General features: G+C 47.9%; 46 protein-coding genes, 12 tRNA genes, 3 rRNA genes and 1 pseudogene. 51 read left to right on the forward strand and 11 right to left on the reverse strand.

Features of this window, described 5'->3' with window-relative positions:
- From ABEA66_RS00005 to glmS, 23 genes and pseudogenes are all read left to right on the forward strand, one after another.
- Positions 1-117: ribosomal RNA gene (locus ABEA66_RS00005) — 23S ribosomal RNA — on the forward strand; the annotation flags it as partial.
- Between the two features lie 202 nt (positions 118-319).
- Positions 320-436: ribosomal RNA gene (rrf, locus tag ABEA66_RS00010) — 5S ribosomal RNA — on the forward strand.
- 6 nt (positions 437-442) lie between these two features.
- Positions 443-518 (forward strand) — tRNA-Asn (locus ABEA66_RS00015).
- Between the two features lie 3 nt (positions 519-521).
- A tRNA-Thr gene (locus tag ABEA66_RS00020) sits at positions 522-597 on the forward strand.
- A gap of 6 nt (positions 598-603) precedes the next feature.
- Positions 604-678: transfer RNA gene (locus tag ABEA66_RS00025), tRNA-Glu, on the forward strand.
- A 17-nt stretch (positions 679-695) separates the two neighbouring features.
- Positions 696-771: transfer RNA gene (locus ABEA66_RS00030), tRNA-Val, on the forward strand.
- 9 nt (positions 772-780) lie between these two features.
- Positions 781-856 (forward strand) — tRNA-Thr (locus ABEA66_RS00035).
- A 7-nt stretch (positions 857-863) separates the two neighbouring features.
- A tRNA-Gln gene (locus ABEA66_RS00040) sits at positions 864-935 on the forward strand.
- A gap of 68 nt (positions 936-1,003) precedes the next feature.
- Positions 1,004-1,079, forward strand: a tRNA-Lys gene (locus ABEA66_RS00045).
- Between the two features lie 14 nt (positions 1,080-1,093).
- Positions 1,094-1,173 (forward strand) — tRNA-Leu (locus tag ABEA66_RS00050).
- A gap of 8 nt (positions 1,174-1,181) precedes the next feature.
- Positions 1,182-1,256: transfer RNA gene (locus tag ABEA66_RS00055), tRNA-Gly, on the forward strand.
- Positions 1,257-1,266: 10 nt separating this feature from the next.
- Positions 1,267-1,343 (forward strand) — tRNA-Arg (locus ABEA66_RS00060).
- Between the two features lie 57 nt (positions 1,344-1,400).
- Positions 1,401-1,474, forward strand: a tRNA-Pro gene (locus tag ABEA66_RS00065).
- A gap of 13 nt (positions 1,475-1,487) precedes the next feature.
- Positions 1,488-1,558 (forward strand) — tRNA-Gly (locus ABEA66_RS00070).
- Between the two features lie 171 nt (positions 1,559-1,729).
- Positions 1,730-1,902, forward strand: a pseudogene (locus ABEA66_RS00075) (ABC transporter ATP-binding protein); the annotation flags it as partial.
- A complete protein-coding gene (locus tag ABEA66_RS00080) occupies positions 1,899-2,234 on the forward strand; it encodes a sortase family protein (protein ID WP_345584901.1) in 336 nt (111 codons plus the stop codon). The pseudogene ABEA66_RS00075 and the gene ABEA66_RS00080, both read left to right, overlap by 4 nt.
- 354 nt (positions 2,235-2,588) lie before the next feature.
- Positions 2,589-5,378 (forward strand): phosphoenolpyruvate carboxylase, encoded by a 2,790-nt coding sequence (ppc, locus tag ABEA66_RS00085; RefSeq protein ID WP_079914827.1) that lies wholly within the window; start codon positions 2,589-2,591, stop codon positions 5,376-5,378.
- A gap of 489 nt (positions 5,379-5,867) precedes the next feature.
- Entirely contained in the window at positions 5,868-6,434 is a 567-nt protein-coding gene (sigW, locus tag ABEA66_RS00090; RefSeq protein ID WP_079914831.1) for an RNA polymerase sigma factor SigW, read from the forward strand.
- A 78-nt stretch (positions 6,435-6,512) separates the two neighbouring features.
- Positions 6,513-7,124 carry a zf-HC2 domain-containing protein gene (locus ABEA66_RS00095; RefSeq protein WP_079914826.1) on the forward strand — a complete coding sequence of 204 codons (612 nt, stop codon included), beginning with the start codon at positions 6,513-6,515 and terminating at the stop codon, positions 7,122-7,124.
- Positions 7,125-7,260: 136 nt separating this feature from the next.
- Positions 7,261-8,067, forward strand: coding sequence for a diadenylate cyclase CdaA (gene cdaA, locus ABEA66_RS00100; RefSeq protein ID WP_079914825.1), 807 nt, complete (start codon positions 7,261-7,263; stop codon positions 8,065-8,067).
- Positions 8,067-9,308 (forward strand): CdaR family protein, encoded by a 1,242-nt coding sequence (locus tag ABEA66_RS00105; protein ID WP_256865621.1) that lies wholly within the window; start codon positions 8,067-8,069, stop codon positions 9,306-9,308. Before cdaA ends, ABEA66_RS00105 begins: the two co-directional genes overlap by 1 nt.
- Before the next feature lie 64 nt (positions 9,309-9,372).
- Positions 9,373-10,713: a phosphoglucosamine mutase gene (gene glmM, locus ABEA66_RS00110; protein ID WP_345584912.1), complete on the forward strand. Its 1,341-nt coding sequence runs from the start codon at positions 9,373-9,375 to the stop codon at positions 10,711-10,713.
- A 440-nt stretch (positions 10,714-11,153) separates the two neighbouring features.
- Positions 11,154-12,983 (forward strand): glutamine--fructose-6-phosphate transaminase (isomerizing), encoded by a 1,830-nt coding sequence (gene glmS, locus ABEA66_RS00115; protein ID WP_345584913.1) that lies wholly within the window; start codon positions 11,154-11,156, stop codon positions 12,981-12,983.
- Between the two features lie 416 nt (positions 12,984-13,399).
- Here glmS and ABEA66_RS00120 read toward each other — a convergent pair whose 3' ends face one another.
- On the reverse strand, positions 13,400-13,855 hold the full coding sequence (locus ABEA66_RS00120) for a hypothetical protein (protein ID WP_345584914.1): 456 nt from the start codon (positions 13,853-13,855) through the stop codon (positions 13,400-13,402).
- A 514-nt stretch (positions 13,856-14,369) separates the two neighbouring features.
- Between ABEA66_RS00120 and ABEA66_RS00125 the strand changes: the two genes are divergently transcribed.
- Positions 14,370-15,326, forward strand: a complete 957-nt coding sequence (locus tag ABEA66_RS00125; protein WP_345584916.1) for a sigma-70 family RNA polymerase sigma factor — start codon at positions 14,370-14,372, stop codon at positions 15,324-15,326.
- A 76-nt stretch (positions 15,327-15,402) separates the two neighbouring features.
- On the forward strand, positions 15,403-15,828 hold the full coding sequence (locus tag ABEA66_RS00130; RefSeq protein ID WP_079914781.1) for an SRPBCC family protein: 426 nt from the start codon (positions 15,403-15,405) through the stop codon (positions 15,826-15,828).
- A 79-nt stretch (positions 15,829-15,907) separates the two neighbouring features.
- On the opposite strand, the gene ABEA66_RS00135 is transcribed toward ABEA66_RS00130, so the two are convergent.
- The 3 genes from ABEA66_RS00135 to ABEA66_RS00145 form a co-directional block, all read right to left on the reverse strand.
- The gene (locus ABEA66_RS00135; RefSeq protein WP_079914780.1) at positions 15,908-16,324 is read right to left on the reverse strand and encodes a VOC family protein; all 417 of its coding nucleotides are present in this window, start codon (positions 16,322-16,324) and stop codon (positions 15,908-15,910) included.
- 268 nt (positions 16,325-16,592) lie between these two features.
- Positions 16,593-17,657: a HAMP domain-containing sensor histidine kinase gene (locus ABEA66_RS00140; protein WP_345584921.1), complete on the reverse strand. Its 1,065-nt coding sequence runs from the start codon at positions 17,655-17,657 to the stop codon at positions 16,593-16,595.
- Entirely contained in the window at positions 17,650-18,327 is a 678-nt protein-coding gene (locus ABEA66_RS00145; RefSeq protein WP_079914778.1) for a response regulator transcription factor, read from the reverse strand. Before ABEA66_RS00145 ends, ABEA66_RS00140 begins: the two co-directional genes overlap by 8 nt.
- A 125-nt stretch (positions 18,328-18,452) precedes the next feature.
- On the opposite strand from ABEA66_RS00145, the gene ABEA66_RS00150 reads away from it, so the two are divergent.
- The 3 genes from ABEA66_RS00150 to ABEA66_RS00160 are packed head-to-tail and all read left to right on the forward strand — an operon-like array spanning position 18,453 to position 21,937.
- Positions 18,453-20,774, forward strand: coding sequence for an ABC transporter ATP-binding protein/permease (locus ABEA66_RS00150; protein WP_345584925.1), 2,322 nt, complete (start codon positions 18,453-18,455; stop codon positions 20,772-20,774).
- Positions 20,775-20,828: 54 nt separating this feature from the next.
- The gene (locus ABEA66_RS00155) at positions 20,829-20,963 is read left to right on the forward strand and encodes a hypothetical protein (RefSeq protein WP_256865619.1); all 135 of its coding nucleotides are present in this window, start codon (positions 20,829-20,831) and stop codon (positions 20,961-20,963) included.
- Positions 20,960-21,937, forward strand: a complete 978-nt coding sequence (locus ABEA66_RS00160; protein WP_345584928.1) for an alpha/beta hydrolase — start codon at positions 20,960-20,962, stop codon at positions 21,935-21,937. Before ABEA66_RS00155 ends, ABEA66_RS00160 begins: the two co-directional genes overlap by 4 nt.
- A 274-nt stretch (positions 21,938-22,211) precedes the next feature.
- Here ABEA66_RS00160 and ABEA66_RS36250 read toward each other — a convergent pair whose 3' ends face one another.
- Entirely contained in the window at positions 22,212-22,310 is a 99-nt protein-coding gene (locus ABEA66_RS36250) for an LPXTG cell wall anchor domain-containing protein (protein WP_079914829.1), read from the reverse strand.
- A 210-nt stretch (positions 22,311-22,520) separates the two neighbouring features.
- Between ABEA66_RS36250 and ABEA66_RS00165 the strand changes: the two genes are divergently transcribed.
- Positions 22,521-22,787, forward strand: a complete 267-nt coding sequence (locus tag ABEA66_RS00165; protein WP_079914775.1) for a hypothetical protein — start codon at positions 22,521-22,523, stop codon at positions 22,785-22,787.
- A 497-nt stretch (positions 22,788-23,284) separates the two neighbouring features.
- Here the strand turns inward: ABEA66_RS00165 and ABEA66_RS00170 are convergent, their stop codons facing one another.
- From ABEA66_RS00170 to ABEA66_RS00180, 3 genes are all read right to left on the reverse strand, one after another.
- A complete protein-coding gene (locus ABEA66_RS00170; RefSeq protein ID WP_345584932.1) occupies positions 23,285-23,926 on the reverse strand; it encodes a peroxiredoxin-like family protein in 642 nt (213 codons plus the stop codon).
- A gap of 66 nt (positions 23,927-23,992) precedes the next feature.
- Entirely contained in the window at positions 23,993-24,508 is a 516-nt protein-coding gene (locus ABEA66_RS00175) for a hypothetical protein (protein WP_079914773.1), read from the reverse strand.
- Positions 24,509-25,040: 532 nt separating this feature from the next.
- Positions 25,041-25,631, reverse strand: coding sequence for a TetR/AcrR family transcriptional regulator (locus tag ABEA66_RS00180; RefSeq protein WP_345584933.1), 591 nt, complete (start codon positions 25,629-25,631; stop codon positions 25,041-25,043).
- Positions 25,632-25,962: 331 nt separating this feature from the next.
- On the opposite strand from ABEA66_RS00180, the gene ABEA66_RS00185 reads away from it, so the two are divergent.
- The gene (locus tag ABEA66_RS00185) at positions 25,963-26,286 is read left to right on the forward strand and encodes an ArsR/SmtB family transcription factor (protein WP_345584934.1); all 324 of its coding nucleotides are present in this window, start codon (positions 25,963-25,965) and stop codon (positions 26,284-26,286) included.
- 589 nt (positions 26,287-26,875) lie between these two features.
- On the opposite strand, the gene ABEA66_RS00190 is transcribed toward ABEA66_RS00185, so the two are convergent.
- Positions 26,876-27,091 carry a hypothetical protein gene (locus ABEA66_RS00190; protein WP_079914771.1) on the reverse strand — a complete coding sequence of 72 codons (216 nt, stop codon included), beginning with the start codon at positions 27,089-27,091 and terminating at the stop codon, positions 26,876-26,878.
- 288 nt (positions 27,092-27,379) lie between these two features.
- Between ABEA66_RS00190 and ABEA66_RS00195 the strand changes: the two genes are divergently transcribed.
- The 16 genes from ABEA66_RS00195 (at position 27,380) to ABEA66_RS00270 (ending at position 43,907) form a co-directional block, all read left to right on the forward strand.
- Positions 27,380-29,281: a hypothetical protein gene (locus ABEA66_RS00195; protein WP_345584935.1), complete on the forward strand. Its 1,902-nt coding sequence runs from the start codon at positions 27,380-27,382 to the stop codon at positions 29,279-29,281.
- 404 nt (positions 29,282-29,685) lie between these two features.
- Positions 29,686-30,243, forward strand: coding sequence for an adenylyl-sulfate kinase (gene cysC, locus ABEA66_RS00200; protein ID WP_225948680.1), 558 nt, complete (start codon positions 29,686-29,688; stop codon positions 30,241-30,243).
- A gap of 158 nt (positions 30,244-30,401) precedes the next feature.
- Positions 30,402-30,860 (forward strand): NUDIX domain-containing protein, encoded by a 459-nt coding sequence (locus ABEA66_RS00205; RefSeq protein ID WP_345584936.1) that lies wholly within the window; start codon positions 30,402-30,404, stop codon positions 30,858-30,860.
- A 233-nt stretch (positions 30,861-31,093) separates the two neighbouring features.
- Positions 31,094-31,855 (forward strand): hypothetical protein, encoded by a 762-nt coding sequence (locus tag ABEA66_RS00210; protein ID WP_345584937.1) that lies wholly within the window; start codon positions 31,094-31,096, stop codon positions 31,853-31,855.
- A gap of 105 nt (positions 31,856-31,960) precedes the next feature.
- Positions 31,961-32,647 carry a response regulator transcription factor gene (locus ABEA66_RS00215; protein ID WP_345584938.1) on the forward strand — a complete coding sequence of 229 codons (687 nt, stop codon included), beginning with the start codon at positions 31,961-31,963 and terminating at the stop codon, positions 32,645-32,647.
- On the forward strand, positions 32,644-34,146 hold the full coding sequence (locus ABEA66_RS00220) for a sensor histidine kinase (protein WP_345584940.1): 1,503 nt from the start codon (positions 32,644-32,646) through the stop codon (positions 34,144-34,146). The genes ABEA66_RS00215 and ABEA66_RS00220 overlap by 4 nt, the downstream gene beginning before the upstream one ends.
- 333 nt (positions 34,147-34,479) lie before the next feature.
- Positions 34,480-35,217: a hypothetical protein gene (locus tag ABEA66_RS00225; protein WP_345584942.1), complete on the forward strand. Its 738-nt coding sequence runs from the start codon at positions 34,480-34,482 to the stop codon at positions 35,215-35,217.
- 12 nt (positions 35,218-35,229) lie between these two features.
- Positions 35,230-36,918 (forward strand): vWA domain-containing protein, encoded by a 1,689-nt coding sequence (locus ABEA66_RS00230; protein WP_345584944.1) that lies wholly within the window; start codon positions 35,230-35,232, stop codon positions 36,916-36,918.
- A gap of 21 nt (positions 36,919-36,939) precedes the next feature.
- A complete protein-coding gene (locus ABEA66_RS00235) occupies positions 36,940-38,079 on the forward strand; it encodes a toxic anion resistance protein (RefSeq protein ID WP_345584946.1) in 1,140 nt (379 codons plus the stop codon).
- Between the two features lie 452 nt (positions 38,080-38,531).
- Positions 38,532-39,821 carry a glycosyltransferase family 39 protein gene (locus ABEA66_RS00240; RefSeq protein ID WP_192705889.1) on the forward strand — a complete coding sequence of 430 codons (1,290 nt, stop codon included), beginning with the start codon at positions 38,532-38,534 and terminating at the stop codon, positions 39,819-39,821.
- Positions 39,781-40,488: a glycosyltransferase family 2 protein gene (locus ABEA66_RS00245; protein WP_079914760.1), complete on the forward strand. Its 708-nt coding sequence runs from the start codon at positions 39,781-39,783 to the stop codon at positions 40,486-40,488. The genes ABEA66_RS00240 and ABEA66_RS00245 overlap by 41 nt, the downstream gene beginning before the upstream one ends.
- A 4-nt stretch (positions 40,489-40,492) precedes the next feature.
- On the forward strand, positions 40,493-40,870 hold the full coding sequence (locus tag ABEA66_RS00250; RefSeq protein ID WP_079914759.1) for a DUF2304 domain-containing protein: 378 nt from the start codon (positions 40,493-40,495) through the stop codon (positions 40,868-40,870).
- A 38-nt stretch (positions 40,871-40,908) separates the two neighbouring features.
- Positions 40,909-41,226, forward strand: a complete 318-nt coding sequence (locus tag ABEA66_RS00255; RefSeq protein ID WP_345584951.1) for an EamA family transporter — start codon at positions 40,909-40,911, stop codon at positions 41,224-41,226.
- A gap of 7 nt (positions 41,227-41,233) precedes the next feature.
- A complete protein-coding gene (locus ABEA66_RS00260) occupies positions 41,234-42,277 on the forward strand; it encodes a GNAT family N-acetyltransferase (protein WP_345584953.1) in 1,044 nt (347 codons plus the stop codon).
- Between the two features lie 69 nt (positions 42,278-42,346).
- Positions 42,347-43,012, forward strand: a complete 666-nt coding sequence (locus ABEA66_RS00265) for a class I SAM-dependent methyltransferase (RefSeq protein ID WP_345584955.1) — start codon at positions 42,347-42,349, stop codon at positions 43,010-43,012.
- Positions 43,005-43,907, forward strand: a complete 903-nt coding sequence (locus tag ABEA66_RS00270; protein ID WP_345584957.1) for a polysaccharide deacetylase family protein — start codon at positions 43,005-43,007, stop codon at positions 43,905-43,907. The genes ABEA66_RS00265 and ABEA66_RS00270 overlap by 8 nt, the downstream gene beginning before the upstream one ends.
- Before the next feature lie 176 nt (positions 43,908-44,083).
- Here ABEA66_RS00270 and ABEA66_RS00275 read toward each other — a convergent pair whose 3' ends face one another.
- Positions 44,084-44,353 carry an FAD:protein FMN transferase gene (locus tag ABEA66_RS00275; protein ID WP_345584972.1) on the reverse strand — a complete coding sequence of 90 codons (270 nt, stop codon included), beginning with the start codon at positions 44,351-44,353 and terminating at the stop codon, positions 44,084-44,086.
- On the opposite strand from ABEA66_RS00275, the gene ABEA66_RS00280 reads away from it, so the two are divergent.
- From ABEA66_RS00280 to ABEA66_RS00290, 3 genes are all read left to right on the forward strand, one after another.
- Positions 44,352-44,483, forward strand: a complete 132-nt coding sequence (locus ABEA66_RS00280) for a hypothetical protein (RefSeq protein ID WP_264082132.1) — start codon at positions 44,352-44,354, stop codon at positions 44,481-44,483. The two genes, ABEA66_RS00275 and ABEA66_RS00280, sit on opposite strands and share 2 nt — an antisense overlap.
- 78 nt (positions 44,484-44,561) lie before the next feature.
- On the forward strand, positions 44,562-45,269 hold the full coding sequence (locus tag ABEA66_RS00285) for a response regulator transcription factor (RefSeq protein WP_345584961.1): 708 nt from the start codon (positions 44,562-44,564) through the stop codon (positions 45,267-45,269).
- Entirely contained in the window at positions 45,248-46,543 is a 1,296-nt protein-coding gene (locus ABEA66_RS00290) for a sensor histidine kinase (protein ID WP_345584963.1), read from the forward strand. Before ABEA66_RS00285 ends, ABEA66_RS00290 begins: the two co-directional genes overlap by 22 nt.
- A 124-nt stretch (positions 46,544-46,667) precedes the next feature.
- Here ABEA66_RS00290 and ABEA66_RS00295 read toward each other — a convergent pair whose 3' ends face one another.
- The gene (locus ABEA66_RS00295) at positions 46,668-47,576 is read right to left on the reverse strand and encodes an AraC family transcriptional regulator (RefSeq protein WP_345584965.1); all 909 of its coding nucleotides are present in this window, start codon (positions 47,574-47,576) and stop codon (positions 46,668-46,670) included.
- 176 nt (positions 47,577-47,752) lie between these two features.
- Between ABEA66_RS00295 and ABEA66_RS00300 the strand changes: the two genes are divergently transcribed.
- Positions 47,753-50,134 carry a glycosyl hydrolase family 95 catalytic domain-containing protein gene (locus ABEA66_RS00300; RefSeq protein WP_345584967.1) on the forward strand — a complete coding sequence of 794 codons (2,382 nt, stop codon included), beginning with the start codon at positions 47,753-47,755 and terminating at the stop codon, positions 50,132-50,134.
- Between the two features lie 666 nt (positions 50,135-50,800).
- A 16S ribosomal RNA gene (locus tag ABEA66_RS00305) occupies positions 50,801-51,077 on the forward strand; the annotation flags it as partial.

The following is a 51,077-nucleotide window of genomic DNA, read 5'->3' on the forward strand; positions in this document are numbered from 1 at the left end:
AAGATGAGATTTCCCAGTAAGTAAGACCCCTTGAAGACGACGAGGTAGATAGGTTCGGGGTGGAAGCACGGTAACGTGTGGAGCTGACGAATACTAATCGGTCGAGGGCTTATCCATTACCCAAGAAAGTGAAGAGAAGCTTTGAAGCTGATTCCGAATACTTTCTCGGGGCCCGGAAAAAACGGGAAACTAATTCACAAACTTTACGCATGCATTTCGTATCTAGTTTTCAGGGTGCAACCTTGAGCTGCACGTCCTTTCTAAGGACGGATATTTTCTCGCAGAAATTTCGAAGAAGCATAACCTTCGAAAAATTCAGTTTGGTGATGATGGCGGAAGGGAACCACGCGTACCCATACCGAACACGAACGTTAAGCCTTCCAGCGTCGATGGTACTTGGACCGAAGGGTCCTGGGAGAGTAGAACGTCGCCAAGCGGACATTCCCTGATAGCTCAGTTGGTAGAGCACTCGACTGTTAATCGAGTTGTCACAGGTTCGAGTCCTGTTCGGGGAGCCATATGCTTCCATAGCTCAGTAGGTAGAGTGCATCCATGGTAAGGATGAGGTCACCGGTTCGATCCCGGTTGGAAGCTCCAGTTCAGGGCCCGTTGGTCAAGGGGTTAAGACACCTCCCTTTCACGGAGGTAACAGGGGTTCGAATCCCCTACGGGTCACCATTTCGAACTATACATACGGAGGCTTAGCTCAGCTGGGAGAGCATCTGCCTTACAAGCAGAGGGTCGGCGGTTCGATCCCGTCAGCCTCCACCATGATAGTACGCCGTTGTAGCTCAATTGGTAGAGCAACTGACTTGTAATCAGTAGGTTGGGGGTTCAAGTCCTCTCGACGGCACCATCCATAATGGGGATTAGCCAAGCGGTAAGGCAACGGACTTTGACTCCGTCATGCCTAGGTTCGAATCCTAGATCCCCAGTATTACCACCCCAAAAAGTGACGTGAAGCTTCGTTGAGAAGTCCGATTACTTTCTGGGCATGTATCATGAGCCATTAGCTCAGTTGGTAGAGCACCTGACTTTTAATCAGGGTGTCGAAGGTTCGAGTCCTTCATGGCTCACCATGTTTTTCTCAAGCGCGCGTATGGCGGAATTGGCAGACGCACTAGACTTAGGATCTAGCGGGAGACCGTGGGGGTTCAAGTCCCTCTACGCGCATTGTTTTTGCGGAAGTGGCTCAGCGGTAGAGCATCGCCTTGCCAAGGCGAGGGTCGCGGGTTCGATTCCCGTCTTCCGCTCCAATTAAGATTAGTGCCCTTAGCTCAGCTGGATAGAGCGTTTGACTACGAATCAAAAGGTCGGGAGTTCGAATCTCTCAGGGCACGCCATTAAGTACAATTGGATATTGCTTATGAAGTGAAGCAGTAGCTCACTCCATATACCATCGGGACGTAGCTCAGCTTGGTAGAGCACCTGGTTTGGGACCAGGGGGTCGCATGTTCGAATCGTGTCGTCCCGATTTTTCTTTATTTGCGGGTGTAGTTCAATGGTAGAACTCCAGCCTTCCAAGCTGGTAGCGTGGGTTCGATTCCCATCACCCGCTTAAAGCCAACCTTGAGAATCTCAAGGTTTTTTTTGTTTTATTAGCCTCCTATAGCATCAACAGTTTGCATATTTCATGTTGATGCAACCTATCCCCGAGCATAGGTAGGTCTTCGCCCTTATTGGATTCTGGTCAGTAAAGAAACAGAGGGGGGCGCTGATTTTGAGAATTGCAATTCGTTATAGCGATCATTTAATCGTGATGAAGAATGGAAGTATCGCCATGAAAGGTAAGCCCCGGGATGTCATAACCGAAGAAGCCGTCAAAGCTATTTACGGAGTCGATGTTGTTCTGAAGATGACAAGGATATCGGCTTCTACCTGGTGCCCGTAGGGATATCATGAACAGGGGGCATTTGCGGCAATTAGGACTTATCTCGTTCAGTATAGCAGGCATTGCTTACTCCCCCTATCAGCTGCTGTTTGAGTATGCTACAAGCCGTCAGGTGATGACGGAGGCTCAAGCCGTCTACAGCACAAGCCTGAAGGAGGAACAGGACTGGGCACAGAGCATGCGGCAGGCCGAGGAATCGAACGAGATCCATGAGGTCGGGCGATTCCAGGAGTTGAAGCGGATGATCCCGGATCTTACCGGTTGGATCAGGGTGCAGGATACCTTAATAGGTTATCTGATCGTCCAGGCACAGGATAATGATTATCTTATCAACCTGCGATAGCACGTTGGACCCGGAAGCGGGCAGGCTTGCCGTGCATGCGAAGCTGGTAAAGCGAATTAGGGTTTCATCTGTTTGGTCAAGGCTATCCAAAGGTTAATATAAAGGAAGAACGCTAAAGACCCTCGGTGGTCTTTTTCTTATTTGGGAGAGGGGCCATCATGAAGGAAAGGGATGTGAGCTTTTGACAGAGATAGGTTTTGCAGAAAAAACGGATTGGATGCACAATAGCTCAAAAAGGTGATCGTTCAGGCGAAAAGTAAGAAAATCTAACATTTCCTTTATAAAGTTACTGCATGGTAGCGCGGTATTGTGATAAAATATGCAGTATGACCAAGATGAGGATGGAGGAGAACCATGTCGGATTCAGGCAGCTTGATTAACAAACATACGTCGAACAACCTACTGCGCAGAGATGTAAGATTCTTGGGGCATATTCTGGGAGAGGTCCTTGTTCACCAGGGCGGTAACGAATTATTAGCCATCGTAGAGCAGATCAGAGAGATGAGTAAAAACCTTCGGGCTGAGTTTACTCCTGAAAGTTTTGCAGAATTTAAAGAGACGATCAACTCTTTGGCCCCTGAAAAGAGACATCAGGTGATTCGCGCTTTCGCTATCTATTTTCAGCTTGTGAATATAGCGGAGCAAAACCACCGTATTCGCCGAAAAAGAGATTACGAGCGTTCTGCGGGTGAAAATGTTCAGCCGGGCTCTATTGAAGATGTAGTGCGTGAGCTGAAGCAGCAGCAAATTCCGGCTCAAGAGGTTCAGGAAATCATTAAAGGCATTTCTCTGGAGCTTGTCATGACGGCGCACCCTACGGAAGCAAGCCGCCGTGTCGTGCTGGATATTCATCAACGGATCGCCAATGATGTGATGGAGCTGGACAATCCTAGCCTGACGTTCCGGGAGCGGGAGCAGCTGAGAGCCAATCTCCTTGGCGAGGTCGTTACCTTGTGGCAAACCGATGAGCTTAGAGATCGGAAACCGACAGTAATCGACGAAGTTCGTAACGGGATGTATTATTTTGACGAAACGTTATTCGACGTTCTTCCTGAGGTGTATCAGGAGCTGGAGCGGGTTCTTGCCAAGTATTATCCGGAAGAGGATTGGCATGTGCCGGTTTATATGAAGTTTGGTTCCTGGATCGGCGGCGACCGTGACGGTAACCCTTCGGTAACCTCGGATGTAACCTGGGAGACGTTAACGATGCAGCGTCAGCTGGCACTCGAGAAATACGCGGAGCTGCTGCAAAATTTCAAGAAGCATATGAGCTTCAGCAAAAATATCGTGGAAGTGACGCAGGAGCTGCTGGACTCGGTTGAGAAGGACCGTCAGCACGTGGAGCTTCGCTCGAACGAAGTATGGCGTAATGAAAAAGAGCCTTACCGGATCAAAGTCACCTATATGATTGAGAAGATTCTCCGTGCGGCTGATCCTGGCGCAAGCCCGGCTCAAAAATATAACAATCCGGAAGAGTTCCTGAACGATCTGAAAATTATTGAACGCAGCCTGCGTAATCATTATGCGGATTTTATTGCAGATGAATACGTTGTGAAGCTGATTCGCCAAGTCGAGCTGTTCGGATTCCACCTGGCGTCTTTGGACGTTAGACAGCATAGTAAAGAGCATGAAGCGGCTATGGCCGAAATTTTGGCCAAAATGAGCATCTGCCCGAATTATGCGGAGCTAAGCGAAAGCGATAAAATCAGCCTGCTGACCAGCCTGCTGAATGAGCCGCGTCCTATCACTTCTCCGTACATGGATTATTCGGAGTCTACGCTTGAATGTCTGAACGTGTATAGAGTCATTAAAAAGGCTCAGCAGGAGTTTGGCCGCAATTGTATTACCAGCTATTTGATCAGTATGACACAAGGTGCGAGCGATCTGCTCGAGGTGCTGGTATTCGGCAAGGAAGCCGGCTTGTACCGCCAAGAGCAGGATGGTTCTGTAACCTGTACTCTTCAATCCGTACCTTTGTTTGAAACCATCGATGACCTGCATGCGGCTCCGGACATTATGCGTACCTTGTTCAAAATTCCGGCGTACCGCAATAGCTTGAACAGCACGAACCAGCTGCAGGAAATCATGCTCGGCTACTCCGACAGCAACAAGGACGGCGGCGTGATCACAGCGAACTGGGAGCTTCGCGTGGCTCTGCGCAGCATTACGGAGGCGGCGAAGGAATTCGGCGTGAAGCTGAAGTTCTTCCATGGCCGCGGCGGCGCATTGGGTCGCGGAGGGATGCCGCTGAACCGCAGTATCCTGGCTCAACCGGCCGATACGATCGGCGGCGGAATCAAGATTACGGAGCAGGGAGAGGTATTGTCTTCCCGTTATTCCATGAAAGGCATCGCTTATCGCAGCTTGGAGCAAGCCACTTCAGCCCTTATCACCGCTGCGTTGAACGCCCGCAATCCGCAGGCGGAAGTAACTGACCCGCAATGGGAAGAGATTATGAAGAATATTTCGGAGAATGCTCAAACGAAATACCAGGATCTCATTTTCCGCGATCCGGATTTCATGACCTTCTTCAAGGAATCTACGCCTCTGCCGGAGGTAGGCGAGCTCAATATCGGCTCGAGACCTTCGAAGCGCAAAGGAAGCGACAAATTCGAAGACCTTCGCGCTATCCCTTGGGTATTTGCCTGGACGCAAAGCCGTTACCTGCTGCCGGCATGGTATGCTGCGGGAAGCGGACTTCACAGCTATTACCAAGGCAAAGAAGAGAACCTGGCTGTTCTGCAGGACATGTATCAGAACTGGTCGTTCTTCCGTTCGCTGATCGACAACCTGCAAATGGCTCTTGCCAAAGCCGACCTGCTGATTGCGAAGGAATACGGCAACATGATTAAAGATAAAGCTATCGCCGAACGGATTTTCAATCTGATCAGTGAAGAATATGATCGCACTTCGGCGCTCATTCTGAGCATTACCGGCCAGCAGGAAATTCTCGATAATGTTCCGGTAATCCAGGAGTCGATCCGTTTGCGCAACCCTTACGTTGATCCGCTAAGCTACATGCAGGTTCAACTGTTGTCCGAGCTTAGGGCACAAAGAGAACAAAGCGCAGACGACCCGTTACTGCTTCGGGAAGTGCTCTTGACGATTAATGGTATTGCTGCAGGGCTTCGGAATACGGGCTGATGGTTGCAGATGCCCTTGTTGTTTCCAAGCTTTAGCACCGGTTATAGTCGGGTGGCCTCATGAGGCCGCCCGGCTTTATTTTTTTGAAACTTTGTTTACGAATCATACGTAGGATTGGGATATAGGGCTTGAAGGGTGCTGCATTCCTAAGAGACTGTTATGAAGAGCCATGCCGTAAACAGAACCTGATATGGGGAATCCCTTGGCTGCAGGGGGCAGATAAGTCGAAATGCCGATTTTTTCATTAAATTGGAAAAAGGGGAAGGTGGAGTGAATAGCCCGTCCGTTCGGGATTCGCACGATTTCGACAAAGATTGACCGCTTTTTTGCAGATTTTTGGTTCTGTTTTTTGGAAAAACTGTACATGAGGTGCAGTCGTTTGGTATGATTTTCATATTGGCAGGAATCATTCACGTGAAATACGGGAAGTGTCCTAACGGTTCCAAGGAGAGGATTCGAATTGGGATCGGAAGTCTGGAGGAATGTCGTTTGAATGAAATGGATGTTAGGCTCGCCAAGCTGGCGCGGAAGGGAGATCGTGTCGCCTTCGCCGAGCTGGTGGAGCTGTATAAGGATAAAATTTTTCACCTTGCGAACCGGATGCTGCATAACCGTCATGAGGCGGAAGAGATCGTTCAGGAAACCTTTTTAAGAGTATATACGAATCTTGAGCGGTACGATGAAAATCAGAAGTTTTCAACCTGGATTTACCGGATTGGCACGAACCTCTGCATTGACCGTCTCCGCAAGCGCAAAGCCAATTATTCCCTTGATGCCGAAATGAATGACGGAGAGGGAACTGATTGGTATGCGATGCTTCCAAGCAATGAAGATACGCCGGATGATCAGGTTGTGTTAAGCGAGACACAGACAGAAATCCGAAAGTCGATCGAAACGCTCCCCGAGAAATATAAAGCGGTCGTCATCCTTCGTTATTTGCAGGATTTGTCGCTACAAGAAATCAGCGATGTACTGGCCATGCCGGTGACCACTATCAAGACGAGACTGCACCGCGGCAGGGAATATTTACGTAAAAAATTAGAGACGATTTTATGATTTTCGGTGAAACAAATTGAATCGTCATACGTACTGTACTACACAAGCTTTCAAGGACACAGAAAGGAGTGGCTCAATATGGATTGCACGGAGGCCCTTCCTTTAATGCACGAATATTTGGACGGCGAATTGAAGGGCAGTGAAGCCTTAGCGTTAAAAGAGCACTTGCTTGCTTGTCCGGCTTGTAGGGAGCGCCTCAAACAGCTTGAAAAGGTCGAAGCGCTCATTCAAGCGTGGCCAGAGCAAGGTGTACCGTCCGGACTGACGGAGCGCATTATGCAGGCTTTACCCCCAGAAAAACGCAAAAATCCTTGGTGGCAGTGGGTTCGCCGTCATCCGGCCGCATCGGTCGCGGCAGTGTTTTTGCTCGTGATGATGGGCAGCTTCATGTCATTATGGAATGAGGATACAGAGCTTCTGGTAAAGGGTTCGGATCTTCAGTCGGTCGTCATTAAAGGAGACACGGTTTATGTTCCGGCAGGCAGCACGGTAGCCGGCAACTTAATGGTAGAAAACGGAAAGCTGCAGGTGGATGGAGACATTAAGGGTAACATCGTCGTCATCGACGGCTCTGTGGTTATGGCTTCTACAGCCCACATTTCCGGTCAGATTACCCAGGTAGATCAAGCATTCAGCTGGCTTTGGTATAAAATGAACGAATGGGCTACCACCATATCTCAATCCAAATAGTTCATCCGAACTATTTTTCGAAAATCCTCCCTAATTAACAGTGTGAAAGGGAGGGTTTTTTGTTCATATTGTGGTATGATGAAATGAAGGGATTAGAGACAAAATATAGCCAAATCCCAAGTTGGGGGCCAGTGCCATGGATTTCATAACTGCCATCAGTCTAAAAGACATTGTCGATATACTCATTGTAAGCTACGTCATTTATAATTTAATCATATTGGTCCGTGGGACAAGGGCCGTACAGCTTCTCCAGGGGATTTTTATTGTCGTTCTAACCTGGGCGCTTAGCATTTGGTTCAAGCTTAGCACGCTTCAGTGGATGATGAACCAGATGTTCACCTTCGGAGTGCTTGCGGTCATCATCATTTTCCAGCCGGAGCTTCGCAAAGCGCTGGAGCAGCTGGGCCGCGGCACACTGTTCAGCCGGTCCGTCTCGGAGGACGATCAGGAGCTGAACCGGAGGCTCGGTGAAATTCTTAAAGCAGTGAATTATTTGGCACGCAGAAAAATAGGGGCGTTAATCGTTTTTGAACGGGAGACCGGCCTGAAGGATTACATAGAATCCGGTATTTCCATCGAATCGCATATCAGCTCGGAGCTGCTGATTAATATCTTTATTCCGAACACGCCGCTGCATGACGGTGCGGTGCTGTTAAGGCGCAATCAGCTGATGGCGGCCGGCTGCTATTTGCCGCTGTCGGAGAATCCTTTTATAAGCAAAGAGCTGGGTACACGCCATCGCGCGGCGATAGGCATGAGCGAGGTATCCGATGCCATCTGTGTCATTGTGTCCGAAGAAACCGGACAAGTGTCTCTCGCTATGAACGGGCATATTCTCCGGGATATTAAGGAGGAATCGCTGCTCTCCAAGCTGTATGAGGAGCTCAAGTCAAAGACGAAGACCAAGGAAAAAAGCTCCATTTGGAAATGGAGGCTGCGGTAATGATGGATCGTTGGCTGCGCAACACGAATGTAGTGAAAGTTATTGCGTTAATAATAGGCATTTTGCTGTGGGCCGTTGTTCATATGGAGGACAGCTCGCTTCCTGGAACGGGAGGCACCGGAGTTAGGGAAGAGAAAATCTCTAACGTTTCGGTTACTCCGAAATACGACAGCAATCAGTTTTATATCGAATCCATTGATCCCGCCCAGGTCGTGCTCACGATATCCGGCAAGGATGCTGCGCTTAAGAAGGCGTTAAGCACAAGTAATTATTCCGTGGAGCTCGACTTGACAAAATATGGCAAAGGTGAACATATACTAACCTTGACGCCTGTAGGCTTTCCAAATAACGTTACGGTCAAGGTCGCCCCTGCTACGGCGAAGGTCGTCATCGATGAAAAGTCGAATAAGCAGATGCCGGTTACGGTCAATGTCACGGGAATCCCTGCTGTAGGTTTAAAGGCGGGACAGCCGATAGTCAAGCCGAATAAGGTTACGGTAACGCTGCCTAGCGGAAGTATCGACTCGATCGAATCCGTTAGGGCGGATGTCAGTGTAGAGAAGGCTCAATCTCCGGTATCGAGCAAAGCCCGCCTTGTTGCTTACGACAAGGATGGGAAGATCATGGAGATGGCGGCGATCAATCCGGCCGTAGTGGAAGTGGAGGTTCCGATCACCAGTCCGTTTACGAGCGTTCCGCTTCAGCTGAAGCTGGTCGGGGAGCCGCCGCGGGGCTTGAGTGTCGGGTCGCTCCAGCAAAATGCGGATAAGGTCACGGTATACGGCCCCCAAGATGTGCTTAACCGTCTCGAATACTATGAGGGGCCAAGCGTCAATCTGGGGGATCTGAAGGAAGAGAAGGAATACACGCTCACGCTGGATATTCCGCTGCGCAATAAGGTAACGCAGCTGGACCCTGCGAAGGTGGAAGTGAAGATCAACATTGTGCCTTCGGTTACGAAGACGTTAGAACAGATTCCGCTGTCGATCGTCGGACAGAATGACGGGTTCAATACGAAGGTTGCGGTACCTGAGAACGGGAAAATCAATCTGGTGGTCGAGGGAGCCCAAGCCTTGTTAGATAAGGTTAAGGCTGCGGATGTTCAGGCCATTCTGGATGTCAGCAATCTGCCGCCAGGGCGCCATGAGCTGCCGGTCGTGTTCAATCTGCCGACCTTTATCAAGAAAGGGCCGCAGCAGGATTTCAAAGCGACAGTTGAGATCAGCGCCAAACAGCAATAAAATAACAGATAACGGATCGAAATATAGGATATAGCATGGGAATAAGAAAGGGAGAGTCTAATTCATGGGGAAATATTTTGGAACTGACGGAGTTAGGGGCGTTGCCAATCAGGAGCTGACGCCCGAGCTAGCTTATAAGATCGGCCGCTGCGGCGGTTACGTATTGGCAGGACAAGTGGAGAAGCCGAATGTCGTTATCGGTCGCGACACCCGTATTTCAGGTACGATGCTGGAGGCAGCGCTCGTAGCGGGACTTTTGTCGATTGGCGCTAATGTTATCCGGCTGGGGGTTGTTTCAACTCCTGCTGTCGCTTATTTGACCCGTCTGCTGAAGGCGGATGCCGGCGTCATGATTTCGGCTTCCCATAATCCTGTAGAGGATAATGGAATCAAGTTTTTTGCCGGAGACGGTTATAAGCTGTCTGATGAAACGGAATTGGAAATCGAACGTTTGATGGATGCTCCTGTAGATGAGCTGCCGCGGCCGGTTGGCGGCGATCTGGGAACGGCGGTTGACGATGAACAAGCTAAATACCAATACTTGGATTACATCAAGTCGACCGTAAAATCATCCTTCCAAGGGTATAAAGTCGTTCTGGATTGCGCAAATGGTTCGGCCTACGAGCTTGCTCCAAAAGTGTTCGAGGCTTTGGGCGCGGAAGTGATCACCATCGGCGCAGAGCCTAACGGACGCAATATTAATGACCACTGCGGGTCGACGCATCCCGAAGGATTGCAGAAGGCTGTCGTTGAGCATCAAGCGGCCTTGGGTCTGGCCTTTGACGGCGACGCCGATCGCTTGATCGCGATTGACGAGAACGGTGTGGAAGTCGATGGAGACTTCATCCTTAGCATCTGCGGACATGCGTTGAACCAAGCAGGCAAGCTGAATCACAGCACGATTGTAACGACTGTAATGAGCAATATCGGCTTCTTCAAGGGCATTGAGTCGGTAGGCCTGAAGGCCGCTAAGACTGCGGTAGGCGACCGCTACGTGATGGAAGAGATGCGCAAGGGCGGTTACAATCTGGGCGGAGAGCAGTCCGGCCATGTGATCTTCCTCGACTACAATACAACCGGAGACGGCATTCTAACTGCGCTGCAGCTGATGGATACGGTAGTTCAATCCGGCCAAAAGCTCAGCGATCTCAAAGGCATTATGCGCAAATATCCGCAAAAGCTGGTTAATGTTCGCGTGGCGGACAAGAGCAAGTGGAAAGAAAACCATGCCATCGATGAAGCGATCCGTAAGGTGGAAGCGGAGCTTGGAGATAATGGGCGCGTGCTTGTAAGACCATCCGGCACCGAATCTCTGATTCGTGTCATGGCGGAAGGCCCGGACAAGGCCCAGGTGGAAGCTTATGTGCAGGATATTGCCGATGTTATTCAAAAAGAGCTAGGTTAATATTTTTATAGATTAGAAGGTTAGAAGATTCTCTGATGTGACACATTAGAGGATTTTTCTATTTTCTGACTGACGTATGAAAGCATCATGAAAATATAAGTTGCACATCGCCTTCAAAATGAATAAGATGATAATATGCTTTTTACTCCGGGATAGAAAGGTGGGCAGATGTTGCAAGTACTAACAGCGCCAGAACTTATGAGGGTATCTACATAGATAAGAGTTCATGAACATGTGGACCAGGACGATCTATTGACCAGATAGCCGCTTATAAGTTGACGAGGTGAAGGTGTTCGAAACATTCGGCGGGGACCTTCCGGTAGGCGATCACTACCGTAGAAGCTGAAACGCAAAACGTCGGGGCGACCTGACGCACAAGGGTTCAGCATGACGAGGAAAGACATGACGGTTTTTTAAAATAGCAGGAGGTTCTATCCCTTATGTGTGGTATCGTTGGATACGTTGGCAAACGTAATTCTCAAAATATATTAATTGAAGGCTTGAAAAAGCTAGAATATCGCGGTTATGATTCCGCAGGTGTTGCTGTATTTACTGAAAACGGGCTGCAGGTAAAGAAGTCCAAAGGCCGCTTGGCTAATTTGGAATCCAAGCTGGATGAAGCGCCATTGAACGGATTTATCGGAATCGGCCATACGCGTTGGGCCACTCATGGTAAGCCGTCGGATGTGAATTCCCATCCTCATACGGATAACAGCAATAAGTTTTCTGTTGTTCACAATGGGATCATTGAAAACTATGTAGCTTTGAAAGAAGAGCTGATTGCAAAAGGACACGTATTCGTCTCTGAAACCGATACGGAAGTCATTTCGCATTTGATCGCGGATCTGTACGACGGCGACATCGTCAAAGCCGTGCAGCAAGCGGTACAACGGATGAGCGGCGCTTTTGCCTTAGGCGTGCTGACGGAATACGAGCCTGAGAAATTGGTCGCTGTACGTTTATCCAGCCCGTTGATCATCGGCGTTGGCGAAGGCGAGAACTTCATTGGTTCCGACATTCCTGCGATTCTGGATTACACTCGTAACGTGTACATCTTGAATGATGGAGAAATGGCCGTTTTGACGAAAGACGGTGTCGAATTGATGACTTTGGAAGGGAATTTTATTTCCCGGGAATTATTTTATGTCGATTGGGACATTATGACGGCGGAAAAAGCCGGATTCGATCACTTCATGATGAAAGAAATTCACGACCAGCCGAAGGCATACCGCGATACGATGGGAGCTCGTCTGGACCCGTCCGGTACGAAGGTGATTCTGGATGAAGTGAAGATGACGGAAGAGCAAATCCGTTCCATCCGCAATGTTCATATTATCGCATGCGGTACGGCTTATCATGCAGGCTTGGTCGGTAAAAGCGTCATTGAGAAGTTGTCCAGAATTCCAGTGGAAGTGGATGTTGCTTCGGAATACCGTTATCGCGAGCCGATCATCAACAAAGATACACTGGTTATCGTCGTAAGCCAATCCGGTGAAACCGCGGATACTTTGGCAGCCCTTCGTGAAGCTAAGCGTAACGGCGCATCCGTTCTAGCTATCACTAACGTTGTAGGCAGCTCGGTTGCCCGCGAAGCGGATCATGTGATCGTTACTTGGGCAGGTCCTGAGATTGCGGTAGCTTCGACCAAAGCTTATACATCCCAGCTGATCGCATTCTATCTGTTTGGTCTGTACTTGGCACAAACGTTAGGTACGAAGGATCCAAGCTATATTGCGGACGTCATCTCCGAATTGAAGCTGCTTCCTGAGAAGGTAGAGCAAATTCTGGAGAAGGCTGAAAGCATCAAGGAATGGGCGGAAGAAGTAGCATCCCATAACAACCTGTTCTTCATCGGAAGAGGACTGGACTATGCCGTAGCCTTGGAAGGCTCCTTGAAGCTGAAGGAAATTTCTTACATTCACTCTGAGGCTTACGCTGCAGGCGAACTGAAGCATGGTACGCTGGCTTTGATCGAGGAGGGTATCCCTGTTATTGCTCTGGGAGCACAGGAAGATCTGCTTGAGAAAACCATCAGCAACATTAAAGAAGTGAAAGCGCGCGGCGCTCATGTATACGGAGTGAACATGGAAGGTGATACCGAGCTTGCCAAAGCAGTTGACGGATTGTTCACCATTCCAAGCACGCTGCAGCTTCTGAGCCCGGCCTTATCCGTTATTCCTTTGCAGCTGTTGTCTTACTACGCTTCTCTTGCCCGCGGCAACGATGTCGATAAGCCTCGTAACTTGGCTAAGAGCGTGACGGTGGAGTAGTGTCCGAAGATCTAGACTAAAAATTATCAAGACTTAAATTTAAAAAGCTATTATAAAATAAGGGTTTTCACATGTTAGCCATGTCTAAAATGTGAAAACCCTTATTGTTCAACTATCGTTCACCGTTAGATGAACAAACTTTGTACCACGAATGAGTTTCCTTTTACTAATTGGCAACATGACCGTTACTTCAATAACATCACAAAGAAGCAGTTCATTTCGGCAGCTCCAAGTTAATCGTATATCGTTAACACAATCTCCTCATAATTTGTATCTGCATAACAGTCCCAATCAGCATTGTCGGTGTTGATTTCCAATGTAGGAACTAAGGATTGTTGCGCACAAATACGCATTGTTTCCTGACCACTTACAAACTTGTGGCAAGCTTCCGCAGGTGAAGAAAAGCCCTTCATCACTTATGACATCCAATGTTCCCCGCGGCTTTCAACATACCTGGATTCAACTACATCCGATGATATTGTAAGCAGTACACTAAGTGCATTAAGATTCGATAATCGCTGCTCCAATGTGCCTAGCCCTGTACTCGTACCAAACGCGGCTCGGTGATTTAAATGAAATCTTTCGAATATGTAAAACACACCGTGTGAAGCCTTTGTTCGACCAAGGGAAGTCATAAAGCTATGCAATTGCTCGATATAATCAACATGACGATTTAATAGTCCGAGGTGTTCTTCTTGCTGAAGATTCCTTAGAACACCATGGTCATCAACTAGTACTCCCGAATAATGCTCGCTTACTGCAATCATGGTTCTCTCAACTTTAGGATTCTGACTGTTCATTTTCTTTAATGCGGTCAATACTGAAGTTTTTCCTGCGGTAGACAACCCTTCGATAATAACTCCCCGAATCATATTTCACCTCTTCGCATTTTTCAATTTTCCTGCCCGTTTAACGTAGCAAAGATGCCGATCCTGCAGCAGTATGATCATCATGGTAAAACTCATATGGAATCAAAAGCATTTGGCTTTTTCCATAAACGTCTACTGTAAAACTCATACCACAGGGGCAATACCAACAATTGCGACTCCGATTATTTTAAGAAGTACTATCAAAATCATCATTCCTCCCTCGTGAAATACCCACTTCAATAATACCATATATTGGAACTATCCTGCCCTTAGTTTAATGAGACCGCCCGATCGATCCCGCGGCGGCCTCGTTAATGCGTTTTCGTAACCCGATAGCTTAATGCCGGATAACGTTACCAACAATCTGATGAGATCGATGCCAGGATCATGGCCTACATGGGCTGGTTATAAAACACTACACTCAGATATCCTGCCTATTTATTCGTATTGAGGCTGTCCGCTTCATTGCATATAATGAAGGTACCACCCTTCGGGGAAATCATTAAGGGAGGCCGCGATGACCGAGACCGCATTTGACGAATCATTATTTGCAAGCTTGAGGCCGGGTTTAACCTCGTTCTGTTATCGAATGCTAGGCTCCATGGACGATGCGGACGATGCCGTTCAGGAGACGAGTATTCGGGTCTGGCAGAGCTGGAGCACGTTCAGACAGGAGTCCTCGTTCAAAACTTGGGTCTATCGGATTGCCTCCAACCTGTGCTTGGACAAGCTGAGACAATCCAAACGCCGCGCGCTTCCCGTTGACCTGTTCGACCCGGCCGTCGCCATCATCGAGCCGCGCGACACGCTGCCGGACTCTGCCTGGATCTGGCCGTCTCCCGATTTTGGGGGCAATCCTGAGGATCGGCTTGTCCGCAGAGATACCCTTCAACTGTGCTTTATCGCTCTCCTGCAGACCTTGCCTCCGCGGCAGCGCGCGGTACTCATTTTGAAGGATGTATTTGAATGGTCCTCCAAGCAGATCGCAGAAACGTTGGCGATGTCGCCAGCAGCGGTGAACAGCGCCTTACAAAGAGCCCGAGAGACGATGGACCGGGTGCAGCTTCGCTCGGATGAGCTCAGCAGCATGGACGTTCAACCGGAGCAGCAGCTGCTGTCCCGGTATGTGGAGGCCTTCGAGCAATTCGATATTGCCGCGCTCGTCGCGCTGTTCCACGAGGAAGGCTGCATGTCGATGCCGCCCTTCGAGATGTGGATCCGCGGCAAGGAGGATTTGTCCGCCTTCTATTCGCTTACTCGCTGGCATTGCGAAGGTTCGCGATTTGTGCCCATTACGGTGAATGGCGGTTATCCGGCGTTGGCCCAGTATATGCCGGACAAAGAGGGCTCTGGCCTGGTACCCTGGGGCATCCACGTCATCGAAACCAAAGAAAATCAAATCCTGCACGTTCAAAACTTCATTCATACGCCATTATTTTCGCGATTTGGGCTGCCCGAGCGAATTGACCGATGAATTTCGTCATTGGCTTACGTCTATATTATTGAGAATAACCAAATGACGAATATCATGAGAGAGGTGTCTATTTAAAATGGAAACAAGTAAACCGACGAAAGTAACCGTGCAAGCCGTCATTCAAGCCCCTGTCGAGAAGGTATGGCGCTATTGGACTGAGCCGGATCACATCACGAAGTGGAATCAAGCGTCAGAGGACTGGCATGCGCCGAGAGCCGAAAACGATCTGCGGGTCGGCGGCAAGTTTCTGACACGGATGGAAGCGAAGGATGGCAGCATGGGCTTTGATTTTGGCGGCGTCTACGATGTTGTGAATCGGCATGAGGCGATCGGCTACACCATGGAAGACGGAAGAAGAGTGGATATTGCTTTCGTCGATCAAGGGAATGAGACGAAGGTCATTGAAACATTCGACGCGGAAAGCTCCAATCCCGTCGAGTTCCAGCAAGCAGGCTGGCAAGCGATCATGGACAATTTCAAAGCCTATACCGAACAAAACTAATCATCGCGAAGAAGACGCCGGGGAAGATGCCCGGCGTCTTTCTTTTTGAACCCTGGTACGAGCGTGCTCTCCGTTAGCCTTAACCTTGTGCCGCATCCATGTTCATGTAATTAATGGCCCACAGATGGCCATCCAAGTCCACGAAGCCCCAATGATACATGAAACCATGATCTTCAGGTTCAGCGTGTAATTTCCCGCCCAAGGAGACCGCGGTATTCACGATTTCATCGACCTTTTCCCGGCTCTCGAAGGCCAATGCGATCGTCATCTGCGCATATTTGCTCGTATCGACGGATTCCTTCTCCGTGAGTGTATTAAAGAATGCTTGATTGATCAACATGACCTGATGGTTGCCGCCGATCACGATGGCTACCGAATTCTCGTTATCGGGGAATTGCGGGTTGAGCTCGAATCCGAGTCCGGTGAAGAACGCTTTCGATTGTTCTACGTTTTTTACAGGCAGGTTGAAGCTCGTGAATGCGGACGTTAATGCCATTTTCAAAACACCTCTTCGTCAAATTAGTTTGTGTTCATTTATGCCTTCGTTTATATAGACGACAGCCGCTCCGGAAATTCACCGGTCTCATGGATTCGGAAGAGTAAATTTTGAAAAATCGTGCTTCTTTTGTCGTAAGGCCAGGATAGCGTTTCAATTAATCAGCAGCACTCAAGGACTTTATTTTCTCGTACATGATTGCTGCTGTTTTGATACTTGGGTCAGTCTAATACTAATTAAGCGGAGTTTCCCTTTCAGATTGTCGCGATTAGTTCAGAGGAAGTGCAACTTCGAAAACTGTACCTGAAGCATCCGATTTCGCGACTCGTATAGTTCCTCCGTGCAAATTTACAACCTTTTGGGAAATACTTAACCCTAAACCAAAACCGGATGTCGAGTGTGATTCATCACCTTGATAAAATTTGTCAAAGACATACTTTTGTTTTTCCAATGGAATACCCGGTCCTTTATCGCAGATCAGAACGAATACTTGGCCGGCCGTATCAAAAATTTGAATATGTATTTCGGAATCCTGGGGAGAGAATTTGACTGCATTATCCAGTAGATTAATCCAGACTTGGCTTAATAATTCCTCATTGGCATGGATCATGACTTCCGTGGAATCAAATTGGTAATTGATATTTTTTTCAGCCCATTTTTGATCCATTAGTACAACTGCATGCCGGATTTGTTCCGTTACATTAAATAATTCTTTTTCTGTCAGAATGGTATGGTTTTCAATTTTGGAAAGATTAAGTACATTCGTCGCTAATTCAGCCAGTCGTTCCGATTCGCTTATTATAATATCCAGGTATTCTTCACGTTCTTCCGTTGATAAATTCTGGCGTTTCAACAGCTTTGCAAAGCCTCTTAAAGAAACGATGGGTGTCTTGAATTCATGGGAAAAATTATTTACAAAATCAGTACGTAACATTTCTAGGCTTCCTAATTCCTCTGCCATATGGTTAAAACTTCGGTTTAGATTTCTTAGTTCTTTAGGTCCTCTAAGATGAATACGAACATTGAAATTCCCTTTTGCAAGTTCTTCGGCTGCAAAAATCACTTGTCGAATAGGGGCAAGAGGGATTCTGCTAAAGAAAAACGAAGCCAGCAAACTTACCGTCACACTGACGGTTACAAAATAAGAGATGACCCATCCCTCGCCTGAATTGGGAGCGGGCTTATAAATCCCAAAGTAGTCTAAAGCAATGATAATTAAAAATGCGATAAAAATGGAGATAATCAAAATAAGAAATACGATAAACGTAAAAACAATCGTTAAGCCAATTCCGTTAAAATAGTTTTTATCTTTTTTTCTAAGTTTTTTAACCATGATGTATTACCGCCTTGTAACCGATGCCCCTAATCGCAATGATTTCAAATTCGGGGTAATCGTTAAACCGTTTTCTCAATCGATTGATATGAACATTCACAGTCATATCCGTTGTTTCCGAATCCATGCCCCAAATTTCATCCATTAATTGAATACGTGTAAAAATTCGATTGGGGGATGATAACAGTTTGTACAACAAATAAAATTCTTTTTGGGGTAAAGTTTGTATCTCCCCTTCTCTAAACACGCTCAAAGAATCATAATCAAGCGTCAATTTTCCAATACGGAGTTTTCTTTCGGTTGTAATCTGTGCTCTCCGAAGCAAAGCTCTGATTCGAAGAAGCATCTCCTCTTCATCAACAGGCTTAACTAAATAATCATCCGTTCCTGCAAGAAACCCCTCTCGTTTATCTTTAGGGAGCTGCTTGGCTGTGACCATAAGAATTGGAATGGTACTGCCGCTATCTCTAATAAGATGTGTCAATTCTAACCCGTCCATTCCAGGCATCATAATATCAATGATGATTAGATCAACATGATGATGCTCCATAATATCTAAAGCAGCAATTCCATTTTCCGCAAGAAATACTTCATATCCTTCGTTACTTATTACTGCTTTCATCCATTTCGCTGTATTTTTATCATCTTCTGCAATGAGAATTTTGAACAAATGGAACATTCCTTTCTTGAATGATGGAGAACTGGCTTTCCTATTCAGTTTATTTTTAGTTTATTAAAATGATATACGATTTCCAAGTAGACAATTCATTGTAGATCTATTGGAGGAATCGTTTTATGTTAAAGCTTCAATTGGACAATATTAAAAAAATCTATAAGAGTGGCGAAACCGTTACGGCCGTAAAAGGAGTTTCCATTGGGTTCCGATCAAGGGAATTGGTTTCAATACTGGGCCCATCCGGATGCGGTAAAACCTCGCTTTTGAATATTATTGGCGGTTTGGATCAATACGATAGTGGCGACCTTATAATAAACGGTGTTTCCACTAAGCAATTTAAAGACAGTGACTGGGATGCCTATCGTAACCACTCTATAGGATTCGTGTTTCAAAGCTATAATCTAATCGGACACCAAACCGTTTTGCAAAATGTTGAAATTGCAATGACTTTATCAGGAGTCAAAGCTTCGGAAAGAAAAAGAAGGGCACAGCAGGCGTTGAAGCAGGTTGGACTCTCAGAACATATGAACAAAAAGCCTAACCAATTGTCTGGAGGCCAAATGCAGCGTGTTGCTATAGCCAGAGCTTTGGTTAATGATCCGGATATTATATTGGCCGATGAACCGACTGGAGCACTTGATAGTCAGACCAGCGATCAAGTTATGGATATTTTAAAAGAAGTTTCAAAGACGCGGCTGGTGATTATGGTGACTCACAATGCTGAGCAAGCAGAAGCTTATTCAGATAGAATTATTCGTATGTTGGATGGACAAGTTCAATCAGATAGTGACCCGATTACTCAATTACTTTTTTCCTCTTCATCAAAGACAGAGCAGACTAAGCCCCAAAAAACATCGATGTCTCTACAAAGTGCAACCTTACTTTCCTTTAAGAACCTCTTAACCAAGAGAGGAAGAACGATTATAACAGCATTCGCAGGTAGTATCGGCATTATTGGCGTTGCCCTTGTTTTAGCTCTTTCTAACGGATTGTCGAACTATATAGGCTCTTTGCAATCCACTACCCTCAGTGGGTTACCGATTAATATTAACGCGGGTATTGTTGAAGGTACAGCTGAAGAATTGAATACTACGACGAAGTACACCGAATATCCGGATCAGGATGTTGTCTATTCCTATAACAATGAAACGAATGTTGCGAAACATACTAATGTTATTACTGAACCTTTTCTTGATTATGTCGCGGAACTTCAAACCAAATTTCCAAAGTCGGTCAACAATATATCTTATACCTACGGACTCCAGTTCAATCTTTTGGCCAAAGGACAAAATACCGTAGTGAATTTTAATAATGGAAATGAAATGATCGGTACGCCGTTTTGGCAGCAGCTCCCAGAGAATAAGGATATTATCCTATCGCAGTACGATTTGGTCGGTTCTGAAAGCAAGCTGCCCTCAGCAAAAGATGAAGTGGTCCTAATTGTCGATAAGTATAATCGGATAGATAAGGCTTTCTTCGAGAAAATAGGTATTACCGGAAATTCAAATTACAAAATCACCGATTTTATTGGAAAATCGATTTTAAAGGTAATTCCGAATAACGAGTATTACACTGAAAAAAGCAAAGATTCTTTTGCTGCCGCAACACCTGCTGATTACGAAAAACTTTACAACGATGGTTCAGGAACCACACTTAAAATTACAGGTATCCTCCGCCCTAAAAAAGGAACGAACGGGAGTTATTTGTCGCCGGGAATAGCATACACCCATGATTTAACAACATCCGTTCTAGAGGATGCACGCAAAAGTGATATTGCACTGGCCCAAAAAAAATCGAATACAAATGTTATGTTGGGAACTCCTTTTGCGGATGAAGCATCCAAAGTTAACGCGGAAGCACTGCTAGGGGCAAATACTACACCCGCGGGCATCAGCATTTACCCCAAAGATTTGGAAGGAAAAGAAAAAATAAAAGAATACCTTGATCAGTATAACGATGGAAAGCCCAACAAGGATCAGTTACTATATTCAGATTTTTCCGCATCCCTTACATCAGTAACAAAAAAATTATTAAATGGAATAACTTATGTTCTAACAGGCTTTGCTGCAATTTCTTTATTCGTATCGACGATTATGATCGGGATAATCACCTATGTATCGGTTATCGAACGCACCAAAGAGATTGGCATACTCCGAAGTGTAGGAGCACGCAAAAAGGATATCTCCAGAGTGTTCAACGCAGAAACATTACTAATTGGATTTACGGCTGGCTTGCTTGGTGTAGGTATAACTTATGTTTTAACTGTCCCGATGAATCTTATCATACAAAAGCTTGCGGATATATCCGGTGTTGCAAATCTGAGTCCAATGCATGCTGCCTTTTTAGTTATTGGCAGTATGGTACTCACACTAATTGCTGGAATTATTCCGTCTAAAATGGCTGCCGGAAAAGACCCTGTTGTGGCTTTACGTAGCGAGTAGGGTGATTTTATCAAATGGTAATGTCACGAACAAATCGGAAAGGAGTTTAAAGAGATGACCCTTACACATAAACGCATCGTCATTCTGATTGTAGTTATCATCGTAGCAGCTGTTTTGGGACGGCTTGCGGTGCGGGCATTTATGAATTTTATGCTCGGCGGCACATTGTTCGGAGGTAACTTCCTATGAAAAATAAAAATAAAGAAAAAGGCAGGAAAAAAGTATTGTGGGGATTTATTTATGTAGGTGTTTTCATTGTTGCATTTGCGGCTTCTGCAATCATCAAAATGACATATAATCCACTGTCTGGGGAAATGAAGGTTAACTGGAACGACTCCATTGGTCGTGTATATACGGATATCGCATACGGCGAAAAGGAGAAGAACAAATTTGACCTGTATGTTCCTGCGGATAATACAAAGAAAACCTACGGTCTTGTGGTATATCTCCATCCAGGGGGTTTTGCAGCCGGTGACAAAAGCGGTGACGCCGATATGCTGAAATGGCTCTGTTCAAAAGGCTATGTTGCCGCAGGTATTAATTACACGGTGTCTGATGAAAATAACCCTGAAGCCAGCGTTTATACCATGTCTCAGGAAATCAAAAACAGTATTCCAGTTGTAAAAGCGGAAGCGGAAAAGTTAGGCTACCATCTCGATAGAATGGCTATTTCCGGTGGCTCGGCGGGCGGCACTCTGGCACTATTGTATGCTTACCGTGATGCGGACACCTCCCCGATTCCTGTTAAAATGGTCTTTGAGATGGTCGGGCCGCCCAGCTTTTATCCAGAGGACTGGACTACCTACGGTTTGGATCGGAGTCCAGAGGCAGCAGCAAACTTATTCAGCATTATGTCTGGTAACACCATTACAACAGATATGATAGGAACGGCAAGATATGATGAAGCAGTCAAAAATATTTCACCGTATATGTGGATCGATGAAAATTCTGTCCCTACGCTTGCTGCCTATGGAAAATACGATAGAGTAGCTCCGTTCGGAACAGTAAAACATCTGATTAACGCATTGGAGGAAAACCATGTTCCCCACGATTATATCGAGTTCTCCCATTCGGGACACGGTCTGCAAAACGACGATAAGCTTTCTGCAAAATATATAGAAAAGATGAATGAGTATCTGGAGCGGTATTTGGGAAGTGAATAAGACGGATGCAAGCAGGAAGCAGCAGAAAACTTAAAAGTAACCGTCATTCGGCTGGTTTCTGATTTCTCTTAGCCTGTCGCTCCCACCCGGCAAGGTCATAGTTGTACTGTTCCACTACAGGTTCAGCCTTGCGGAAGGTAGTCATAAACGCCTGTACATCGGGATACCCGTCCTCTTGCAGAGCATTAGGAAGCCAAATAGAATTTGCGCCGGCCAAAACCACGTTAAAACAGATTACGTGGTTTTGGCCGGTTTTTTGCGATGCAATAACCCGTCAAATTTTTCGTTTTCGAGGCAAAAACAAGGCGACAAGCGCGCCGAGAAGAATGCCGACCGCTGCCAGATAGATGGCGCTCCTCTCACCTGCAGCGATGGCTTCGCGTGTTTAAGCACTACATGCTACCTGCGTACTTTCTTAATAGGTAATTGGAAATGGAATATTATGATGAGGACGTAGCCCAAGCGAAGGCGCGGGAGCGTTCCTTTTATTAAACAGGGAGTTAGCCCCAAAACAGGAATTGCGTGGAGATCAGTCAGACGTAATAATAGAAAAGAGAGAAACAAAGTTGGGAGGCAGGAGAAAATGTCGAACATGGACAAGGAGAAAAAGGCTCTGGAGAAAGTGACAACGATATATGAAACAGGCGAGATCATAACGGCGAAAGTGTACAAGGTCAGCCAGGAGCAGAAAGAGGAACTCGATCGTCTGTCAGCTGAGAGGCACGAAAAGTTACTCGAGGATGCAATACCGAAGATCCGAGAGCGGTACGAACAGCTAGTCAAGCTCCGGCAGCAACAGCCGAAGACTGACGACGGTGGCAAGCCTCCGAGTGATTCCGCAAACGGGTAAAGTTAGTTCAATAAAATGGATCTCCAACAAGATAGTTCGAACCCCTGTGGTATTGTGGGAAATAGAGATGCCAAACAACCTCCCAATTTGATTCACATTGGAAGGTTTATTTCCAATAGCTTATGTTATTCCAAACGGAATGACTTCTTATAGAAAATTCCTCGGTATGGAAGTGAAATTACCGGTAGCCCCTATGACCTTCTTGTCGCTCCACAGCATCGCACATGCTACGGGCTTTATGTCCCAACCCCCCTGAATCATTGCCAATACATGTAGGGGTGAACATTATAGCGCTCGCGATCAAGTCCCACAAGCAGGTACGTTCGACCCGGCTACCTTCAAATGAAAAAAGGATCAACCTGAAAGAACGGCTGATCTCATAATACGAAAGGGAAGTTATGTTCAATAGAATGTTTACGGTAAAAAGTAGGAACCTTAACACGCTTTCTGCGATCCCAGCAGATTAACCAACTGTCTGATCGCCTTTATGTCAATAATTAAAGCTTCCTCAATTCACGCAGGATATTTTCCAGATCCAGCCGCTGCATAAAGTCTGGATTCACGTAGGCGGAACGGATAATGCCGGATTCGTCGATCATAAAGGTGGAAGGAATCGGCAGGATCCAGCGGTTCGTCGCGTTGTATTCCGCCAAGTCCATACCAATTTGTTTCATAATGTCCTTAATGTAAACCGGAACGTCGTAAAGAATGTTATAGAATGCGGCCACGAGACCGTGTGTGTCGCTTAACACTTGGAAAGTCAGCTCTTCTTTCTCCTGCTGGGAAAGCGTGTTGTCCGGGCTTTGCGGGCTGACAGCGATCAACTGGCCCCCGAGGGCTTCGATGTCAGGCAGTAGCTTCTGATAGACCTTAAGCTGACTGTTGCAGAACGGGCACCATCCGCCCCTATAAAATGTCAGAACAACAGGTCCTTTGGACAGTTCTTCATAAAGACTAATCGTTTCTCCCAAAGCATTCCTGAGTGTAAAATCCTTCGCCTTCTGCCCCTCCTGCCGGCCGTAAGCAATACCAGATTCCTGCTGCTCTCGGATCTGACGAAACATCTCCGTTTGAATCTGCAAAGGGGTATGCGCGATAAATTCCTGTTTAGCTCCCGCTAAAGCTTGAGTTAATGACATGTTTTGTAGCTCCTTATTAAAATATTACTGATTAATCGTCAGATTATAACTAAGTTAGTGATGCTTTCATTTGGCAGACATCTTGGAGGGCGAGGTGAATGCCGCGATCCTGTCTTGCTTTCGCAAATGGATGATTTGAGCTGTTAGGCCAACGACAAGAATGACGAAGAGACTGGCTTGAGCGCCGAGGAGAATTGGCGAATTCAAATCGGCGACTATGGGGTGGCCGTCTGGAACACGGGTCAGGGTTTCGGTAACGGTCGGCAGCATCAGCAGAAACGCCGTCAGGCTGAGGAAGATTGTTTCAAGGTACTTGGCCGCACGCTTAAAGCTCGAAACACGCCTGATCCCGTATCCGGCGAGCAGCAGCAGGATCGTTGTCGTGCCAATGACATAGCTGACCGACTGATGTGCGATGGGAAATACTGTGATAGCGCCAATCAGCATCGAAATAAAGTAGATGACACCAGACCTTGACCGAGGAACAATCCGCCCATAGCGAGCAAACATATATATAGCCAGCGGAATGGCGGGCAAGCTGCTGAGCGTATGTACCCAGCCAAGTGATGAAATTCCAAACATAATTGTCTCCTTCCGGTCCTTAAGGACAAGGGTAATTTGTTCTGTCTTGCCGCGAGCCGATACTAGCGGTTGACAGCATCTCATATCGTGTCGGTGGGGCTTAAGATGATCGGCCATGCAGCCTTCCGCGCAAATTGGCTCAAGGTCATCCACGGGGCTGAAACAAGGAAATTAAACGTGCCTAATCCGGCATAGCAGCTACATTGATAATTTGATAAGAGTATACCTACTAGTAGGTAGGTTAAAATTAAATGATGTGTGCCTGAACCATCGACGGGCGGCAGTGTTCGTTTCGCAATCATTCATCGCCATGACGCTCGTTCGAATTCCCAGAAGTTCAATACGGTGCGATGTTCCGGTATCCCATTGACACGCCATGATTGGCAACTCTAGCGGCTGGCCCGTCATGATCCAAATGAACTTCTCGGATGAGATACGATTAGTTCATAAATAGCGATCTTATCCTCAAAATGGTTATGTTCACCTCCTTTCATCTCGATCATGACAGCAACCATCGCTATCGTGGCGTTCATCACAAAGGGAAGCGCGAAACGAGTCGCCCCATGAGCGTTTCTGTCACGACGCCGAATATCTTCGGATCGCCATAAGCCCGCGCCGAAAGCATCGCGCCGTGAACCGTTGCCATGAACGTTTCGGCCTCGTCACGAGGGGTATTCATCAGTTGAAATTGTCCTTGCAGCACACCGCGCTCCAGCACGGATGTCAACCATGCCGACAGGTAGCTGAAATGCGCCCGGACCTCTAGCGCAACTTCCTCGGGTAGGACCGGGAGCTGGCTTGCCAACAACGCGCAGACACAAAACGGAGCGCTGGCGTCCGCGATACAGGCTTCCCAATAGCCAGTGTAGTACCGAAGCTGTTCGAGCGGATCGGATACTTGAAGTTCGAGATTTGCCATCCCTGCTTCAGCTTCTTTCCGATACCTCGCAACTAGCGTTCGGACCAGATCGACCTTGCTAGGAAAGTGGTGATGGATGCTCGCCTTTCGAATCCCAACCACATCAGCGATGTCGGCATAACTGAAGCCGTTGTAGCCGCCAGTGACGATCAGAGTACGCGCACAAGCCAGAATGTTGTCAAATGTGGTAGATAAATTGTCCATAACCACAGTCTACCTTCTAGTAGGTACTTTGTCAAATAGCATAGTCGTTACGCTAATGGAAGACTTTAGATTAATTGACGACAACAGCAGTCTGTAACGATTTTGATGTCCAGAGAGTAAATGAGTTGAGCCAAGGCGAGCAGAGCCAAGCGCTATCCTAGGGCCGGATGCTCGACGGAAGCCATTTCCGGTGCTGCGGCACGAAGCCGGGTTGGTTGATCGGAAGACATGAATAGATCGCTCCTTTATTTCAATTTATTTTGAAATGAATCGAGCTGGTTATATTTCAATAATAATTGAAATGTCGAGGGGGGGATGATATAATTTTTTCATGAGACAAATTGATGAACTTGCAGTAGCCCAAGCGGCTAAAGTGCTCAGCGATCCGATACGGCTTAAAATATTGATGCTTCTGAAAGAGGGAAGACAGGAGATTTACCAAGCGCCGGTCTGTTCGGCTTATGCGCATGCCATCTGCCCGGAGGATCTGAAGCTTGGTTTGGGGGACATTTCGTCGTCGAAGCTGTCATACCATTTGAAGGAATTGAAGGACGAGGGCTTCATACAGGAGTGCAGGGAGGGAAAACGGATTTATTATCTCTTAAAGCCTGATCGTTTCAAAAGCTTAATTGAATCACTCCACAGGTTTTACTAGATTTGAAGCAAATCAGGCAGTACCTGTAGGTACAGCCTGTTACGTCAGCTCTCTTGGAAATTTTTTGACGATCAGGTTGTCTGCTCTAAAAACCGCGCCGTGAATTCGATCGACGTCCCCTAAACCGCCTGGAATCGCTGCAGATTCCAGGCTTTTCCTTATTCTTGCGGGTTTCAGTAAATAATAATCCTGGTCACTGGCATTAAGCTAACTGACAATTTAGTTGTATGGTAAAATAAACTATGACTTTAGGAAATATTGCTTGGAGGATACGATGGACCGATGCTCAATAAATCAATTATTTTTACAATTGCCAACATTAAGTAAATGGAACCTATTGCTTTCAAGCCAAATAAACTAATTAAAGTGAATACAGCCGCGTATCCACAACTGGCTGGATTGATTCTTTCCTGAGTTTACTGGGATGTTCAAGGATTGGGAAGGTAAACAGCCTTAAGAGGAAGGATTTAGGTTGGTATCCTGATATGAATCCTAATGGCGTATTAAGCGAGATTTTTAAAGGGAACATGTAATCCTTCGTTAAACTAACGGATAACGTTACGTTATAAAACACGAAAGCAGCCGACACCTACTCGACAATAGATTCAAGAGCTTCTATTGCAATGGTCTTGGCTGCTTCGTTACCTTGCTCTGAGCTCCCCGCAATAGTTTGCAGTGCTTTCTGGGCGATCTCCAGCTGTGCGGTCAAACGGTCAACCATTTTGGCGAGATCGATGGTAAAGTCGTCTGTTAACTCGCCATTGCCTATTAAGACGACAGCAGTAAATTCGAACTTATTCTTCATCCTTTATTCACTCCTTCAACTTGATTTCATTGCCGGCGTAATCGGCCACAGTAGACGCTGTCCGGAATCCTACGCAATTTCCCCAATAGGTGAATATTAAAATCATAGTCTACCAAACGCTATTTTGTAAATGCCTTACACATCCTCACGAACGCGGCATCCGCTGTTACGCTATCGAGTACGTTAGTTCATTGAAGACAGCAGGAGATCGGAGAACTTTAACAAACAAATCGAGTATAAATAGGAAGGTTTAACCATTCAGAGAGAGTAGGGAAGGAGTGAGAGCTAATGAGGTGGATGAAGGCTCTGGCGGGAACGCTGTTCGGCATACAAGCATTTGCAGCAGCCACCCTATCCGCTAACGCGGAAATGTTTCCTACGGATACGCCGGAATCGGGCAGAGTGCCCTCGGTTATCAGTTTGCTCGCGGATACGCCGTACTTTGATAAGTACGAAAATTCATGGGCACCTCCGGAAGGAGTTTTGGCTCCGCAGGATGTAGAGGTCGTCATTGGCGGTATGCCGTGGTCAAGCCAGCATAACTGGTGGAAGATTCATACCAAGTTCGGTGACAAATGGATTAATGTTCAGTCTCAAGATCTGGATGTTCCGCCGCCTAAAACGATAACGCTTTTGGATAATACACCGATTTATGCCAAGCCGGATGCAGCGGAGGAGCCAACTGCCGTATTATCGCCTCAAGATGTGACGGTAGTAGGGGCGCAGAAGCAGTGGTTCGCAGAAGAAGGGTTCGACAATAGCACTATGAAATGGCTGCAGATTCATACGACTTGGCTTGGGGATCAATGGGTCCAGCTGCCGTTGAACAGGATAGGCAGTGTGCGCAGCCTGGATGAAAAGGCGTACTTTCTCAACGAGGAGAACCTGCGCCATGCCGCCTTGCAGGTGACCGGCGAGTTTGTATCTCCGTTTTATAACTCCTTATATCGGGTGGAGATGGATAACGGCCCTAAGTGGATATCGTCGCGCGGCATGAAGATCACTGAGACAAAGGAATCCATAAAGCTCAATACCCGAACGACGTTGTTCGTTCATCCGTATCCATACGATGAGGAAGCAGCCATATTAGAGCCGCAGACTGTGGAGTCATTCGAACGAATCGAACGGAACAGCTACGGGAATACACCGGATGATCCTGTCTGGTACCACGTACATACTTCATCGGGGGATGGCTGGGTGAATAATCAGTTTGCCGATCCGATCGATACCAAGCCCGCTGAGGTCGCCATTCAGTTAAATGCCAACACAGAGCTGATGAGCTATCCGACATCGGGAATATGGTACAAATTTGCGCAGTTGTCCCCACAGATTGTGCATCCGTCGCTCTATTGGGACGATAAGCTGGGCAATCGGTGGTATCAGATTGATTCGTATGTCGGCAAAACGTGGTTCAGAATCAATCCCTACACGGACCGTATTTTGCAGCCAGGGAGCGAGCAGGCTATACAAATCTCGTTTTATACGCTCTATTATAACAGCGCCAAAGTGAATGGCGACGAGCTGCTGTTTCAGGAAAGAAAGGTCGGCTACAAGAAGGAAGGCTCTTGGTACGTCTCGGCTCCGTTTCTATCCGAAGGCTTCCGTTATACGGTCCGTGAATCGGAGGGTACCTTCACCTTGGAAAGCAATACGGGATATGGGTTTCGAGTTACGCCCGGTTCGAACACAGCGGACACCATGTGGCAGGGGAACGCTGGAAGCCATGTGAAGCTGATTCAAGCACCGGAACGCTTGGCGGACGGAGAGCTTTATTTGAATATCGCGGATGCCAGGACTCTGTTCGGCTCGCTCATTTCCGAGAAAGGCTCGGATATGGCCTTTTGGCTGCAAGCCTATCATATTGCGGCGCCATCCCTTCCGCAATCCAGCGATACCGATAGTCTGGAGTTGGTCGCCTCCTTGACGGATAACATCCAGCTGCTCCAATCCGATAATATCCAGGATCGCCCGAAGCTTGTTGTCGCAGAACGCGGGAATTTGGAGCATTCTGCGGTGGAGGCCAATGCCGAATGGGTCGCACCGCTTAGAACGGATCAGGTTTTGTACCAATACAAAGCTGTCCGGCAACTGAAGCCGGGGACTAATGAGCTTAGAGCCAGCATCAAAATCGGAGAGCGGATCTTGTGGCAGCAAGACTTCCAGGTAACCCGCACAACCCAAGCGCAATAACTCGATGGCAGATGAGTATCCAAGAGTAGCTGCTGCTACGGGGCAAGAAAGATAGCGGATAGGTCCTAACACTGCGCCAGAACCTATCTAGCTGAAAACTTTAACCATGCTTGATGAGAATAGTAATGTCAACTCAATAGTCCCATACGAACTTGTGCATTGACCAATATACAGGGAACAACTTCAAGCCTTGCATTCATCTGCAGGGCTTTTTGCCATTCGATGCAATCTTTACCTCTCAAATTCACCCAAATGCCATCGAGGATACTTGCATCAATTTTGCACAAGTCCATGCCATTTGCCTTATAGTTACATAGAGTATAAAACAAGCTGAACGGCTCTGGTTTCATAACGGTGAGGTGACAATCGTGACTTCTAATATTGGCTGGCATGAGTCCAAGATCATGAAAGCGGATAGACACAGGTTAAACGGACATAAAAGCTATGTATTGTGGTTTACCGGGCTGCCGGGCTCAGGGAAATCGACCTTGGCGGAACGGATGGAGCTTGAACTCCACCAAAGGTATATGCACAGCTATATCCTGGACGGAGATCATCTTCGTCATGGCTTGAATCAGGGGCTTGGCTTCAGTGCGAAGGATCGTACGGAAAACATAAGGAGAATGGGGGAAACCGCCAAGCTGTTCGTTGATGCGGGGATCATCGTTTTGGCTGCGGCTATCTCGCCTTATAGAGCAGATAGAGAGCGGCTGCGCTCAAGCTTTGAGGAGCATGAATTTATCGAGATCTACGTTCGTTGCCAGCTCGAGGAGTGTGAACGAAGGGACCCTAAGGGACTGTATAAAAAGGCAAGAGCCGGTGAGATCAAGCAGTTTACAGGCATTTCGGCCCCCTATGAGCCGCCGCTTAATCCGGAGTTGATCATTGATAGCGACCGGCTAACGATCGAGGAGTCGATATGCGTGATTCTGGATTACCTCAGCGATTGCGGGTACTTATGACCCATATAGGTATTTTCCACAAACCCAAGCTAAATGAAAAGACTAAGAGGCGGCAGGTGCTTGTCTAGCCCTGCCTTTTGCCGTACAAAAAAACCTTCCAATTGTGACCTTTTGTGGTAAAATGTATTCCCTTACTCTTTATATTTATTGGAGGAAACATGAAGCCGATAAGAAATTCTGCCAAGGCCATTATTATCGAGAACGGGAAGGTTTTATTGACCAAGAACAAGGATGATTCCGGATATTTTTATTTATTCCCGGGCGGCGGACAAGAGCACGGAGAAGAATTGAAGGTTGCTGTCCAAAGGGAATGTATAGAAGAGACCGGAGAGAGTGTGGTAGTCCATGATCTGGTCTATGTTCGGGAATATATCGGAAAAAATCATGAATTTGCCTCATGGGATGGGGAAGTTCATCAAGTTGAATTTTATTTCCAATGCTCCCTGGTCTCCCGCGATGCCGGATTGACTAATGGCGAGAACCCTGATGATGACCAGGTCGGCGTAGAATGGATTGAAATTAGCCGTCTCGAGGATATTCGATTATATCCTAAGCAACTGGGAAATATATTGCAGAATCCTTCATGGAAAGGCTGCTATTTAGGGGATACGAATTAATACAGCCTGTAGATTGCTTGTCAATTATTAGGGTAATCGGCCTGAGGAAGTCCCTCACAATACATGATTAACAGCCCCGCTATTTTGGAATCAAGCCTTGATTTACATTAACCATCCGGTCCAACACATAATTTCCCATAATGTTGCGATACCCTGTCCATAATCTTTCGGTACAGTAGGGGTGTAAGGGAAACCACTTCCTTAAACCTACCAACCGAAAGGAGTTTTCAATCATGAAAACAAACCAATGGAAACGCCGTTTAACTCATACCAGCCTGCTTGCCGCTATGCTCACCATGGCTATCGGAGGGGCGGGCAGCGCCTTCGCCGCCGATGCTAACGATCAGAAGGAAGCCCAAACGCCCGCTGTATTGGCGCAGCCTGCCGTAACCATCTCGACGTTCGCTGTAGGGGGCGGCTCGAACCTTCTAATGCAGCCTGCATTGCAGCGCAATTATTTGAAGCTGCTGGCCGCTACCTATGCTCCGGAAACCCTCGGGGAGTGGAAGCAGGCGCTTGACGAGCGAAAGCAGGTAGAGAGTGAACTGCCTAAGCCGCAAATGACGAAGAGCATCACGATGACGAAAAAGCCAGTGGAAAGCGGCACGGGTGCAGATGGCGCTGAAACCGCCGATTCATCCAAGAAACGGCAAATGGTTCGCATAGTCCTGCCTGGCTCCTCCGATAAGCAAAGCTCCGAGGCGGCGGTCATTGTCAAGGAGGGGGACGATGCTGTCATGAAGGAGGTTATCCAAGCGCTTCCAGTTGAGGTGAAGGACGCTAATGATATAATAAAAGCGGAGCTTCCGGATTCGTTCAAACGCCAGCAAAAATTAGCCGAAGCGGTGGAGGCGGACGATGCAGCAACAATCCGCAGCTTGCTGCCGGAGCTGTTGAAGGATTATAAGAGCGAGACCGAGAGCCTTCGTAAACTCTCTAAAGAAATAGAAGCCGCTGCCATTCAGCCCGCTCAGGAGAATGAGCAGAGCAAATAATCAGCGTTATCTGCACATACAGTCTAATCATACGGTGGAACCGGTGCGCATGAGCGGATCGGCTCCGCCTTTTCCTATAGAGGGACCCTACAGGAGGACAAGTTCATGTACCGAATCTATTTAGTAGAAGACGAGGAGCACTTAAGCGGCGTCCTTGCCGCTTATTTGGAGAAAGAGGGGTGGCAAGTGCGGTCGTTCCGCGAGGGAACTTCAGCTCAGGCGGCGATATCGGAGCGGCCGGACTTGTGGGTCCTCGATATCATGCTGCCCGGCGTAGACGGCTTCCAGCTGATGCGTGAGATCAAGGCGGAGCTTCCGTCTCAGCCGGTTATTTTTATCTCTGCGCGTGACGCCGATATCGATCGCGTTATCGGCCTGGAATTAGGCAGCGATGATTACTTGGCGAAGCCTTTTCTCCCCCGGGAGCTCGTGATTCGCACGCGGAAGCTGCTGGAGCGGGTATATGGCGGCGCCCGTTCAATTGCAGTGCAGGAGCGCCGCAGCAAGCTGGCCGTTCCTCCCTATCTCATCGACGAGCAAGCCCGGATCGTGACAGACGGGGACGGGAGCAAGCTGGAGCTGACAAGCAAGGAATTCGAGCTGCTTGTATTCCTCGTCAGCCATAGCGGGCAGATTGTGGACCGGGAGCAGGTGCTGAATGCGGTCTGGGGAACAGACTACTACGGCTCCGACCGCGTCGTGGATGATCTGGTGCGAAGGCTGCGGCGCAAGCTGCCGGAGCTGCGGCTAGAGACCGTATACGGCTTCGGATACAGGATGGTGAGAGCATGAAGCTTAGAATCGGACAATGGCCGCTTGCAGTGAAGCTGTGGGGTGCTTTTGCCGCTTTGACCTTATTTATTTTCGGACTGCTCGCCATCCTGCTGCCTTGGACGCTGAAGGGCTTCTTTACGCAGCAAATGTACGACATTTTGCTCGATGCGCAAAGCGGGATTCAAATGGAGCAAAATACTTTAGCTATTCCGGCGGTCCGATTGGATTTGAAGCAGCTGCCCCCCAGCATGCCCTTGACACAGGCTGTTCCTATGACCAAAATGTCGGTTTCTTCCCAGGACGAAGTCACGGAGAAACAGCTGGAGCCGGATAAAATGGCGGCACTTACGATAGCGACTCGCATCAGCGCCCCGGAAGGTCCGTCTATTCAGCATGTTATGATTAACGGCAATGCGCAATCCGCGGTTACGATAGCCGCCGATCCTGTCACCCTGCCGTTTGTCCAAGCCATGGAGCAGGATGCCTTCACCCAGTCCGCCCCTGTTATGAAATATACGCGGAGCATTAATAACAGCAGTATTTTCTATGTCATTCGTAAAGAGTTCGTTCAAAACGAGCCCAACTATCTGATATCCTACGCCTCCGGCAGCTACCGCAACGACTTGGTCATGACCATGTTCTTCAGGCTGATGCTGCTCATGGTCGGTCTGATCGTGGTCAGCTGGCTCCCCTGCGTCGGATTGGCCCGCTATTTTACCCGTCCGCTCGTTCAGATCGAACGGCACGTAGGCAAGCTGGCCGAACGGGATTGGCATGAGCCGCTGGAGACGAAGCGCAAGGATGAAATCGGGCGTCTGGCGAAGGCCATCGAATCGATGCGGCAGCGCCTCGTCCGGCAGGATAAGGCACAGCAGTTTTTCCTGCAGCATACCTCGCATGAGCTCAAAACTCCCGTCATGGTGATCCGAAGCTATGCGCAGTCCATCCTGGACGGCATTTTTCCGAAGGGCAGCTTGAATGAAAGCCTTCATGTCATCATCAAGGAAGGGGAGAGGCTGGAGAAGCGAATCCGCGACCTGCTGCTGTTGAATAAGCTTAATTATTTGACCTCTCGGGACAAACCGTTTCAACCGTTTGAATTGAACGCTGTCATTGAAGACGCCGTGGACAGACTGCGCTATCGCCGGCCCGAAATCGAATGGGAGCTGGAGCTTGCGCCCCATCTTCAGGTAACGGGCGACGCCGAGCAGTGGAAGGTAGCCATCGAGAATATATTGGACAACCAGCTCCGGTACGCGGGAAGCCGCATTCACATTCAGGCTAAGCCAAGCGAGAGGAGCGCCACCCTGCCAGAGCTCATTATCGCCAATGACGGACCGCCCCTGGATGAGGCGATAGCGGCAAGTCTCTTCGAGCCGTTTCGAACCGGCGGTGACGGTCAATTCGGCCTCGGTCTCGCCATCGTCAAACAAATCGCGGAGCATCACGGGATGACCGTTAGAGCCGCTAACGAAGCTGATGGCGTTGCATTTTACTTAGAGCCGGGAGTTAACTAAATGAATCCGATGATTTGAAGGCGCGCGGCGCCTTCTTTTTTTTCGATGAGTTCCTGTGTTACGGGCATCGATTTTGAGGCGAGCCTCCTCCTTAGTAACGAAGCCGCTTTTTCCGCTCCACGCGGATTTTTAGTTCGGTAATACAAAATTTTGAATACAATCCTTATGAAGGAACGTATTACATGATATTAGCACCTTAACAAAAAACAACACCGTTCTAGCTTTTTTTGGTAATATAGACAAGAGTGGCATCTTTGGGTCCGATTTTCCAGTTCCGATAGTTGAAGAAGCTTGGTTATGTGACCGTTATAGCGGCGTCGGGGGGTGTAAGCATTGGAAGGCACAAAATACATAAAGCTGCTGGGACTTATGATCGGTATTATCGTTGTCAATATCGTCGTCCTATCGCCCGGATTTCTGGGAGTTCAAATAGGAGGTAGCCCTTTCGAGACGGCATTGGGTATCACGTTACTGTTCGCCAGCGTGCTTGTGCTGCTCTATGGGAGTTATGCATGGCTGTTTAGACCTAAGGTTGTACTATCCGTACAACAGATCCAAACCCATGAGGATTATGTAAAGGCTCTCACTAGCTACCGAAGAGTGAAGGTGCTGGAGAAGGATATCTCCCTTGCCTTAAGGCAGCTGGAACGAATCGGCAAAAAGAAAGAAACCTTATTGGAAACCTTACATCAGAGATTTGAACCTACAGAGCTGAGTTATCAGAAGTTTTTCTCCGTAACGCAGGAGGTCGAAAAGCTGTTTTATCTGAATGTCAAAAGTATTTTGAACCGGCTCCTTGTATTTGATGAATCGGAGTATGAAAGCGTCATAAATCCTAGATCTACCCAGTTATCGCCGAAGATTATTCAAGAGAGAGCTATGGTCTACAACGAGTATATGACCTTCATCAAGGATTCCCTTGCCACGAACGAAGAGATTTTGTTGAAGCTGGATAAATTGATCCTCGAAATTTCCCGCCTTAACAGCCTTGAGCCTGCAGATATTGAAGCGATGGCTTGTATGCAGGAGATAGACTCATTAATCAAGCAAACGAAATATTACAAACAGTAAGAGGTGATCGCTATGCCGAGAAAGGGCAAGTTTTTCCTGTTTTCAGGTATTATTGTCGTTTTCGTCTTCGTATTAGTTTATGCAGGGGTAACTCTGACCTCGAACTTCGGAAAATCCAAAGCGCAGATTTCATCCGAGGATGCATTGAAGAAATTAAACAAGCTTTACTCCGACGTATCCGTTGCTACCGAGACGCCGGTCAAAGGGCAGATCGATCTTAATCCGGTGGATCTCGCCTCATCCCTGCCGGATATCTCCAAGTTCCCGGTTACGGTGAATAACACGACGGATAATTTCGTGGAAATCTTCTCCTCCACCGAAAAGTCGGGGACCGGCGTCGACGGTTGGCTGACCGATGTTGCGACGGAATTCAATAAAGCCAGCATCGCCGTTAACGGGAAGCCCGCGTCGGTAAAAATTCGCAATATCGCTTCCGGTACCGCAGCCGATTACATTAAATCCGCCAAATATGTACCTGACGCGTTCACCCCTTCCAATGAATTGTGGGGAGAAATGGTCAAGGCCAGCGGCGTCAAGACGCAGCTCGTTACCAAACGTCTCGTCGGGAACGTGCCTGGCATTGTGATAACGAAGCCGAAATATGATGCTATAGTGGGCAAATACGGGTCGGTCAATGTAAAAACCGTGACGGATGCTATTGCAAACAACGAATTTGCCATGGGCTATACGGACCCGTTCGCCAGCTCCACCGGATTGAATTTCCTTGTTACAGCGCTCAGTACGTTCGACAGCTCGAATATCCTAAGCGATAAAGCGGTTCAGGGCTTTGAGAAGTTCCAATCCAATGTGCCGTTTACCGCGTCGACCACGATCCAAATGCGGGATGCGGCCAAATCCGGCGCACTGGATGGTTTTGTTCTCGAATACCAAACATATGTCAACACCGCCGATTTGAAATCGGGCTTCGTCTTTACTCCTTTTGGCGTAAGGCATGACAGTCCGTTATATGCGCTAGGCGATCTTCCGCAAACGAAGATGGAGATTCTCTCGAAATTCGCGGAATTCGTCACGCAGGAGAAGTATCAGAAGGCCGCACAGCAAAAGGGCTTTAACAGTCTGGAGGAATATAAATCCGAAGTCGCTGCCATCGACGGGAACCTTCTGTCTTCCGCACAAAAGGTCTGGAAAGAAAAGAAGGACGGCAGCAAGCCTATTGCCGCTGTTTTTGTAACGGATGTATCGGGCAGCATGGCGGGAGTGCCGATCAACCGCTTGAAGGAATCCTTAATCAAAGGTCAAAAGTATCTGGGGAAAAACAACAGCATCGGTCTTGTTGCTTATTCCAGTGGGGTCACCATTAAGCTGCCTATCGGCAAGTATGACACGACCCAGCAATCCAAATTTGTCGGGGCGGTAAATAGTCTCCAGGCTAACGGAGGAACGGCTACCTTTGACGCTGTTATTGTAGCCATGAAGATGCTGCAGGATGAGATAGCGGCGAACCCGGACGTTAAGCCGATCATTTTCGTCCTAAGTGACGGTGAAACCAATCAGGGCCACTCCTTGAATGAGATCAAGGCTCTAATCGAGACCTTCAAGATCCCTATTTATACTATCGGCTATAACGCGAATATCAAGGCTCTTGAAAGCATTTCGAGCATCAACGAGGCGGCAAGCATTAATGCGGATACCGATGATGTGGTCTACAAGCTGGGCAACTTGTTTAACGTCCAAATGTAATACAGCCAAAGGAGGAGCAACATGACATTTTCCATGGAAGTCGTAAGTCAGGAAGAGATCAAGCAAGCGATTGAGGAAGAGGTGAAGCCTGTTCCGGAGGAGATAGCCAAGCTGAAGGAGGCAGCTGATGCGAATGTTGCCGCTATTATGGCATTGGATCTGGATTCGCTTGATAAGAAGAAGGAAATACTCCAATCCATTGACAGCTATGGCTTAACTACGATGAGAATGTCCTCGAAAAAAAATACGATGCTGCAGGTAACGGTAGGGAACCTCTCCAAGATTGGCGATGAAGGGGGACCTGTTGCCAAGAGTCTTGCCGAGCTGCATACCCAGCTGAAGGATCTGGATCCGAGCGTGATAGACTTTGCCAAGAAAGGCTTTCTCGGAAAACTGTTCAATCCGCTGCGTGCGTACTTTCTAAAGTATGAAAAAGCGGATGTGGTGATCGCGGATATTATCGTGTCTCTGGAGAAGGGGAAGGCGACTCTTAAAAACGACAACACGACGCTTGAAATCGAGCAGCAGGAAATCCGGGAGCTGACGAAAAGGCTTAGAAAAGAAATTCAGCTTGGCATGTTAATGGATGAATCCATCGAAGCGCAGATTGAAGCCGCCAAATTGCGGGATGAAGATCCGGACAAAATCCGGTTCATTACGGAGGAAGTACTCTTTCCGCTGCGTCAGCGCATCATGGATATGCAGCAAATGCTGGCTGTCAATCAACAAGGCATAATGGCGTTCGAGGTGCTCATCCGCAACAATAAAGAGCTTATTCGCGGAGTAGACAGGGCTAATACGGTTACGATCTCTGCACTGCGAATTGCGGTAACTGTGGCTAGCGCGCTCTACAATCAAGGCATCGTACTGAAAAAGATCGACCTGCTGAACCAAACGACGAACGATATTATCGCAGGTACCTCCAGGATGTTGAAGGAGCAGGGAGCTGCAATACAAAAGCAGGCCATGCAAACCAGCGTCTCGGTGGATACCTTGAAGCAGGCGTTCACGGATGTCTTGTCGGCCTTTGACTCCATAAGCATGTATAAGCAAGAAGCTCTTCCGAAGATGCGGGAGACGATCGATCAATTCCGGACCTTAGCCGACGCCGGGGAGAAGCAAATCCTGCGTTTGGAGAAAGGAAATTTACTGGGGCTTTAATAGTTACAATAGTATCCTGCTATAATACTTCAATCTATCTAACACTCGACTTCCTCTTTGGGATCGGGTGTTTGTTTTATTATTCCTTCGGAATCGGTATAAAGAGTTAACACGATTTAAAAATTTAACCATATTTTTATAATTCACAGCCGTTTTTACAGCAGGAATATGATTGAGGGCCGTCGAAAGGATTATCGATTTTCATTTTCATCCTGAGAAGCCCTCTATCAAGGCCATTTCGAGGAGTGATTCTTTCAGGATTCCAAGATGGGAAGTAAGGGGTGCATCCAACGGGTCATACAGAAACAGAATCTCGTGCGGAATATTGCTGACAACTTCGAGGTGATGCAAGTAAATTGATGTGATGTTCGCGTCATAGGCAATACATTTATACGATTAAAGCTGGATGAAGACAGGATTACAACTCATAAAACATTTGGAGCGGTGTACAATTGTCCCTACTTGTCCGTATTTATCACAAATATAAGAATCGGGATTTTATCTTCACGATTCCTCTTGTGATTCTGGCGCTTGATCAAATCTTAGGCTACTATTTCTGGATTTTACGTTCGGGTCAAGGCCTCCCCCAATCTGAAGACGGTCAATGGTATATCGACTATGCAAGCGCTTTACTGAATCACTTTGCCATTGGTACGCAAATGAACGATCTGATGTATCTGGGCTATAATTTACTGCTTACCCTGCTGCTGGCTCTGTTCAAGGACCCGGCCAAAATCGTCTTTATCCAGGCGGTTACTGCGGGCTTGAGCGTTATTCTGGTATTTAAAATTACACGCATGCTGTTTAATAGAACCGCAGCGATCATAGCCTCCTATTTTTATTATGATGCATGGGAAGTGACGCTGTGGTCGATGTATATCCTTTCAGACAGTTTTTTTATCAGTCTTTTGCTTTTATGTATTTTTCTCCTCCTCAAGGTATATGAATCCAATAAACGAATATACAAAATACTTTTTGTTGTCTCATCGCTGTACATGGTTGTTTTCCGGCCGACGGGCATCGTCATGATGGCGTTTATTCTCCTGTATATCGTTATTCGAACGAACAGGCAAACGTTGCTGCGTATGCTGAAGACATACCGCTATGTCCTCGGAGGCTGCGCTCTTGCAGCTGTCGCGGCTTGCATTTATTTATTTTCCGGCAATGCATTGGATCCTCTCATTTCTTCTCTTCAATTTAATGCAAAGAAAGTGCTTTACAATATTTATGCTAAAGGCTGGATTTATGATAAAGCGACACCTCACGACCACTATTTCAAACCAAACTACGACATTAATATATTCAACAGCTTGATTCTGAGCTTCTTGATTAACAACTGGGACCATATTTCCATTATCTACGGCAAAAGAGTCATCGCATTTCTCGGCCGTTGGGTATGGGAGACGAACGTGACCAGTCTGCACGGTATAAAAGTGCTCGCGGAGCATCTGCTTCCAACGCTGCTTTTCCTCACAGGCACTGTGATGGCCATAGTGAACGGCAAGTTCAGGAAGTCGTCTATCATTTGGCTCTCCGCGCTGGCAATCTTTATTTTTTGTATCGTCCTGTTCATTGACGCGATGTACCGTTACAGGGCGCCTGCCATTCCGTTCATTGCTATTGCGGCGGGATACGGGGCAGAAAGAATTCTATATGGTGTGTTCGTTATTGCAAAAAAATATGCGGGGAAGCTGAGCCGTTATGGAACAAGGAAAAGTGTTAATAGTGATTCCGGCTTTTAATGAACAAAACAACATTTTGAAAGTCATCAGGGATATCCGGGAGAGCCTCCCTTATTCCGACATCTTAGTCATTAACGACTGCTCGCATGATAATACTTCTCTTACGGCCAGGCAGGCGGAAGGCGTCAAGGTGGTTGATCTGCCCTTTAACCTCGGCATCGGCGGGGCGGTGCAGACCGGGTTCAAGTATGCCTACACCAGAGGCTATGACTATATGGTGCAGATTGACGGCGACGGGCAGCATATAGCCAAAGAAGTGGAGAAGCTGTACGACACGATGAATCGGTCCGGGTGCGATATGGTTATCGGCTCCAGGTTCCTTGACATTCAATCCTATCGAACGACGTGGTCGCGCAGGCTGGGCATCAAGGTATTTTATTTGCTGTTCCGCATGATGATTCAGACCAAGGTGACCGACAGCACTTCGGGCTTCCGGATGTATAACCGGAGGAGCATAGAGCTCTTGTGCAAGCATTACCCGGATGATTACCCGGAACCGGACGCCATTATTTTATTGAGAAAGCATGGATTGCGCATCACGGAGGTCGGTGTTGAAATGAGGGAGCGGGAGCACGGAGCCTCCTCCATTACTCCTATCAAAAGCCCGTATTATATGGCGAAAGTGATCTTGTCCATCTTTTTCTCCTATACGAGGACGAGGTGGTGATAGCATGGATGGCGGATATCATTTGTACAGCTTTCAAGTGATGGGGATCGTATTCAGCCTCATTATTATTATTTCGGTCTTTCTTATGGTCAGAGCCAGGATGATCAAGGAAAAATATTCGCTGGTATGGTTTTTTATTGGCTTATTCACGCTCATCATGTCCGTGTTCACGGATTTAATGGATTGGTTCTCCACCTTAATCGGGGTGTACTATGCTCCATCGGCGTTTTTTGCCATTCTGATCGCATGCGCTTTTTTGCTGCTCTTGAATATGAGCGTCAGCATATCGGGACTGAAGATGCATAATAAAGCTTTGACGCAGGAGCTCGGATTAACGAAGCTGAAGCTTGAAGAGCTCGAAAAGAAAATGAACGAGGGGTAATTATTATTAAATACATCATGCTTTTCGGAAGCGTCACGATGACCGTGGCGGCTAGCACGCTGCTCAAGATAGGAAGCAGGGGCGTCAGCTTCGACTCGGGGCTGCTATCCATCCTGTTAGGCTACGTATCATCGCCGCTTATCGTGTTAGGATTCGTTCTGTATGCGCTGGCCGCCTTCTTATGGATTTACTGCCTGTCCCAGTTCGACTTAAGCTATGTTACGTTCGTATCGAGCATCCAGTATATTTTGCTGATTGCCGTCTCCATTCTGGTCTTTCATGAACAGATTAGCCTCATGAAATGGTCCGGATGCGCCTTTATATTAATCGGCGTCATTTTTTGGCTGAAAGGATAATTCATTCATGTACAGGTGCGTTGCCTATACCGAAGCCATGAAGGATGAATGGGACCGGTTCGCGCAAGCGAGGGGGACCGTATTTCATACTACGGCTTTTAGACAGATTTTGCTGGGCTCCTTCGGATACCAATGCCTTTATCATGCCGTTGTGAATGAAGATGGCCGTATCTGTGCGATCATGCCTCTGATTGCCGGCCGTAATCTGGCGCTGAAAAAAGTAGGCGTGTCCCTGCCCTTTGTCAATTACACGGATCTATGCGCCGATGGCGAGGCGTCGTACCGCTTTGCGCTGAAGGCGGCGATGGACATGAAGGATCGTTATTCGCTAGGCTATACGGAGCTGCGGCTCAAGGATCAGGACATCGAGCAGCCAGGCTGGAGCCGGAATCTTCAGCATCATACGTTTCTGCTTCCATTATCGGAGAATGAGGAGGACGTGCTGTCCCTATCCTCGAGAAGCAACAGAAACCATGTACGCAAGGTATATAAAAATGACTGGTTCTCCGTGTCCTTTGATTCCGGCTACTTGGACAGCTTCTATAAAGTGTATGTAAAAAGAATGAAGCAGCTGGGATCACCGGCCCCGGATATATCCTTCTTCCGGCGGATTTTCGAACAGCTGCCGGAGCAAACATTCCTGCTGTCCGTACTGGACCGGCAATCCGGGGAGATCGTGGGCGGGATGCTGCTGCTGACGAGCCCGGGCAATTCAACGCTCTACTATCCCTACGGGGCGAATCTTATCGAATATAACAGCAAGTACCTGAACAACTTCATGTACTGGGAGGCTGTAAGATTCGGCATACGGAACGGCTTGAAGTATTTGGACCTTGGCCGGTCTCAGACAGGCTCGGGGACGTACAAATACAAGGAGCAATGGGGCGCTGAGCCGATACAGCTGAAGTACCTCGTGTATAACGGAGGCCGCGATGCTGCCGGAGCTCCTGACAAGCAAAGCTTGCATCTGTTCGTCGAGCTGTGGAAGGTCATTCCTTCCTTTATCACCGATCCTGCAGGCAAACGGTTGATGAAGTATATTTTGCCTTAGAGCTTTTCGCAGGAAAGCCGCTAAAACTCTCACCATCATATGGATGTTCCATCGGAGGATGTAAAAATAATGAGTCAATTGAACTGGAAGCAGTACTTCGATAACAAAGCCGAGACGCATGGTGCGTCGGTCAAATCGTCGGATTATTTTAACGAAGAAAGCTTTTTTATGCAGAGGGATCATACTCTGCGCTGGCTCGGAGAATGCCGGGGCAAGCAGATATTGGACGCCGGCTGCGGAGTAGGGGCGTTCAGCGAGCCGCTGGTTAAGGATAATACCGTATACGGAGTCGACTTCTCCGAGAAAAGTCTGGAGTTTGCAGCAGCCCGCGGATTGAAAACATCGACTGACGATTTGACCGCTTTGCGGTTTGACTACAACCGTTTTGACGTTGTGCTCTGCATCGGCGTCATCCAATTAATCGAGCAATACAAGGATGTCATCCGGGAGCTTGCAAGGGTAACCAAGCCGGGCGGGACGCTGCTTATCGAGACGTTGAACAAAGGCTCCATTCAAAGAAAGCTGCTTCGTTTGTTCGAGAAAAGCAAAAAGTTCGACCAAATGTATGCGATGGAGGAGCTAAAGAAGGAGTTTATCCGGCATGGCTTCGAGGACATCCAATTTTTGAAGCTGTATCATCCTTTCAAATTCGTAAGCCAGGGCGCTGAGAGCGGCCAGCTCTCCAGCATGTTCTGCACTTCATTCGCCATCAAAGGGGTCAAGACATTTGCTTAACAACGTTAACCATACTAGCGCTTCCAGCACTCGGCCGATCGATGGCCGTGTCAGCAATATGCTCACCTTCGATATTGAGGAATGGTTTCACGCCAATTACGATAACATGGCCCCGGATACGAGCAAGGGCTCCAATTTCAGGGCCCATATGGACGAGCTCCTTCAGCTCTGCAGTGACACCGGCTGCAAGGCGACCTTCTTCGTGCTGGGCTGTATCGGCGAGAAGTACCCGGACATCGTCCAGCGGATCGCGAAGGAAGGGCATGACGTTGCTTCCCATGGCTACGGCCATGAGCTTGCATACAAGCAAACCTACGACGAATTCAAGGCCGACGTAAAAAAATCGGTCGATATACTGGAGGCTTTAACGGGATCCCCTGTCTTGGGATACCGCGCTCCTTCATGGTCCATAGTGGAACGAAATCTGCACTATTTGGAGGCGCTGGAGGAGCTGGGGATGCAATACGACGCGAGTATTTTTCCGGTGAAAACCTTTTTGTACGGCATTCCGACGGCTCCGACGGTCATTCATAAACCGCAAGTGAACGGGCGGGAGCTGGGAATCTATGAAGTCCCTATGTCTGTGATGAACGTGTCCGGCAAAAACGTCGGGTATTCGGGAGGGTTTTACTTCCGTTTTTTTCCCAAGTTCGTCATCAAATCGGCCATTCGATCGGCGAACCGCCAAGGAAAGAGCTCTATCGTCTACCTGCATCCGAGGGAGATCGATGCCCGCGAGCACAAGCTGGAGCTGCCGCTTAAGGAGCATTTCATTCATTACTACAATGTGCGGGGAACGAAGTCCAAGCTGGAGGACATTATGAAGAGCTTCCGGTTCACATCCATATCGGAGCATCTGAAGCTTCACTATGAAGGGAATACCTCCATTTCTTAACTCATCAATCATTGATCTGGTTCATATTTGACGAAGCTAACATCTTTTCCGGAAGGCAAAGGAACCCTTAGGGAACCCGAGCTGCGGAGGAGATGTTTTTTGTTGGGCACTAGGATGAATGAAGAAACGGTAGAGTGCGTCATCGTTTCGTTCCTGCATGATTTTTCACTTCAATTTCATGTTAGAAGAGTATCGTTATAGGTATTAAGCTGGACGATTGGAAAATGCTCCGTCATCCGCAGCTCCTTGGCGGCCAGATCAACGGCGAAGCCTTGGGCTACCGCTCCCAGATCGAGCCTAAACGGCTTGGCAAGCAGAACGGACTGGACCTGTTCGTCCAGCTCTGCATCTCGAAAGGAAACGTTCGTATTCAGTCCTGTTCTATCGTCTAGAATCGGCTGTCTTGTCAAATAATGATAGTTGAAGCCCCAAGGAGGCCATAGTATGACCTACAGCAGGATCGAAGCTCCCTTCCGTCATTTCGGCAATTTGAAGCGGGAAGCGAACCAGCTCGAACAGCGTATCGCTGACACGCACCCAAACGCCAGTCTGTCTGGACAGCCAGGCCAGTGCTAAAAATGAAATCATGCTGAAAAGTGTACGGCGACAAGATAGATTTAACTTACTTGGCTTGTAGAAATGAGGGGAAGGACCTTGAACATTTTATTAGTGGAAGATGATGCCAGGCTTGGTGAGCTGGTTCAATACAAGCTGAAGAAAGAGCTGTTTCAAGTCGAATGGGCACAAGACGCCCAGACAGCGGAATCATTCATAGAGAGATCTGCCTTTGATATTTATATCCTGGACTGGATGCTCCCGCGCAAGAGCGGGATAGAGCTGTGCAAGCAAATCAGGGCAAGGAAGGATTTTACGCCCATTCTGATGCTGACCGCAAAAGATACGGTAACCGATCGAGTACAAGGACTCAATGCCGGGGCGGATGATTATTTGGTCAAGCCGTTTGCTTTTGAAGAATTAATTGCTCGAATCCATGCCTTGTTCAGAAGGAAGGAGACGAATTGGGAAGGGGAGAAGGTGAGCCTGGGAGATGTGCTCGTCATTCACAAGACACGCCGGGAAGTGATTCGAAGCGGGGTAGTCCTTTCGCTATCGCGGCGTGAATTCCAGCTGCTTGATTTTTTGGCGGATCATCAGGGGCAAGTATTAAGCAGGGAGCAGCTGCTCGACCGCGTATGGGGCCTGGATGCGGAAATCACCTTGAATGCGGTGGACGCAACGATCAAGCTGCTGCGCAAAAAGCTGGACGATCCTTTCCCGGATAAGCTGATTCATAATGTGCGGGGCTTCGGCTACCGGTTGATGATAAAGGAGGACTCGACGTGTTCCAACGAACAAGAATGAGGCTGACTTTAGTATTCGGTTGTGTATTGGCGCTGATTTTAATTCTTGTTACGTTGGCTTACTACTTCTTTTTGCAGGAAACGATCCAAAGGAATGAACGGTCGGAGATGGCCAACATCCTGGAGAAAACAAGCCGCCAATGGGAGCATCGCCTGGAGGAGGGGCTCAAGGATCACCGCGATGGTAAACGAGAATCCAGAGGTATCGATTGGCAGTATTTGCAATCCAATGAGCTGGTAGTGATCAAAGCTTCTGATAACAGGCTGTACGTATCATCGACGGCATATGCTGCTATGTCAGAGCAGATGGTGCAATGGGCCAGAGCAGGGCAATCCGTGAATCAGCAGAGGCTGGAAATACAGGATGGGGAGCAGAAGCAGCATTTTCTTGTCGGCAGCGCCGCAATGAATGCAGGAGGTACGGCCTGGGCAGCCATAGATATTTCTTCGGACATCATGCTGCTCAGCCAAATGAAATGGGTGCTGTTAGTGTTCTCCGTCGTCCTGCTATCAATCGCTTCGGCCGGAGGGTATTGGTTTGCGGGCAGGGCGATGGGGCCCATTAAGGACTCCTATCTCAAGCAGGTGGAATTCACCGCTAATGCTTCTCATGAGCTTAGAACGCCGCTCAGCGTGATGCATTCGTCCGTAGAGCTGCTGCAGGACTACAAGTCCAGCCTGCCTGCGTTCGAGCAGCACATTCTTGACGGGTTGAAGGATGAAGTCCAGAGAATGACCCGATTGGTCGAGTCGCTGCTGCTTCTGGCCAGAAGCGATTCGCAGTCCTGGACGTTCCAGAGGGAGCAGGTTAATCTGTGTAATCTATGTGCAGATGCGGTGCAGTCAATGCAAACGGTTGCTCAGAAGCAGGGGATTCAGCTTCGAATCGGTGAATCGCCATCCGGGAGTGGGGATGCATACGTTATGGGGGATGAGGACCAACTGCACCGCTTGATTTATATATTGTTAGATAATGCTATCAAATATACTCCTCCCGAAGGGGAGGTCACGGTTTCGTGCATACCGCACGGAGATAACGAGTTGATGCTAAGGGTTAGCGATACCGGGATCGGGATTCCCGAAGATGAGCTGCATCTTATCTTCGACCGGTTCTACCGGGTGGATAAGGCACGTTCGCGCGAGAGCGGCGGAGCCGGATTGGGCCTGTCTATTGCCTCCGAAATCATGAGGATGCACCGGGCAGCTGTGAGAGTCACAAGCAAGGAAGGGGAAGGAAGCTGCTTCGAGGTTATGTTTCACCGCAGCCAGGCTTAAGACATGCGGTCAAGGTCTTTTCATTTTACCAATGGAGCAACTCTAAGCGGGCCGGGCTTGCCAAAAGCCGGCAGGAGATCAGTGCATAAAGCTGATTACTGCCGGCTTTTTTTATTCGAGGGCGTCATAGCAGCGCTTTATACTTGTCCCGATATTCGGAGGGCGACATTCCCGTTGCGTGGCGGAATGCCTTGGAGAAGTAATGAATCGAAGAAAATCCGTACTTCTCGGCAATCTCCGTGATGGAAAGACGCGAGAAGCATAAATCCTCCGCTATGTGATGATATTTTAACCGGTTCAAATAATCGCTCGGCGTATACCCTGTGTCCTGCTTGAACAGGTCGTGAAATCGGCTTTTGCCTAATCCAAGCTCGTGGGCCAGCTCGTACAGCTGCGCAACCTCCAGCTCCAGCGGCTCATTTTCAATAAAGTCCAATATTTTTTTGATTCGCGGATCATAAGTCACGTGATGTTTTACAGCATAGGCAAGGAATTGATGCAGGAAGCTCTGGAAGGCTCCATTGTATTTCAGGAAATCCCACGGGTTGCGTCCTCCCAGCAGCTCCGGCGGCGGGGTAAATGCATTGAAATAAGAGACCCATAACGGAATATTGTTGATGGTCGTTACTTCATTCAGCTCAAGCTTCGGGCAAGGGGAGATCAGCTCCTCTATGTAGGTATCTATCCCTTTAAAATAATTCCTCTGGTATTGAAATCCCGGCCGGTCGACATATTTCCAATCAAAGTAGGCGCAGCGATGGATCATCGGGTCGCTTGCATCCGAGGTCCATTGATGGATTGTTCCCGCAGGGATATAGACAAGAGAACCCGTCTGAACCTGATATTGCTGATCATTCAAACGCAGAATGCCTTGACCGGACTCCACCAGAATGATGGCGTTGGTATAACAGATCCGCAGCGGACATTGCTCCCGTGGGCCAAAGACATATTTTTGCGCAAAAAGCAGTAAAGGATTGAAATCGGAATAACGTGTGAGGTAATCCACCTGGAAGCTGTAAACGGCAATTTTCAAACGGGTTCACCTTCTTAGCAATCAATGTCGTTCTCTATTATATTGGAAAAAAGGACAAATAGATACGATTCTGTGCAAAGACATCAAAACAAATCGGAACTATAATGAAATGGCTTTCATAAGGAAACCGAATAAGGGATCAAATCAGTAAAAAATGAACACTGGGAGAGAATCTTATGAGCCATAACCAGCTTACCTTAAAATATCCGGCTTCATGGTGGAAAAATAAATGGAGGGAAGGCTTGCCGTCAGGGAATGGACAAATAGGCGCTTCCGTCTTCGGCGCAATTAAAGAAGAAACCATCCTCATTACTCATGAGGACTTGTGGCATTGGGGTCAAAAGGATGTGGTCCCGGATGTCAGCCATAAGCTCGATGAGACGAGGAAGCTGATGGATGAGGAGAGATACCTCGAAGCCAGCTGGAATTTAACCAATGCCTTGAAAGAACAAGGCTATAATACCCGCTTGGCAGCCAGGTTCCCTGTAGCCGATCTGAAGCTGATGATGCAGGGAGAGCATGCTTTCAAGCAATACCGCCGGACTCTTCATATGGAAACCGGGGAAGTGACGGTATCGTGGAAGGACGGTGAGACGGCCTACAAAAGAAGCTTGTTCGTGTCGAGAGCGGACAATGCGATAGTCTATGAGGTTCAATCGGACAGGCCTTCCATACAAGCGGAATTAAGTCTGGTTTTTCATCCGACGGACAGCCCTCGTTTGGCAGACAAATGCAAGGAAATGGAGGAAACCGTCCAGATCAAAGCTGAGGGCGACTATATTTATTACGCTGCACGCAACGACGATGGTACGGATTACGGAGCGGTGCTTCGATTGATATCCGCAACAGGCAGCAGGGAGGCTCTCCCGGGTGCAATTCGCGTCAGTGAATCGTCGAGTCTGCTCGTGGTCGTCAAGGTGTTTGTAAAAGGGCGGCGTGAACAGGAGTGGGCACGGCTTCAAGAGGAGTTATCTCCTATACAAGCCGATTACAAGGAGCTGCTGAACGCTCATGCCGAGCTGCACGGCCGATTATTCCGCTCCGCTTCCCTGCAGCTAGGGGCGGCTCATGATGAGCGTACGAATGAAGAGCTTTTGCTGGAGGCATATGACGGAGAAGCTCCGACAAGCTTAATCGAGAAAATGTGGGCGTACGGCCGGTATTTATTCATATCCGGTACGCGCGAACAAGGATATCCTTTTGGCATGTATGGTCTTTGGGGCGGTGATTACCGCTTGACCTGGTGCCACAACATGGCGAATGAGAATGTGCAAATGATGTATTGGCATGCCCCGGCAGGGGGGCTCAGCGAGCTGATGCCTGCTCTCATCCATTACTATGACAGCATGATGAACGATTTCCGCGACAACGCTCGCAAGCTGTACGGCTGCCGCGGCATTTATATTCCGGCAGGTTCTACACCGGGGATCGGCGTTCCTAACCAGATTGTTCCCGTTATTATGAATTGGACCAGTGCTGCGGGGTGGCTGGCCAGACATTATTATGAGTATTATTTGTATACCGGTGACAAAGCCTTTTTGAAACGAAAGGTGCTTCCGTTCATGAAGGAAGTAGCTCTGTTCTATGAAGATTTTCTTGTGTTGGGCGAGGACGGCTTCTATAAGTATTATCCTTCCGTTTCGCCGGAAAATACACCGCAAAATTTTATGCCGACCGATGGCAGACCATTGGCGCATCCGATGCCTACGACGATTAATGCCACTATGGATTTTGCCGTTATGAAGGAGCTGCTGTCTCATTTGGTTGAGGGAAGCTGCGAAGCGGGAGTATACGGGGATGAGGTCGAGAAGTGGGAGCAGATGATCCGGCGGATTCCTCCTTATCAGGTAAATAAGGACGGCGCCATTCGGGAATGGATGAATGAAACGTTTGACGACCGGTATGATCATAGGCATTTGTCGCATATTTATCCGATATTCCCTGGACAGGAATTTACTAGAGAGGAGCAGCCGGAGTTGTTTGAAGCCTTCGAGACGGCGGTCAAAAAGCGGTTAATCGGAGCGCAAAGCGGCTGGTCGCTCGTCCATATGGCTGCTATTTATGCGCGGCTCGGAGACGGCAACAAAGCTTTGGAATGCCTTGATATATTATCCCGCTCGTGCTTGCTGAACAATTTCTTCACGCTACACAACGATTGGCGGAATATGGGCGTGTGCATGAACATGACGGAAGCGCCTATTCAGATGGATGCCAACATGGGATGGGTCAATGCGGTTCAGGAGATGCTGCTCTATGTATCGCCTAAGCTGGTCAAGCTGCTTCCGGCACTGCCGGATAAATGGCAGCAAGGCTCTGTGACGGACCTTCGTTTCTGTACAGGGAGGCTGTCCATGTCCTGGGATACAAGAAAGGGTTCCTTCCGTGCGCAGCTTGTTGCTGAACGGGCAACTGCGATAACAGTAAAGCTCCCTGAAAGATTCGATGCCTATTCCTGGTCGGGAGACAGCAGCAAGGTCACACCTTCTGCATTGGGCCGTCATTGCTACGAGCTTCGTCTGGAGCCGGGTGAAGCCCTGACGGTTTCATGCGAGGGATAAAGTGCATTTGGTCATAAAAAAGAGAGGGGCTTCTTTTGGAGGGCCTCTCTCTAAATAAGGTGGAAAGCGCACAAGGTTTTTCTACTTGCATTATTAATCTACTATATGATACATTACAAAGCACGGTCGCTGAATGAGCGGCGTGATAGGTTCATAAACAAGTGAAATGGCGTTTCTGAGCTTGCCGGGCCATCCCAAGAACGGAAAAAAAGTTTTGCTTGCAATGAAGCTAAGAGATGTGGTACATTACAAACCACGGTCGCCGAAGGGCGGCGTGATAGATTCAAAAACAAGTGAAGCATCGTTTTCTGAGCTTGCCGGACTATCCCAAGAATGGAAAAAAAGTTTTGCTTGCAATGAAGCTAGGAGATGTGGTACATTACAAACCACGGTCGCTGAAGAGCGGCACGATAGATTCAAAACAAGTTAACATCGTTTCTGAGCTTGCTGGGTAATCCCAAGAATGGAAAAAAAGTTTTACTTGCATTGAAGCTACAAGATATGATATATTACGATCTTGTCTGGTAAAACAGATGAGCAAGTGATAGACATTGTCCTTTGAAAACTGAACAACGAGTGAATGTTTGAACAGAGAATGAAAATTCTCGCTAGCATTGAATTTTGAGCTTAAGACAAGCTCTATTATAGATCACTTCGGTGATCACTTTAATGGAGAGTTTGATCCTGGCTCAGGACGAACGCTGGCGGCGTGCCTAATACATGCAAGTCGAGCGGTCCCTTCGGGGATAGCGGCGGACGGGTGAGTAACACGTAGGCAACCTGCCTGTAAGATCGGGATAACTATCGGAAACGATAGCTAAGACCGGATAGCTGGTTCTCTCGCATGGGGGAATCATGAAACACGGGGCAACCTGTGGCTTACAGATGGGCCTGCGGCGCATTAGCTAGTTGGTAGGGTAATGGCCTACCAAGGCGACGATGC

The sequence above is a fragment of the Paenibacillus vulneris genome, from assembly GCF_039543185.1.
In the GTDB taxonomy this organism is placed as follows: Bacteria; Bacillota; Bacilli; order Paenibacillales; family NBRC-103111; genus Paenibacillus_S; species Paenibacillus_S vulneris.

Coding starts and splice junctions, on each gene's coding strand:
- ABEA66_RS00080 (WP_345584901.1), top strand. CDS start 1,899: ATGAACAGGGGGCATTTGCGGCAATTAGGACTTATCTCGTTCAGTATA.
- ppc (WP_079914827.1), top strand. CDS start 2,589: ATGTCGGATTCAGGCAGCTTGATTAACAAACATACGTCGAACAACCTA.
- ABEA66_RS00095 (WP_079914826.1), top strand. CDS start 6,513: ATGGATTGCACGGAGGCCCTTCCTTTAATGCACGAATATTTGGACGGC.
- cdaA (WP_079914825.1), top strand. CDS start 7,261: ATGGATTTCATAACTGCCATCAGTCTAAAAGACATTGTCGATATACTC.
- ABEA66_RS00105 (WP_256865621.1), top strand. CDS start 8,067: ATGATGGATCGTTGGCTGCGCAACACGAATGTAGTGAAAGTTATTGCG.
- glmM (WP_345584912.1), top strand. CDS start 9,373: ATGGGGAAATATTTTGGAACTGACGGAGTTAGGGGCGTTGCCAATCAG.
- glmS (WP_345584913.1), top strand. CDS start 11,154: ATGTGTGGTATCGTTGGATACGTTGGCAAACGTAATTCTCAAAATATA.
- ABEA66_RS00120 (WP_345584914.1), bottom strand. CDS start 13,855: ATGATTCGGGGAGTTATTATCGAAGGGTTGTCTACCGCAGGAAAAACT.
- ABEA66_RS00125 (WP_345584916.1), top strand. CDS start 14,370: ATGACCGAGACCGCATTTGACGAATCATTATTTGCAAGCTTGAGGCCG.
- ABEA66_RS00130 (WP_079914781.1), top strand. CDS start 15,403: ATGGAAACAAGTAAACCGACGAAAGTAACCGTGCAAGCCGTCATTCAA.
- ABEA66_RS00135 (WP_079914780.1), bottom strand. CDS start 16,324: ATGGCATTAACGTCCGCATTCACGAGCTTCAACCTGCCTGTAAAAAAC.
- ABEA66_RS00140 (WP_345584921.1), bottom strand. CDS start 17,657: ATGGTTAAAAAACTTAGAAAAAAAGATAAAAACTATTTTAACGGAATT.
- ABEA66_RS00150 (WP_345584925.1), top strand. CDS start 18,453: ATGTTAAAGCTTCAATTGGACAATATTAAAAAAATCTATAAGAGTGGC.
- ABEA66_RS00155 (WP_256865619.1), top strand. CDS start 20,829: ATGACCCTTACACATAAACGCATCGTCATTCTGATTGTAGTTATCATC.
- ABEA66_RS00160 (WP_345584928.1), top strand. CDS start 20,960: ATGAAAAATAAAAATAAAGAAAAAGGCAGGAAAAAAGTATTGTGGGGA.
- ABEA66_RS00165 (WP_079914775.1), top strand. CDS start 22,521: ATGTCGAACATGGACAAGGAGAAAAAGGCTCTGGAGAAAGTGACAACG.
- ABEA66_RS00170 (WP_345584932.1), bottom strand. CDS start 23,926: ATGTCATTAACTCAAGCTTTAGCGGGAGCTAAACAGGAATTTATCGCG.
- ABEA66_RS00175 (WP_079914773.1), bottom strand. CDS start 24,508: ATGTTTGGAATTTCATCACTTGGCTGGGTACATACGCTCAGCAGCTTG.
- ABEA66_RS00180 (WP_345584933.1), bottom strand. CDS start 25,631: ATGGACAATTTATCTACCACATTTGACAACATTCTGGCTTGTGCGCGT.
- ABEA66_RS00185 (WP_345584934.1), top strand. CDS start 25,963: ATGAGACAAATTGATGAACTTGCAGTAGCCCAAGCGGCTAAAGTGCTC.
- ABEA66_RS00190 (WP_079914771.1), bottom strand. CDS start 27,091: ATGAAGAATAAGTTCGAATTTACTGCTGTCGTCTTAATAGGCAATGGC.
- ABEA66_RS00195 (WP_345584935.1), top strand. CDS start 27,380: ATGAGGTGGATGAAGGCTCTGGCGGGAACGCTGTTCGGCATACAAGCA.
- cysC (WP_225948680.1), top strand. CDS start 29,686: ATGAAAGCGGATAGACACAGGTTAAACGGACATAAAAGCTATGTATTG.
- ABEA66_RS00205 (WP_345584936.1), top strand. CDS start 30,402: ATGAAGCCGATAAGAAATTCTGCCAAGGCCATTATTATCGAGAACGGG.
- ABEA66_RS00210 (WP_345584937.1), top strand. CDS start 31,094: ATGAAAACAAACCAATGGAAACGCCGTTTAACTCATACCAGCCTGCTT.
- ABEA66_RS00215 (WP_345584938.1), top strand. CDS start 31,961: ATGTACCGAATCTATTTAGTAGAAGACGAGGAGCACTTAAGCGGCGTC.
- ABEA66_RS00220 (WP_345584940.1), top strand. CDS start 32,644: ATGAAGCTTAGAATCGGACAATGGCCGCTTGCAGTGAAGCTGTGGGGT.
- ABEA66_RS00230 (WP_345584944.1), top strand. CDS start 35,230: ATGCCGAGAAAGGGCAAGTTTTTCCTGTTTTCAGGTATTATTGTCGTT.
- ABEA66_RS00235 (WP_345584946.1), top strand. CDS start 36,940: ATGACATTTTCCATGGAAGTCGTAAGTCAGGAAGAGATCAAGCAAGCG.
- ABEA66_RS00245 (WP_079914760.1), top strand. CDS start 39,781: ATGGAACAAGGAAAAGTGTTAATAGTGATTCCGGCTTTTAATGAACAA.
- ABEA66_RS00250 (WP_079914759.1), top strand. CDS start 40,493: ATGGATGGCGGATATCATTTGTACAGCTTTCAAGTGATGGGGATCGTA.
- ABEA66_RS00255 (WP_345584951.1), top strand. CDS start 40,909: ATGACCGTGGCGGCTAGCACGCTGCTCAAGATAGGAAGCAGGGGCGTC.
- ABEA66_RS00260 (WP_345584953.1), top strand. CDS start 41,234: ATGTACAGGTGCGTTGCCTATACCGAAGCCATGAAGGATGAATGGGAC.
- ABEA66_RS00265 (WP_345584955.1), top strand. CDS start 42,347: ATGAGTCAATTGAACTGGAAGCAGTACTTCGATAACAAAGCCGAGACG.
- ABEA66_RS00280 (WP_264082132.1), top strand. CDS start 44,352: ATGACCTACAGCAGGATCGAAGCTCCCTTCCGTCATTTCGGCAATTTG.
- ABEA66_RS00300 (WP_345584967.1), top strand. CDS start 47,753: ATGAGCCATAACCAGCTTACCTTAAAATATCCGGCTTCATGGTGGAAA.